General features: G+C 60.9%; 60 protein-coding genes, 1 tRNA gene and 1 pseudogene (1 of these 62 cut by a window edge). 29 read left to right on the forward strand and 33 right to left on the reverse strand.

Features of this window, described 5'->3' with window-relative positions:
• The 4 genes from NKI88_RS22410 to NKI88_RS22425 form a co-directional block, all read left to right on the forward strand.
• Nucleotides 1-2,255 (forward strand): beta strand repeat-containing protein (locus tag NKI88_RS22410; protein ID WP_352657264.1); only part of this gene is annotated, 2,255 nt, incomplete at its 5' end.
• Between the two features lie 201 nt (nucleotides 2,256-2,456).
• Entirely contained in the window at nucleotides 2,457-4,130 is a 1,674-nt protein-coding gene (locus NKI88_RS22415; RefSeq protein WP_352657267.1) for a type I secretion system permease/ATPase, read from the forward strand.
• Between the two features lie 19 nt (nucleotides 4,131-4,149).
• The gene (locus NKI88_RS22420; protein ID WP_023741153.1) at nucleotides 4,150-5,487 is read left to right on the forward strand and encodes an HlyD family type I secretion periplasmic adaptor subunit; all 1,338 of its coding nucleotides are present in this window, start codon (nucleotides 4,150-4,152) and stop codon (nucleotides 5,485-5,487) included.
• 281 nt (nucleotides 5,488-5,768) lie between these two features.
• Nucleotides 5,769-6,131, forward strand: coding sequence for a conjugal transfer protein TraD (locus NKI88_RS22425; protein ID WP_352657270.1), 363 nt, complete (start codon nucleotides 5,769-5,771; stop codon nucleotides 6,129-6,131).
• Here NKI88_RS22425 and NKI88_RS22430 read toward each other — a convergent pair.
• Nucleotides 6,071-6,409 carry an AIPR family protein gene (locus NKI88_RS22430; protein ID WP_352657273.1) on the reverse strand — a complete coding sequence of 113 codons (339 nt, stop codon included), beginning with the start codon at nucleotides 6,407-6,409 and terminating at the stop codon, nucleotides 6,071-6,073. The genes NKI88_RS22425 and NKI88_RS22430 overlap by 61 nt on opposite strands.
• Nucleotides 6,410-6,600: 191 nt before the next feature.
• Between NKI88_RS22430 and NKI88_RS22435 the strand changes: the two genes are divergently transcribed.
• Nucleotides 6,601-6,834: a hypothetical protein gene (locus NKI88_RS22435; protein ID WP_352657276.1), complete on the forward strand. Its 234-nt coding sequence runs from the start codon at nucleotides 6,601-6,603 to the stop codon at nucleotides 6,832-6,834.
• Between the two features lie 129 nt (nucleotides 6,835-6,963).
• The gene (locus tag NKI88_RS22440; RefSeq protein ID WP_023726603.1) at nucleotides 6,964-7,503 is read left to right on the forward strand and encodes a hypothetical protein; all 540 of its coding nucleotides are present in this window, start codon (nucleotides 6,964-6,966) and stop codon (nucleotides 7,501-7,503) included.
• 23 nt (nucleotides 7,504-7,526) lie between these two features.
• On the opposite strand, the gene NKI88_RS22445 is transcribed toward NKI88_RS22440, so the two are convergent.
• The 11 genes from NKI88_RS22445 to NKI88_RS22495 all read right to left on the reverse strand — a co-directional run bounded on the left by NKI88_RS22445 (nucleotide 7,527) and on the right by NKI88_RS22495 (nucleotide 17,253).
• On the reverse strand, nucleotides 7,527-8,120 hold the full coding sequence (locus NKI88_RS22445; RefSeq protein ID WP_352657279.1) for a hypothetical protein: 594 nt from the start codon (nucleotides 8,118-8,120) through the stop codon (nucleotides 7,527-7,529).
• Complete coding sequence (locus tag NKI88_RS22450; protein ID WP_352444245.1) at nucleotides 8,117-8,713, reverse strand: L,D-transpeptidase; 597 nt, start codon at nucleotides 8,711-8,713, stop codon at nucleotides 8,117-8,119. Before NKI88_RS22450 ends, NKI88_RS22445 begins: the two co-directional genes overlap by 4 nt.
• Nucleotides 8,697-9,860 carry a CpaE/TadZ family protein gene (locus NKI88_RS22455; protein WP_352657282.1) on the reverse strand — a complete coding sequence of 388 codons (1,164 nt, stop codon included), beginning with the start codon at nucleotides 9,858-9,860 and terminating at the stop codon, nucleotides 8,697-8,699. The genes NKI88_RS22450 and NKI88_RS22455 overlap by 17 nt, the downstream gene beginning before the upstream one ends.
• Nucleotides 9,857-10,507, reverse strand: coding sequence for a TadE/TadG family type IV pilus assembly protein (locus tag NKI88_RS22460; RefSeq protein WP_352657285.1), 651 nt, complete (start codon nucleotides 10,505-10,507; stop codon nucleotides 9,857-9,859). Before NKI88_RS22460 ends, NKI88_RS22455 begins: the two co-directional genes overlap by 4 nt.
• A 2-nt stretch (nucleotides 10,508-10,509) precedes the next feature.
• A complete protein-coding gene (locus NKI88_RS22465; protein ID WP_280790903.1) occupies nucleotides 10,510-11,052 on the reverse strand; it encodes a TadE/TadG family type IV pilus assembly protein in 543 nt (180 codons plus the stop codon).
• Between the two features lie 5 nt (nucleotides 11,053-11,057).
• Nucleotides 11,058-12,560: a TadE/TadG family type IV pilus assembly protein gene (locus NKI88_RS22470; protein ID WP_352657288.1), complete on the reverse strand. Its 1,503-nt coding sequence runs from the start codon at nucleotides 12,558-12,560 to the stop codon at nucleotides 11,058-11,060.
• A gap of 72 nt (nucleotides 12,561-12,632) precedes the next feature.
• Nucleotides 12,633-12,902: a hypothetical protein gene (locus NKI88_RS22475; RefSeq protein ID WP_245260419.1), complete on the reverse strand. Its 270-nt coding sequence runs from the start codon at nucleotides 12,900-12,902 to the stop codon at nucleotides 12,633-12,635.
• A gap of 4 nt (nucleotides 12,903-12,906) precedes the next feature.
• On the reverse strand, nucleotides 12,907-14,352 hold the full coding sequence (locus tag NKI88_RS22480; RefSeq protein ID WP_352657291.1) for a type II and III secretion system protein family protein: 1,446 nt from the start codon (nucleotides 14,350-14,352) through the stop codon (nucleotides 12,907-12,909).
• A 49-nt stretch (nucleotides 14,353-14,401) separates the two neighbouring features.
• On the reverse strand, nucleotides 14,402-15,430 hold the full coding sequence (gene cpaB, locus NKI88_RS22485) for a Flp pilus assembly protein CpaB (protein ID WP_023738776.1): 1,029 nt from the start codon (nucleotides 15,428-15,430) through the stop codon (nucleotides 14,402-14,404).
• A gap of 98 nt (nucleotides 15,431-15,528) precedes the next feature.
• Nucleotides 15,529-15,741, reverse strand: a complete 213-nt coding sequence (locus tag NKI88_RS22490; protein WP_023730546.1) for a Flp family type IVb pilin — start codon at nucleotides 15,739-15,741, stop codon at nucleotides 15,529-15,531.
• A gap of 468 nt (nucleotides 15,742-16,209) precedes the next feature.
• Complete coding sequence (locus NKI88_RS22495; protein ID WP_352657295.1) at nucleotides 16,210-17,253, reverse strand: phosphatase PAP2 family protein; 1,044 nt, start codon at nucleotides 17,251-17,253, stop codon at nucleotides 16,210-16,212.
• 809 nt (nucleotides 17,254-18,062) lie between these two features.
• Here NKI88_RS22495 and NKI88_RS22500 point away from each other — a divergent pair.
• The 6 genes from NKI88_RS22500 (at nucleotide 18,063) to NKI88_RS22525 (ending at nucleotide 23,335) form a co-directional block, all read left to right on the forward strand.
• A complete protein-coding gene (locus NKI88_RS22500; protein WP_352657297.1) occupies nucleotides 18,063-19,448 on the forward strand; it encodes a TadA family conjugal transfer-associated ATPase in 1,386 nt (461 codons plus the stop codon).
• A complete protein-coding gene (locus NKI88_RS22505; RefSeq protein WP_023738771.1) occupies nucleotides 19,448-20,419 on the forward strand; it encodes a type II secretion system F family protein in 972 nt (323 codons plus the stop codon). The genes NKI88_RS22500 and NKI88_RS22505 overlap by 1 nt, the downstream gene beginning before the upstream one ends.
• 17 nt (nucleotides 20,420-20,436) lie before the next feature.
• The gene (locus NKI88_RS22510) at nucleotides 20,437-21,387 is read left to right on the forward strand and encodes a type II secretion system F family protein (RefSeq protein ID WP_352657300.1); all 951 of its coding nucleotides are present in this window, start codon (nucleotides 20,437-20,439) and stop codon (nucleotides 21,385-21,387) included.
• A gap of 51 nt (nucleotides 21,388-21,438) precedes the next feature.
• The gene (locus NKI88_RS22515; RefSeq protein WP_023738769.1) at nucleotides 21,439-21,993 is read left to right on the forward strand and encodes a tetratricopeptide repeat protein; all 555 of its coding nucleotides are present in this window, start codon (nucleotides 21,439-21,441) and stop codon (nucleotides 21,991-21,993) included.
• A gap of 9 nt (nucleotides 21,994-22,002) precedes the next feature.
• Nucleotides 22,003-22,533, forward strand: coding sequence for an A24 family peptidase (locus NKI88_RS22520; RefSeq protein WP_352657303.1), 531 nt, complete (start codon nucleotides 22,003-22,005; stop codon nucleotides 22,531-22,533).
• Between the two features lie 586 nt (nucleotides 22,534-23,119).
• A complete protein-coding gene (locus tag NKI88_RS22525) occupies nucleotides 23,120-23,335 on the forward strand; it encodes a hypothetical protein (RefSeq protein WP_352657306.1) in 216 nt (71 codons plus the stop codon).
• A 50-nt stretch (nucleotides 23,336-23,385) separates the two neighbouring features.
• Here the strand turns inward: NKI88_RS22525 and NKI88_RS22530 are convergent, their stop codons facing one another.
• Together NKI88_RS22530 and NKI88_RS22535 are read right to left on the reverse strand one after the other, a co-directional pair.
• A complete protein-coding gene (locus NKI88_RS22530) occupies nucleotides 23,386-23,691 on the reverse strand; it encodes a hypothetical protein (RefSeq protein WP_352657308.1) in 306 nt (101 codons plus the stop codon).
• 93 nt (nucleotides 23,692-23,784) lie between these two features.
• On the reverse strand, nucleotides 23,785-24,024 hold the full coding sequence (locus NKI88_RS22535; RefSeq protein ID WP_352657311.1) for an exopolysaccharide production repressor protein: 240 nt from the start codon (nucleotides 24,022-24,024) through the stop codon (nucleotides 23,785-23,787).
• Nucleotides 24,025-24,314: 290 nt separating this feature from the next.
• On the opposite strand from NKI88_RS22535, the gene NKI88_RS22540 reads away from it, so the two are divergent.
• Nucleotides 24,315-24,500 carry a hypothetical protein gene (locus tag NKI88_RS22540; protein ID WP_023738765.1) on the forward strand — a complete coding sequence of 62 codons (186 nt, stop codon included), beginning with the start codon at nucleotides 24,315-24,317 and terminating at the stop codon, nucleotides 24,498-24,500.
• A 190-nt stretch (nucleotides 24,501-24,690) separates the two neighbouring features.
• Here the strand turns inward: NKI88_RS22540 and NKI88_RS22545 are convergent, their stop codons facing one another.
• Nucleotides 24,691-24,825, reverse strand: coding sequence for a DUF768 domain-containing protein (locus NKI88_RS22545; RefSeq protein ID WP_023680989.1), 135 nt, complete (start codon nucleotides 24,823-24,825; stop codon nucleotides 24,691-24,693).
• Between the two features lie 707 nt (nucleotides 24,826-25,532).
• Here NKI88_RS22545 and NKI88_RS22550 point away from each other — a divergent pair.
• Together NKI88_RS22550 and NKI88_RS22555 are read left to right on the forward strand one after the other, a co-directional pair.
• Nucleotides 25,533-25,916 (forward strand): hypothetical protein, encoded by a 384-nt coding sequence (locus NKI88_RS22550; RefSeq protein WP_352657315.1) that lies wholly within the window; start codon nucleotides 25,533-25,535, stop codon nucleotides 25,914-25,916.
• A 373-nt stretch (nucleotides 25,917-26,289) separates the two neighbouring features.
• The gene (locus tag NKI88_RS22555) at nucleotides 26,290-26,493 is read left to right on the forward strand and encodes a hypothetical protein (protein ID WP_352657318.1); all 204 of its coding nucleotides are present in this window, start codon (nucleotides 26,290-26,292) and stop codon (nucleotides 26,491-26,493) included.
• On the opposite strand, the gene NKI88_RS22560 is transcribed toward NKI88_RS22555, so the two are convergent.
• Nucleotides 26,483-26,926 (reverse strand): hypothetical protein, encoded by a 444-nt coding sequence (locus NKI88_RS22560; protein ID WP_352657320.1) that lies wholly within the window; start codon nucleotides 26,924-26,926, stop codon nucleotides 26,483-26,485. The two genes, NKI88_RS22555 and NKI88_RS22560, sit on opposite strands and share 11 nt — an antisense overlap.
• A gap of 758 nt (nucleotides 26,927-27,684) precedes the next feature.
• On the opposite strand from NKI88_RS22560, the pseudogene NKI88_RS22565 reads away from it, so the two are divergent.
• From NKI88_RS22565 to NKI88_RS22580, 4 genes and pseudogenes are all read left to right on the forward strand, one after another.
• Nucleotides 27,685-28,689 (forward strand): annotated as a pseudogene (locus NKI88_RS22565) (IS256 family transposase).
• A 323-nt stretch (nucleotides 28,690-29,012) separates the two neighbouring features.
• Nucleotides 29,013-29,243, forward strand: a complete 231-nt coding sequence (locus NKI88_RS22570; protein ID WP_084566247.1) for a helix-turn-helix domain-containing protein — start codon at nucleotides 29,013-29,015, stop codon at nucleotides 29,241-29,243.
• Between the two features lie 270 nt (nucleotides 29,244-29,513).
• Entirely contained in the window at nucleotides 29,514-30,125 is a 612-nt protein-coding gene (locus tag NKI88_RS22575; protein WP_352657323.1) for a site-specific integrase, read from the forward strand.
• Between the two features lie 53 nt (nucleotides 30,126-30,178).
• Nucleotides 30,179-30,469 carry a tyrosine-type recombinase/integrase gene (locus NKI88_RS22580; RefSeq protein ID WP_502909486.1) on the forward strand — a complete coding sequence of 97 codons (291 nt, stop codon included), beginning with the start codon at nucleotides 30,179-30,181 and terminating at the stop codon, nucleotides 30,467-30,469.
• Nucleotides 30,470-30,565: 96 nt separating this feature from the next.
• Here the strand turns inward: NKI88_RS22580 and NKI88_RS22585 are convergent.
• Nucleotides 30,566-30,641 (reverse strand) — tRNA-Ile (locus NKI88_RS22585).
• Nucleotides 30,642-30,775: 134 nt separating this feature from the next.
• Here NKI88_RS22585 and NKI88_RS22590 point away from each other — a divergent pair.
• Complete coding sequence (locus tag NKI88_RS22590; RefSeq protein ID WP_023705824.1) at nucleotides 30,776-31,486, forward strand: SIMPL domain-containing protein; 711 nt, start codon at nucleotides 30,776-30,778, stop codon at nucleotides 31,484-31,486.
• A gap of 258 nt (nucleotides 31,487-31,744) precedes the next feature.
• On the opposite strand, the gene NKI88_RS22595 is transcribed toward NKI88_RS22590, so the two are convergent.
• Both NKI88_RS22595 and NKI88_RS22600 read right to left on the reverse strand, forming a co-directional pair.
• Nucleotides 31,745-32,089: a hypothetical protein gene (locus tag NKI88_RS22595; RefSeq protein WP_023713887.1), complete on the reverse strand. Its 345-nt coding sequence runs from the start codon at nucleotides 32,087-32,089 to the stop codon at nucleotides 31,745-31,747.
• Between the two features lie 220 nt (nucleotides 32,090-32,309).
• A complete protein-coding gene (locus NKI88_RS22600) occupies nucleotides 32,310-32,756 on the reverse strand; it encodes a YcgN family cysteine cluster protein (RefSeq protein ID WP_023672465.1) in 447 nt (148 codons plus the stop codon).
• A gap of 202 nt (nucleotides 32,757-32,958) precedes the next feature.
• Between NKI88_RS22600 and NKI88_RS22605 the strand changes: the two genes are divergently transcribed.
• Both NKI88_RS22605 and NKI88_RS22610 read left to right on the forward strand, forming a co-directional pair.
• Entirely contained in the window at nucleotides 32,959-35,154 is a 2,196-nt protein-coding gene (locus tag NKI88_RS22605; protein ID WP_023691506.1) for an OmpA family protein, read from the forward strand.
• Nucleotides 35,155-35,480: 326 nt separating this feature from the next.
• Nucleotides 35,481-35,996, forward strand: coding sequence for a TIGR00645 family protein (locus NKI88_RS22610; protein ID WP_023672463.1), 516 nt, complete (start codon nucleotides 35,481-35,483; stop codon nucleotides 35,994-35,996).
• A gap of 130 nt (nucleotides 35,997-36,126) precedes the next feature.
• On the opposite strand, the gene NKI88_RS22615 is transcribed toward NKI88_RS22610, so the two are convergent.
• From NKI88_RS22615 to NKI88_RS22625, 3 genes are all read right to left on the reverse strand, one after another.
• A complete protein-coding gene (locus tag NKI88_RS22615; protein WP_352657326.1) occupies nucleotides 36,127-36,993 on the reverse strand; it encodes an SDR family oxidoreductase in 867 nt (288 codons plus the stop codon).
• 118 nt (nucleotides 36,994-37,111) lie between these two features.
• Entirely contained in the window at nucleotides 37,112-37,819 is a 708-nt protein-coding gene (locus NKI88_RS22620) for a helix-turn-helix transcriptional regulator (RefSeq protein ID WP_196814968.1), read from the reverse strand.
• 8 nt (nucleotides 37,820-37,827) lie between these two features.
• Nucleotides 37,828-38,700, reverse strand: a complete 873-nt coding sequence (locus NKI88_RS22625) for a S1C family serine protease (RefSeq protein WP_352499858.1) — start codon at nucleotides 38,698-38,700, stop codon at nucleotides 37,828-37,830.
• A gap of 169 nt (nucleotides 38,701-38,869) precedes the next feature.
• Between NKI88_RS22625 and NKI88_RS22630 the strand changes: the two genes are divergently transcribed.
• Nucleotides 38,870-39,820 carry a S1C family serine protease gene (locus NKI88_RS22630; protein WP_352657331.1) on the forward strand — a complete coding sequence of 317 codons (951 nt, stop codon included), beginning with the start codon at nucleotides 38,870-38,872 and terminating at the stop codon, nucleotides 39,818-39,820.
• A gap of 4 nt (nucleotides 39,821-39,824) precedes the next feature.
• On the opposite strand, the gene NKI88_RS22635 is transcribed toward NKI88_RS22630, so the two are convergent.
• Complete coding sequence (locus NKI88_RS22635; RefSeq protein ID WP_352657334.1) at nucleotides 39,825-40,736, reverse strand: arginase family protein; 912 nt, start codon at nucleotides 40,734-40,736, stop codon at nucleotides 39,825-39,827.
• 94 nt (nucleotides 40,737-40,830) lie between these two features.
• Nucleotides 40,831-41,256 (reverse strand): VOC family protein, encoded by a 426-nt coding sequence (locus tag NKI88_RS22640; RefSeq protein ID WP_352657337.1) that lies wholly within the window; start codon nucleotides 41,254-41,256, stop codon nucleotides 40,831-40,833.
• Between the two features lie 66 nt (nucleotides 41,257-41,322).
• Here NKI88_RS22640 and NKI88_RS22645 point away from each other — a divergent pair, with 66 nt between their 5' ends.
• Nucleotides 41,323-41,949, forward strand: a complete 627-nt coding sequence (locus NKI88_RS22645) for a TetR/AcrR family transcriptional regulator (protein ID WP_023672456.1) — start codon at nucleotides 41,323-41,325, stop codon at nucleotides 41,947-41,949.
• Here the strand turns inward: NKI88_RS22645 and NKI88_RS22650 are convergent.
• Nucleotides 41,882-42,838, reverse strand: a complete 957-nt coding sequence (locus tag NKI88_RS22650; RefSeq protein WP_023683802.1) for a LysR family transcriptional regulator — start codon at nucleotides 42,836-42,838, stop codon at nucleotides 41,882-41,884. The two genes, NKI88_RS22645 and NKI88_RS22650, sit on opposite strands and share 68 nt — an antisense overlap.
• Before the next feature lie 109 nt (nucleotides 42,839-42,947).
• Between NKI88_RS22650 and NKI88_RS22655 the strand changes: the two genes are divergently transcribed.
• Together NKI88_RS22655 and NKI88_RS22660 are read left to right on the forward strand one after the other, a co-directional pair.
• Nucleotides 42,948-43,583 carry an FMN-dependent NADH-azoreductase gene (locus tag NKI88_RS22655; protein WP_352657340.1) on the forward strand — a complete coding sequence of 212 codons (636 nt, stop codon included), beginning with the start codon at nucleotides 42,948-42,950 and terminating at the stop codon, nucleotides 43,581-43,583.
• 410 nt (nucleotides 43,584-43,993) lie between these two features.
• Nucleotides 43,994-44,380, forward strand: a complete 387-nt coding sequence (locus NKI88_RS22660) for a hypothetical protein (RefSeq protein ID WP_081732396.1) — start codon at nucleotides 43,994-43,996, stop codon at nucleotides 44,378-44,380.
• A gap of 47 nt (nucleotides 44,381-44,427) precedes the next feature.
• Here NKI88_RS22660 and greA read toward each other — a convergent pair whose 3' ends face one another.
• The 3 genes from greA to NKI88_RS22675 form a co-directional block, all read right to left on the reverse strand.
• The gene (greA, locus tag NKI88_RS22665; RefSeq protein ID WP_352657343.1) at nucleotides 44,428-44,910 is read right to left on the reverse strand and encodes a transcription elongation factor GreA; all 483 of its coding nucleotides are present in this window, start codon (nucleotides 44,908-44,910) and stop codon (nucleotides 44,428-44,430) included.
• Between the two features lie 101 nt (nucleotides 44,911-45,011).
• Entirely contained in the window at nucleotides 45,012-45,305 is a 294-nt protein-coding gene (locus NKI88_RS22670; protein ID WP_023831365.1) for an HlyU family transcriptional regulator, read from the reverse strand.
• Nucleotides 45,306-45,406: 101 nt separating this feature from the next.
• A complete protein-coding gene (locus NKI88_RS22675) occupies nucleotides 45,407-46,075 on the reverse strand; it encodes a PadR family transcriptional regulator (protein WP_352657346.1) in 669 nt (222 codons plus the stop codon).
• A gap of 270 nt (nucleotides 46,076-46,345) precedes the next feature.
• On the opposite strand from NKI88_RS22675, the gene NKI88_RS22680 reads away from it, so the two are divergent.
• On the forward strand, nucleotides 46,346-46,603 hold the full coding sequence (locus tag NKI88_RS22680; RefSeq protein WP_023672449.1) for a DUF2798 domain-containing protein: 258 nt from the start codon (nucleotides 46,346-46,348) through the stop codon (nucleotides 46,601-46,603).
• Between the two features lie 45 nt (nucleotides 46,604-46,648).
• Here the strand turns inward: NKI88_RS22680 and NKI88_RS22685 are convergent, their stop codons facing one another.
• The 5 genes from NKI88_RS22685 to NKI88_RS22705 all read right to left on the reverse strand — a co-directional run bounded on the left by NKI88_RS22685 (nucleotide 46,649) and on the right by NKI88_RS22705 (nucleotide 52,499).
• The gene (locus NKI88_RS22685; RefSeq protein WP_352657349.1) at nucleotides 46,649-47,029 is read right to left on the reverse strand and encodes a thiol-disulfide oxidoreductase DCC family protein; all 381 of its coding nucleotides are present in this window, start codon (nucleotides 47,027-47,029) and stop codon (nucleotides 46,649-46,651) included.
• 69 nt (nucleotides 47,030-47,098) lie between these two features.
• Nucleotides 47,099-47,392 carry a GYD domain-containing protein gene (locus NKI88_RS22690; RefSeq protein ID WP_023672447.1) on the reverse strand — a complete coding sequence of 98 codons (294 nt, stop codon included), beginning with the start codon at nucleotides 47,390-47,392 and terminating at the stop codon, nucleotides 47,099-47,101.
• Between the two features lie 190 nt (nucleotides 47,393-47,582).
• Nucleotides 47,583-49,607, reverse strand: a complete 2,025-nt coding sequence (gene rpoD, locus NKI88_RS22695; RefSeq protein ID WP_023672446.1) for an RNA polymerase sigma factor RpoD — start codon at nucleotides 49,605-49,607, stop codon at nucleotides 47,583-47,585.
• A gap of 412 nt (nucleotides 49,608-50,019) precedes the next feature.
• Nucleotides 50,020-51,960, reverse strand: a complete 1,941-nt coding sequence (gene dnaG, locus NKI88_RS22700; RefSeq protein WP_023683795.1) for a DNA primase — start codon at nucleotides 51,958-51,960, stop codon at nucleotides 50,020-50,022.
• Nucleotides 51,961-52,130: 170 nt separating this feature from the next.
• A complete protein-coding gene (locus NKI88_RS22705; protein ID WP_023672444.1) occupies nucleotides 52,131-52,499 on the reverse strand; it encodes an RcnB family protein in 369 nt (122 codons plus the stop codon).
• A 388-nt stretch (nucleotides 52,500-52,887) separates the two neighbouring features.
• On the opposite strand from NKI88_RS22705, the gene NKI88_RS22710 reads away from it, so the two are divergent.
• Entirely contained in the window at nucleotides 52,888-54,552 is a 1,665-nt protein-coding gene (locus tag NKI88_RS22710; RefSeq protein ID WP_352657352.1) for a Na/Pi cotransporter family protein, read from the forward strand.
• Nucleotides 54,553-54,647: 95 nt separating this feature from the next.
• Nucleotides 54,648-54,685: the 5' portion of an MFS transporter gene (locus NKI88_RS22715; RefSeq protein WP_023727449.1), read on the forward strand. The gene runs 1,144 nt beyond the window's last position; only the first 38 of its 1,182 coding nucleotides appear in the window; it begins with the start codon at nucleotides 54,648-54,650; its stop codon lies beyond the right edge, outside the window.

Consider the following 54,685-nt stretch of genomic DNA (forward strand, 5'->3'; position numbering starts at 1 on the left):
ACACGCTGACCGTCCTTACCAGTGATGCCGGCAATAGCGGATCGGGCGGAACCCTGACCGACAGCGACACGGTCGCGATCACCGTTACCGCGGTTAACGACAATCCGATTGTGGTGGACGACACCAATTGGGCGAAGGAAGACACCAACACCAACGCCACCGGCAACGTGCTGCAGACGCTGGCACATGCCGGCGCGCCGTCGGGAACATTCTCGGACAATGCCGATACAGATCCGGATGCTACCGACACGCTAGCGGTGTCCGCACTCTCAGGTGGCATCGACAACGGCACCACATTCACCAAGACCGGAACCTATGGCTCGCTTGTTATCACTAAGGCGACCGGGGCCTACACCTATACGCTGGCGAACGCCCAAGCCAATGTGCAGGCTCTGGCGGCGGGCCAGACGGTGACGGACAGCTTCACCTACACTGCTTCGGACGGGCATGGCGGAACAACATCGGCCAGCCTGGCTGTGACGGTCTTTGGCACCGACGATGTCAGCGCTACGTTGATCTCCACCGTTGTTGACGGCGCCCAAGGAAACAATGCGGCACCGAGCACCGTCAAGATAACTTTCAACACGAGCGGCATCCAGACGAATTTTGTCAATCTGTCCGACGTGATGCACGTTAGCGGACTGCCAAATGTCCATGTGATCGCAGGCTCGGGAAGTTTCAATGCGGCCCACACTGAGTATACATTCCTCGTCGACAAGGGTGCCGGAAGCAACAATGGAGACAAGTATGACCTGGTCATAGATGCCGGAGCATTCTCGGATACAACTGGGCATACAAATGCGGCGAAAACGACAACCAACCTCAAACCCGCAGGCACGTCCGGCGAGCCCATCAATCTTGGTTTGACCGATCCGTCGCACGAAGGCGGGCTCATTGCCATCACGGTGAAGGACGTACCATCGGGCTGGACCATCAACGGCGCAACGCACAATGCCGACGGGACCTGGACGGCGCAAACCAGTGATCTGCAGAGGATAACGGTTACAACGCCTTCCGATTTCACCGGGTCGGCGGTGCTGGATATCTCGATGACCTGGACAAACATAGATGGCACTGTCGGAAGCATGTCGGTCTCCGACAATGTCGAGGCCTACGCGCCGGGCTCGCCGATCTTCGCCTGGTCCGGCGACGACGTGCTGACCGGCTCAAGCGGCAACGACCTGTTCGTCTTCTCGCAGCCGATCGGCAGTGACACAGTCCACAGCTTCGATGCGGCGGCGGACAAGATCGATCTGATCGGCTATTCCGGCTTTGTTAGCTTCGCCGATGTCCAGGCGCATATGGCGGACGACGCCAACGGCAACGCGGTGATCACGCTTGGCGACGGGCAGTCGATCATGCTCGACGGCGTGCACTCGAGCGCACTCACCGGAAGCAATTTCGTCTTCGACCAGACACCGTTGGTCAACAATTCCGGCACCATGACGATCGGCGACGGCGCTTTGCTGCCGCTGAGTGGCATTATCAACAACAGCGGTCTCATCACGCTTGACTCGGGCGGCGGCGATACGCTGTTGCAGGTCATCCAGCATGGCGTGACCCTGCAGGGTGGCGGGCAGATCCTGCTGTCCGACAGCGCCGCCAACGTCATCTCCGGCACGGGGCCGGACGTCACTCTGGTCAACGTCGACAACACCATCTCAGGCGCCGGTCAGCTGGGCGGCGGGATGCTCAGCCTTGACAACAGCGGCACCATCATCGCCACCGGCTCGAACGCGCTGGTCATCGACACCGGAGGCAGCGTCGTCGTCAATTCGGGAACGCTGGAGGCAACCGGCTCCGGCGGCCTTACGATCACCGGCGGGCTGGCGAATTCCGGCATGATCTGGGCCAATGGCGGCAATATTGCCATTAACGGCCAGGTCACTGGCGACGGCGATGCCACGATCGGCGATCTGTCGAAGCTTGAGTTCGGTGCGGCCTCTTCAACCGACGTCAAGTTCGCGGCGGATGCCGCCGGCACATTGCAGCTGGACGATTCCTTCGATTTCAGCGGAAGCATCGCCGGCATCACCAGTGACGACAAGGTGAACCTCGAAGACATCCTGTTCGGCACCGGAACGTCCGCTGCCTATCAGGCGGACCTCGACGGCGCCGGAGGAACGTTGACCGTCACGGACGGCACGCACAACGCCACGCTCCACCTGCTCGGCGTCTACGATGCCCACAGCTTCACACTTGCCGACGACGGCACCGGCAGGACGGTGGTGCAAGTGAGCGACTTTGTGATGTGAACCAAAAGGAGAGCCGCGCGGACAGGCGCGGCTCTCCTGATGCTGCCGGTTCCTGATTCAGCTTACGAATTAAGGTTTACGGCAGGAATAGGAAGGGAACCGCATGGCCGATCGAAGGATCAGGAGTAGTATCGGTTCCGGGCGTGGACAGGGGGGCGGTTTTCCGCTGGATATTTGAGTCTCGACAACAAATCTAAGATCGTGAAGGACGCGCTCCGGGCCTGCCGCCGCTATTTTCTCGTTGCGGCGGCATTCAGCCTGGCGATCAATCTGCTCTACCTCGCGTCCCCGCTTTACATGCTGCAGATCTACGACCGGGTCGTCACCAGCGGCAGCGAAACCACGCTGGTGATGCTCACCCTGGTGTTGCTGGCGGCCTTCCTTTCGTTGGCCGGCCTCGATCTGGTGCGCGCCTCCATCCTGACGCGTGCCAGCGCGCGGCTCGACCAATTGCTGTCGGCAAAAGTCCTCGCCGCGTCGGTGGAGACCCCATCGCCGGGCTCCTCGCAAAGCCAGCCGATCCGCGATTTCGACACGTTCAGGCAGGTGATCACCGGCAGCGGCATCCATGCCCTGTTCGACCTGCCATGGTCACCCATCTACATCGGCATCATCTTCCTGCTGCATTCGTGGCTCGGCTTCTTCGCGCTGGGCTGCTCGCTGCTCTTGATCGCCATGGCCGTGCTCAACGAGTATCTCGTGCGTTCGCCGCTGAAGCAGGCCAACGACCTGGCGACGACCAACTACAACTTTACCGAAATGAGCCTCAGAAACTCGGAAGTCGTTCGCGCCATGGGGATGATCGACGGTCTCATCCGCCGCTGGGGGCGCGACCGTAACTTGGCGCTGCGGCGCCAAGCGGAGGCAAGCGATCGCGCCGCCCTTATGTCAGGTCTGATCCGTTTCCTGCGGCTAACCATGCAATCGCTGATCCTCGGCCTCGGCGCCTATCTGGTGATCGAGCGGCAGATCACCGGCGGCACCATGTTTGCGGCGAGTCTCTTGCTGGGTCGGGGACTACAGCCGGTCGAGCAGATCGTCGGCCTTTGGCGCAGCCTGATCCTGGCCCGGGCGGCGTTGGCAAGGGTCGAGAAGCTGGTCGACGGGGGGGCGCTCAACGAAAGATCTTTCAACCTGCCGAAGCCCACCGGCAAGATTTCGGTCGAGCAGGTCAGCTTTGCAATTGCCAGCCAGCAGAAAGTGCTTCTCCGCGACGTATCATTCCGGCTGGACGCAGGCGAGGCGCTGGGAATCGTCGGCCCTTCCGGCGCCGGCAAGTCGACGCTGGCGCGTCATCTCGCGGGCGTCATGCAACCCAGCCGCGGCACCGTCAGGCTGGACGGGGCCGACCTGTCGCAATGGGGGCACGATGCGCTCGGCGACCACATCGGCTACCTGCCGCAGGATATCGAACTCTTCGCCGATACGGTCGCCGCCAACATCGGCCGCTTCAAGACCAACGTCGACCTGGAGGTGATAGCCGCCGCGCGGCTCGCCGGCGTTCACGAGATGATCATTCGGCTGCCGCAGGGCTACGAGACCCAGATCGGCGAAGGCGGCGCAGTGCTGTCGGGAGGATATCGGCAGCGGATTGCTCTTGCTCGTGCGGTATTCGGGACGCCGAACCTGATCATTCTCGACGAGCCGAGCTCCAATCTCGACGCCGATGGCGACCGCGCGCTGAGCGAGTGCGCGATCGAGCTCAAGCGCCGCGGCAGCACAGTTATCATCGTCTCGCACCGGCCTTCGACCTTGGCCAATGTCGACAAGATCCTTCTGTTGCGCGATGGCGCCGTCGAGGCCTTCGGCATGAGAAACGAGATCGTGGCGCTGCTCAACCAGCGCGCGGCTCCAATGGCGGTGGCAACCCAATGAGCTGTGGCCGGAGAGATCGATGAGCGACGGCGCCCTCACCTACCGGAGCCTGTCCGGCGAAACCGGTATCCTGGCCCCGGATTCGATCCGGGTGCCGGCCTCTGTCGGCCTGCTGATCATCATTGCCTTCTTCGGTATCTTCGGCGGCTGGGCGGCTTTTGCCCCGCTGAACGGCGCCGTGCTCGCCGACGCCATCGTCAAGGTGGAAGGCAATCGAAAGAGCGTACAGCATTTCGACGGCGGCACGGTGAAGGAGATCCGCGTCAAGGATGGCGACATCGTCAAGGCAGGCGATGTGCTGGTGGTGCTCGACGACACGCACGCCCGTTCCGAATTCAACCTCTATTCGCAGCAATATGCGTTGTTGCGCGCTACCGATGCCCGCATTCGTGCAGAGCTCGACGGCCATGAGGCAGTCGCCTTTCCGAAGGACATCACCGCTGAGCACCAGGCCTATCTGCAGGACGCGATGACCAACCAAATTGCCGACCTCGGGAGCCAGCGCGCCTCGATGGCCGGTGCCAAGCAGATCCTGCAGAAACGGATAGCCGAACTCGACGAGCAGATCGATGGAAAGCAGGCGCGCGTCGAATCTTTTCGTGCGCAGCTCAAGTCGACAATTGATGAAAAGGCAGGCCTCAACAAGTTGCTGAAGGCCGGCCTGACAACGCGCACGCGTGTCCTGGAGCTCGACCGCTCCGCCTCCGACCTGCAGGGCCTGATCGACCAGACTCTCGGCGATATAGCCGGAAACCGCCAGAGTAAGGCCGAGCTTGAAAGCCAGATTGCGCAGCTCACCAACGAGCGCCGCGCAAAACTCTCAACCATGCTGATCGACGCCCAGTCCAACCTCGCCGACCTGGTACCGAAAATGTTCGCCGCGCAGGCCACGGTCGACCGCGCCGAAGTGCGGGCGCCCTATGACGGCCAGGTGATGAATCTCACCGTTTTCTCGACCGGCGCGATCGTCGCCCCCGGCCAGACCATCCTCGACATCGTGCCGACTAGGAATTCGTTGATCGTTCAGGCGCAGGTGAAGGTCGAGGACATATCCAGCCTGCGCGCCGACATGACGGCCGAGGTCCGCTTCACGTCCTACAAGCAGCGTTCGATACCGGTCATTCATGGACGGGTCACCCGCATTTCGGCGGATCGCGTCACCGACAGCAAGACCGGGCTTCCCTACTATCTTGCCGACGTAGCGGTCGATCCCGCGGAATTGGCCGCGGCCCCACAGATTGCGCTTTATCCGGGCATGCCAGCGTCAGTCATGATCGTCACCGAGGAACGCACCGCACTGGACTACATTTTAGGCCCGCTGGCTGTGTCGTTCCACTCCGCGTTTCGCCAGAAGTAACGAGCTTCGCGCCCAACATATTCGCGTTTTTTCAATTTGCGGACGCGGTCCAAGGTAGGTGGCGAGACCCATCTTATTCGATGGTCTGCGCCATGTCCAAGGCGGCCCAACCCATCCGGGAGCTTATTTCGATTTCTGGCGATTACGGTTGGGGTAGTTCCATGTTGCACGAACTTTCCGGCTCTCTGTCGCTTAAATCCTTTCTTTCCGGGCATGTCTCGGCCCATTCCTTGCTGTCCCTGCAACATGGCTGCAACACAAATTGATATGTTTGTTCGTGTATGTTCGTGCAAAAATCCATCGCATTACCGATCGGCCTCCTCGTCAAGGCAGGCATCGTTAATCTGACCAACTACGATCGCGCTGCCAACTACGGCGCGATGCTCTGGATGACCGCGAAGGTCCAGAGCCCAGAAGGCGAGCAAGCACAACGATTATGGACTGAGAAGGGTAGCCAGGCGTTCGATGCTGAAGGGCGTGACGAGCGGATGGGACGGCGAACTTACCCACAGTTGGCGCGAGCAGCGGCCGGCACGAAGCCCGAACAGCAGACTTCTCCGGTGCGCCAGCGCCGACGCCGCAGTCAAACGCCCGCGCAGGAAGCTTTCGTCGCTACCGCGCGCACGTTCGTAGAACCAGCGTGACTGACGTTGCATACCGCCCGCCGGGCGCGCCCAGATCGACCCGAAAGCTCCTGCATCCGTCGGTGGAAGCGATGATTGGACGAGAAGTCGGCCATGTCGACCTCGTTCTGATTGTTGGCCGACTGGGAGACGCGCGGCGCGATCTCCTCGATGTCACCATCGTCCAGAATCTCGATAATCTTGAGCGGCACTTGGAGGCGGCTCGCGTCCACATCCTCCTTGCGCCACCCGCGGAAGATCGAACCGGTCGTCTGCCGCGCAATCACGCTGATCAGCAATGGCAAGACCTACGTTGAGCCCACAACCACCGGGTCCGTTTCCGCAGTACTCGGCGAGGAGCAGGGACATTGACGAAGGTTTGCTATTTAAGAATTCGACGACTGCTAAGGCACTGAAGCAAGAATCGCGATCGTCGTTACCCGGTGGGCAGGACATTGGAACCAGCTCGCGCGTTCAGCGTTACGAGCGGATGATCAGACGATTTGCCTACGCCCTTATCTTCGTCCAGGTATCCATGGCGACCGCGCTGGCTACACAGGTCTTCCTTACGACCGCCGAGGAAGCCCGTAACTCAGAACTCTCGCTGGCGCCGGCGCCAGGCGAAGAGGGATGCGCCAAGGCGATGTGGCCCAATATTCCGGAACGATGTCTGCAACGAGTCGAGCCGAAGGTTGTGACGCTCGTGCTCAGCCAAAACAACTGATGGCGAATGGCGCTTTCTGATATGCAGCTGGCTTGCGCCGCTGGCTGCGCCGCCGCAGGACCACCAACGGTCCGTTAAGCCTCGCTCAATCTCTGCAAGCTATCTTGTTGCCAGTTTGTCGAGGGTGACATGAAGCGCAAGTCGATAATGCTCTTTGCCTTCCCAGCTCTGATCCTGCTTATCTTGGCAGGGGAGCGCATGGCGACTTTCTTGCTGGGAGCATATCCGGCCAGTCCCACAATGTGGCGGTTTTGGCTTGAACTAAGGCCGCTGTCGACCATGTTCTGGCAACAGGTCGATCTTTATCTCGGGTCGTCGATGGTTTTTGATGCCTTGATGCTGGCCGCCGCGTCGACCGCTTGCTGGATGGCGTGCCGCACAAGAAGGTCGGCCGCGTTCTTCTTCCTTGCCAACCACGTCGCCCTGCTTTTCGCCGGGTTGATGATCGCTGTCACCAGCCATTCCGAAACAGCCAGCACGATCGCCTCTTTCACGGTACCCGGCGGCCTTCCGTTCCAACTAACGGTCGATTTCACCTTGAAGAACAGTCTTGTGCTGTTTCTGGGCGTGACGGCATGCGCCTACTGCCATGTCATCTTCCTCAGCGAAACCCGACAGCGGTCCGAAGCGCTGGCCGCTAGGCTCGTTGCTCTGCAGCGAGATCTCTAGGATAGCCCCACCTTTTTCCGGCGTTAGTTGATCTTCCGGTAGTAAACCTTGCCGTCGGCCTGCTCTATGCGCTGGTAGTCGGGGCTTGGGGCAGGCGCTGCAGCTGCAATCCTCCTTTTGGGCGGACGCGGTGTATCGACGACGCTGGGCTCGGTCGCGTCTTCACCATCGAGAACAGCAGGCGCCTCCGCCATGCTGCCGGTCGTGTCGACGGAAGGTTCCGCTGCGCTCGACATGACTTCGTCACGGGCAAGAGGCTGGTTCTGTTCCAGCCGAGCTATGCTCCGGTTGATTTCGCCAAAGCTGCTCTGCAGTTGACTGTCGAGTTTTTCAAATCGGCTTTGAAAACCGTTGTTGACCATGTCCAGCCGGCCCCCGATTCGTTGTTCGAACGTGCCTAGTTGTTCCAAGCGCCCTTCCAAAAGGCGCATATCGCTGATGCCGCGGTAGAGATAGACTGCGGCTGCTATGTTCACCAAGGTGAGCAGGGACGTGCCGATGATGACCGCGCCGATAATGCTTTTGTCGCTCGGTTTCCCAACGACAGCCTGCTCTCCGGTGCGGGCTGCTGTCCCAATCTCGATTGCCGGCATGTCCGGTTCGCTGATCATCGTCATTGAACCACCACCTTTGCGCCGATCGCGACGCGCCTGAAGAGATCGATCACATCGGTGTTGGTAAGGCGAAAACACCCCGATGTTCCATCGAAGCCAACACCCTTGGGATCGTTGGTTCCGTGTATCCGATAGAGCGTGTCACGCCCGTTCCGAAGCAGATAGAGCGCCCTGGCGCCGAGTGGATTGTATGGACCGGCAGGCACCATTTGCGGCAGGTCCGGCTGGCGGGCGCGCATTTCGCGGGGTGGGCGCCATTCCGGCCATTCGGTCTTCGCCCCCACCTTGACGACCCCGGTCCAGCCAAATCCGTCGCGTCCGACGCTGATCTGATAGCGAAGCGCCTGGCCTTGTCGGGTCACCAGATAAAGCGCTTTCTCGCCCTTGCGGATAACGATTGTTCCGGGCTGTTCTGTCGTCTCGAAGGCAACAGTCTTGCGCAGGCTGGGTCCCATTGCCGGCAGCGGCGGCCGATCCGAAAGTGCCGATCGTGCGCTGGCGAAATCCTGGACCAACATCATCAGCGCAATGCTCATGACGGCCAATCCCGGGCCAATCCGATACCTATTTGGCCGCCCCCTATTTGGCAGCGTCATCGAGCCGCTCTTTGAACATCCGCTTGAGGTCCTTGTTGAAGCGCGCACGCCCATCCACCTCGGCAGGCAGGATAGCACGGTTCAACGCATCGGTCAGAAGCGCATTGTCCAGCGCGACCGACTTGATGTGAGGCGCCTTGAAGATCTTTTCGAGTTCGCTGCGCGAAAAGTGGTTGCCGAACCATTTGCGCTTGTGCTTGTTGGCGACCAGCGTGATGCTGACAGCATTGCCACGCAACTCACGGATCTTCTTGTAGAGCCGTTTGCCTTGCCGCAGTGAGGCGACGTTGAGTTCGAAGACGATGAATATCTCATCGCTCGTCGACAGCACGGAGTTGTGCCAAGGCGTCTCGATGTTCGGCAGGTCGATGACGATGTCGTCGAACCGGTAGGCCACAAGGTCCAGCAGCCGGAAGACAAAATCACTGCCCTGCGGTTCGAAGGGCAATTGCGGCCTCTCGAAGGAATAGAGCGTCAGCCCGGACGGGCGCGAGAGCTTGATGACGTCCATCAGTTCGACATCGAGCCTCTCCGGCTGGCCGATGATGCCGCCAAGGTCGAACTGGTTGAACTGGTTGAGATAGGCGCCGCAATTGGCGCTCTGGAAATCGAGGTCGACCAGGCAGGTGGAAGCCGCCCGCTCTTTCGACTTCGATGACAGGAACTCGGCCGCCGAGAGAGCAAGCGTCGTCGCGCCGGCGCCGCCGCTGGCGCTGATGAAGGTGATGATGCGGCTTTTGGTTCCCTGGTTGCCGGTGTCGTGGAAGGTCACCGCGTTCAGCAGTTCCTTGCCGTCGAGCGGCTTGTGCAGCCAGTCCGAAGCGTTCATGCGCACCAGCACACGCGTCTGCTCCGACGACAGCTCGTCTGAGACCGCGATCAGCGGCACGGTTGCCCAAAGGGCGCGCGCCTCGACGATGCCCGACCTGCCGAGCAGCTCGCCATTGCCGAGGTCGAGGATGACGATGCCGGGGCGCGTATCCGCGGGCGGCCCCCTAAGGAAGTCGCTCGTCTCGGAAACCCTGACGTCGTAGATCGCCAGCGCATCGAGCCGCGTCGCCACATCGCGCTTGAAATTCGCATCCGACGAGAACAGGGCGACCTGCTTGCGCTTGGTCGGTGTAACCTTGGTGTTGATGGCGTTCATGGATACGAGACCTTCATGTCTTCGCCCGTGACCGTGCTCAGCATGGAGGGCATGGTGAGGGAGGTGAACCGTGTCATCAGCCCGCCCAGGAAGAAGAACTGGTAGGTCATGTTCTGCAGGCTGACGGTGATCGTCGGGACCGGGCCGCCCAGCCGTGTCTGGTAGCCGAGGCCAGTGGCGGCATATGTGATGACGACATTGCTGCGCAGCAGGCCGGGGAAGAAATGGCACATGCCTAGCCGCATGGTGGCCCGCTGGGCTGCCGTGATGTCCGGACAGTCGTCGTTGTTGGTGACAGCCGTGTCGCCCCGGAATATGCGGCTGAAATCGGTGGCGTTGAACGTGCCGCCGTTGCTGCAAGCGCCCGTGGTTCCGGTGTATTTGCAGACGAAGGGGCCATACGCGCCGGCGATAACCGGCGCGCCTGGCGTCGTGGTGGGTGCGGCAGCGGTCAGATTGGTTACGACGGGATCGGAGATCGATGCCAGTCGTGCACCAATTTGGACCGCTTTGGTTGCAGCATTCCATTGGTAGAGCGCATAGCCGAAATCGACGAAGCCCAGCGTCAGCGTAAACAACAGCGTCGAAACCATGGCCATTTCCACCGCCGCCGCGCCGTCCTCCGATTTTGCAAAACGCCTGATCATCTTCAGAACCGGATCAACCGCTCCTCGTGAAATCCTCCCAAAGTGATCGGGCCGAGGCCAAACAGCGACAGCATACCGATGTCGCTATAGGGATAGGATGCTGTAGCCCTGACGATGCAGACCTGCGCAACAGTGGAGCGGTATTCGGTGACGCCGGCAACGACGGCGTCATGACAGTCAGCGATAGCAGCAATTGTCACCGTCGCGTTGTTGGATGCGCCCCCAGATTTCTGCCAGCCACTGATGCGCGGGTTGCCTGTGCCTCCCGCATTGCCGAAGACCGCTATGTTGGCAGCGATGTCGGCGCAGTTGATCGCCGCAAGCCCAGCATCGGTGTACATCTTGCTGTTGCAGCGCGCGCCGAAGCGGGCTGCGTCCGAAAGTCCTGCCTCCATCAGCAGTTTGTCATGGATCAGGTTGCCGAATTCGAACACGCCCGCCGACAGAAGCAGCAGCACCGGCGCGATCAATGCCATTTCGACAAGTGCGGTACCACGCCGGTCGCGTCGAAATCTGTCGAGGTGACGGAACAGGAGGCTGATCATCGCCATCACCGGTAAAGCTGGGCTTCGTCGCGCAGGTAGTTGTCGAGCGTACCGCTACCGCCCCTGCCTGTGATGTCGACGAGTTCCACCATGATATCCTTACCGTCGATGATCGGCTCTGTGATAAAGAAGCTGGCAAATCTCCTGGCCGGAATGCCCGTCTGGCGGCCGCTGAAATTCATGCCCGACGCCTTGAGCGCATTGCAGTCCAGGATTGCGCCATAAAGCAACCGGCGGTCGGGGATTGAGATCGGGGTGCCGGCCCCGGCAGGAGGCGTGCCTTTTTCGCCGCCAACGGACGCGTCCGAAACGACGTTGTTGTCGATCTCGTAGCGATACACTTCATACCGCGTCGGGAGATCGGCGCCAGTGCCGGACAAAGCCGCCGGCACGGTGCGTGTCGGATGATTGGCGGCCCAGTAGCGCGCGAAGTTCCAGTCGCCGGCGCCCATGCGGCCACCCATCAAGGTGCAGTTGCCGGCGATCTGACACGAGTCGCGCTCCAGCCCGATGCCTTTGGTCGGGTCTGTTTGGTAGTCGACCTTGTTGTCCTTGACAAATTGATCCCAGTTTATGGCACCCTTGCGCACATTGACCCCAGGCCCGTCCGAGAACGATGACGCGTCGATGCCGAAGCGCGAGTTGATGCCATCTTTCACCGGACCGGAATTCTGTCCCGGTTCCGTGTCGACGCCATCGCGCGAATAACAATTCTGTGGCTTGGAGTCGGCTAGCATCCTTTCGAGCTGACTGGCGCCGTTGCCGAAAGGCGAAGCCAGGAAAGCGAAATTGCCTGGAAAGTAAGACCCGTCTCCGCGCAGCTTGATCTGGCGACGACGGTATTGCCTGGTTTGCGCTGCCTGCTCCAGCGTGACGCCGCCGGTGATGCTTGTATCCTCATACGGATTGCACATGAAAACGGGCGTGTACTCGCAAACACCCGACGTGAAGCCCGCGACGGAAACTGCACCGACACTGAATGAACCGCTCGCCGAACTCGACAGGAACGAGACCGGGAAAAAGGCGCTGAAGCCGGTCGGTGCGACCGTGACTTGAATGAATTTGGTCTCATCTTCGCCAATGGCAGGATCGGAATTGGCAAGATAAGTTGCCTGGTTGGCCGTCGTTATCTTCGTACCGTCGGCGGCGGGGATTGCCTTCAGGAAACACCAGGAGATGTTCCCTGAATTGTTGCATCTGAGCGCTCCTCCCGGTTGCCCGGAGGTCAGGGTGAACCGGCCCGAATTCGAGAAATTGCTTTCATTGTCGACCAGCGTCGCCATGGCGCGCTCGGCTCTTGCCCAGGAACCAGGCAGGCCATCGAGCTCTGCGGCCCCAGCCAACGAAAAGGCGTCACCCGCCTTCTGCAGATCATTGTGGAGATTGTTGACCCGGCTCGCGTCGATCACCAACAGCGAGAAGCCGACGATCGCCGGCAACATGATGCTGACCAGGATGAGTGCTATACCCCTCTGATCGTGCCAGAACGCGCGAACAATTCGCAACATGGCGTTACTCTTAGCTCCCCTGGCCCCAGAACCCCTCGTTCGTCTGGCGCGTATAAAACCGCATCCTTCTGTTTAGTTCGTGGTCGGCGTGCCGACATTCACCGTAATCGCTGGCGGTGGCGGCGGTGGCGGCGGAAATTTGTAGTTGCGCGCAACAAGCGCACCCCGCGTGCCGTCACCTTCGATATGTGTGTTCTTCGCGTTCGGATTGAACGGATCGACCGTCTGCAGCAGCGAATTGTATTTCTGCGTATCGCCGGCGGCCAGGGTCACCGTGTCGTAGTGGTTCAGATAGTCGGCGGCGCAGCCCGATAGTGCACCGGCGCACAGAATGAGGATCACGACGCTATTTCTTGACATAGAGCATCTTGTCCTTCGATTTGAAGTCCAGCATGTGGCCATAGGGGCCGGTCACTCCGTCGCCCGTTTCGTATTTTCGGATCATATCTTTGTTCACCTCAAGCTGGCCGAGCACGAAGAATTCCGGATCGTTGGCCGGCCGTGTCTTGTCGAACGGCGTCGCCAGCTGTTCGCCGGGCTTCACCGGCCGCACGACATGCGGCGTGACGATGACGACCAGTTCGGTCTCTTCCTTCTGGTTGCTCGAATTGCGGAACAGCGTCCCGATGACCGGAACCTGGCCGAGCCACGGCACCTGGTTTTGCAGCTTGATGGTCTTGCTCGACAGCAGCCCGCCGACCGCGAAGCTCTGGCCATCGCGCAGTTCGACGACGGTATCGAGCTTGCGGTTGGTGAAGATCGGGTCGCCGGCGGTGGTGAAACCCGTGAGGTCACTCACTTCCGGCGCCAGCTTCATATGGATCTTGCCGTCGTCCAGTACGACCGGCGTGAACAGTAAATTAACGCCGAATTGCTTGTACGTGATGGTTATCTGGCCATCATTCCCGACGACACGGATAGGCACTTCGCCGCCGGCGTTGAAGCTGGCTGGCTCACCGGACAAGGTGGTGAGATTGGGTTCAGCCAGCGTGCGCACAACCCCCTTGGCCTCAAGCGCTTCAATGATCAGGTCGACCTTGATGTTGCTGTCAATGACGCGGGTGATCAACGCTGCGAAGGGATTGCTGGTCGACAGTAGACCGCTGAGCAGACCGCCCGGGCCAAGCACTACGTTATCTTTGTCGGCGGCGGCGATGCCCGTTCCTGTACGGGTTGTGCCGCTGCCATTCGTGCTTTTGATCGACACGCCAAGATCCCTTCCGGCATTGCGCTTGGCTTCCAGCACGCGGACCTCGAGATTGACCTGCTGGCTATCATCCACAATGACGGAATTGATGATGGCGTCGGGACCATATTGCTGCGCCACTTCCATGATGGATGCCAGCGTGGCGCCGTCCTTGACATGGCCGCCGAGCCTGACCTTGCCGTTGATCGAACCGATCTCGATGCGCGCCCGAGGCGCCACCTGCCGGATCGCTTGCGCCATGTCGCTGACGTCAACGCCGACTTCGATCTGGATGACGCCGAGTGAGCGCTTCTCAGGGGAGAAGAGATTGACCGTGGTGGTGCCGGCGCCCTTGCCGATGACATAGAGCGTGCGATCGGTCATCGGCTGAGCATCGGCGATCTTCTCGTCGCCGACGACGATATCGCCCAGATTGGCGCTCACCTGGAGCGTCACCGACTGTGACATCGGCAGGAAGATGCGATGGACGCTGGGGTTCGATACGTCGATGTAACGGTCGGCTGCTTCAGCCCCAAGGCTGGAGGTCAGCAGCGCAGCCAAACAGGACAGCGCGGCCGCCAGTATCCTTACCCGAAACCCTTGCATCCGTATCTCCCCACTGCTGCCGATAGCAGCTCCAATGCGCCGCGCATTGTTATCTCTGTCGCGGCACTTCATAGGATTCGAGCTTCACACCCCGAAAGACCCCGACCGTCGCCAGCTTTGGCGGCTCCGGCTGAACATACTTGACCACTTCCTTGGCGACCTCCTGCGGGGCCGCCGCGACGACCGGCTTGACCTTGCTCAACTGGTCGAGCTGGCTTCCGACTCTCTCCACGGCCTGTGCCAACCCGGCAATCTTGTCGTCCGCGCGCTTACGGTCCGCGGCGGCCGCGGCATCGGCTGCGGCCTTCCTGTCGAGTTCGGCCTGCCTGGCTGCGACGTCTGCCGGCGTTTCGGCAGTCAGGTCCGATACCGTGACGCGTTCGGTCGTCTCGCCCTTGCTCGCGGCTGCTTGGCGCAACGCCAGTGACAATTGCCCGGCGCCGGCGGCCAAGGTAAGCTTCTGTGCATCCTTGGTGCTGACTTCAAGCGTTACGGCTTTGACGACCGTGGGGCTGTCCTTGCTCTCATCGGCGACCTGGTCGACGGCGAGCACCTTCATGCTCTGCAACAATACGTCGACAAAACTCTGGTCCACACCGTCGGCATTGCGCACCGTGCGTGTCAGCAAGACATCGACACGGTCGCCGGGGAAGACGAATCCGGCAACGCCAAGCACGTCGTTGACCCTGATGGAAACGGCTTTCATGCCTTCGCCGAGCACTGCCGAAAGCGTGGCGCGCTGGCCGGGGCCGGTGATCTTGGTGGCGAGAATTGGTTCGTTGACGCCGATCGCCTGCAGCGCCTGCTTCGAACCTTCTCCGGCCAGCAGGTCCTTTGTTGTCTTGAAGGCGCCAGTCGGAACCGCGCCCGTCGGCCACGCGACCTCGCGCAATTTGTCGGCGGACAGTGTGTCACCAAACTTCAGCGCCACTGACGCCACGACGACCGTATCGCGAGGGACATCGCCTGTCTTTGCAATGGCACTGCGCTGGTTGGCCAGCCAGATGTTGGCGAGCACAACCGCCAGCACGCCGAACACGCCGGCGAGAATGATCATTATGATTGTATTTGCGCGCATGACCCCAACCCCAGGAAGGCTTGTTGCTCAGCCGCCTTGTCCGGCGGCTAAATCTCAGGCCCGGACCCCCTGTCCGGGCCTGAGGAGAGCGCGAGTGATCAGCTACCCGTGCCACCCACGGCGCAACTGCCAGGTCCAGCATTCAGACCAACGCAGAGAGCGGTGAAACGTCCGGTCACCCACAAACCGATGCCGACGATGATCAGAATAGACGCGGTGGCGATAATGCCGACCAGGATGGAATATTCGACCATAGCAGCGCCGTTTTCGTCGTCGCGGAACTGCCGGGTCATCGTCATGAGCTTCTTCATGTCAATTTCTCCCCTTTGGAGTTAAACCCGACGAGACAGAGCCAAGGATGAACTCCATACCCAAGCATCCCCCGTCACCTCAATCGTAGGTCCCGCGAAAAAGCAGAGTCAAACAGATTAACAATTCGTTTACCTTCCAATACCTGAATCGGAGCGGCTTCAATTCGGACAAGAGCTTGATTCGATTAATTTTTCAAGCCGCTTTAACCATTCGTTCACAATTATGCCACACCCCGGGTAAACGGGCCATTATATTAGCTAAGCTGCATAATCCTTTATATCTAAGGGCTTATGGCACTCATTCGCCGCCACAGCGCTTGTCACGATGGGAAATGTTTCGTGAGTTGAGGCCGGCGTCTGCTTGCACATGCAGAGTTTCAAAATAAAACGATTTTTTTTGGTCTGGCTCTTTAATTTCGGCAAAGTAACGGGATGCGCCATTGTGTCCTGCGGCCTACCCCCTTAGTTCTATCGATATGGGCTTGCTGGCTCGGCTTTGAGACGTCGCGCGTCGGGATCAGCTGAACGAACATGGCCTGCCAGGCGCCATATCAGCAAGGTGGCCAAAATCGAGACATAGCCGTCGACGGCGTAGTGCCAGCCGAAATAGACGGACCCGAACATGATCACGGCGGCGTATGCCCACGCCGCGGCGCCAACCCAACGGTTGAGGCTCCAAAGGAACAGGGCATTCAAGGTGACGATTGCCACATGAAAGCTCGGCATTGCCGATATGCCGCTGCCGACCACGGCTCGATTGGTCGTGTAGGAAGCGTAGAGATAGTCGCTGATTTTCAGGGTATCTGGGCCGGCGTTGCTGTCTTTCAACGCTGACATCAGATCGACGAAGCGCGATCCAGCAAAAATCCGGTCATAGAAGATAGGCCCAGCCGACGAACCTAAAACTCGGAGGCAGAGACCCAGCACGATGGCCATGGTCATCAACGCGACGAAATATCTTTGACGTGCGTCGGGCCGCTCCAGCCAGGCCGCAAGCAGGACAACCATTGCAACCTGTATGATCCAGAACTGGGAATAGAGTATGTAGAGCACCCTATCGATCGGAGCGGGGACCGGCACCGATCGAGTCCATCGCCAGGGATCGCCAAAATGAATGGCCGCGTCGACCCCGGCAAGCCATGGATCGGCAAAGAAAGTGACCATGCCGGACAGGTCGTGCTTGTAGGCCGTGAAAGCCGCAACGCATACCATGAAGATAGCGATGGTCGAGATGGCCCCGATGCCGCGCGAAACCAGCTTCTCGCGTACGAAGCTGAGAGGAGATTTGGGCCTGTTGATCATTCCGGCGACGGCTAGCCCAACAAGCATCATCGGCGGCAGAAGCAAGTAGTAGAGTACCAGGCGAGTGTCGCCGAAAGCCGAAAGGTACGATCGCGGGAAGAGGCATGCCGCGACTGCGGCATACAGCAGGGCAATGCATGCCAGTTTGGCAGATGGGGCGAGGCGGGGACGGATTGCGGAGTGTTCCGCTAAGTCAGGCGCCATTTCCATTTTCGGACTGGCTTCTTCTTGATCATTGGAAGCGGTGGTGGGTCATAGGTGACAGCCTGCGACTTGGCCGGTGTTGTCACATAGCGTTCAATGCCGACCGCCGACGATCCGATAATCGCGCCTGCAAGGACTATCAGGACTATCTGCCTATCGAACATTGGACGCCCCCGTTCGCGGATACATTAGCGGTCCCCGGTTAATGATATGTGGCGTAGATCTCCGAGGCGGCGGCGTACAATCACATCTGCGCCGGCTGTTTTCCCGCGGACTGATGGCGGTTTCGGCGTCCGCTACATTGTTGCCAAGAGACGGGCCAAGGATGAAATCCATACTCATGCATCCCGGCATCACCCGGAGCCTAGGTCGTACGAAAAAGCAAAGTCAAACCGATTAACTGTTTGTTGGCCTTCAAATACCTGAATATTGAGTTCCGGGGCCAATTTAACTCTAGCGAGAGCTTGATTTGGCTTTTTTTTCAAGCACCGTGAACCTTTCATTCACCATGTGACCGCATCTACGGCGAAAAGCGAGTCAATTTAGCGAATCAGCATATTCATTTATATAGTGGCTTACGACCATCTCCCACTTGTATGCCGTTCGTTGCGATGTGAAATATTCCGTGATGTCGAATAGTCGGGGGTGGTTCGTGATGGCGGCCGAGCGCAGCGTTGCAACAAAATCGATTTTTTTGCGCACCGGCTTTAACTATGTTGTAAGTAATAAGCGTCCACCGCCTCGCTCGGCGCTTGTGCCTCTCTTGGTTAACGCTTAGTTTCTGATCCTGGGGAATTTCAGGGGGGGCTTGAGCGATGTTGGGCCGCTTTATCAAAGGACCAAATGAGCCGCGGGCAGAAGCGCCGCCACTGATCGCTGTGGCGGTGTCAAATGCGACACCGATCCCGGCGCCAGACTTTGAACAACATGGCGACGATTTCCTGACGCTCAAGGTCGAGATCCACCGCCATCTGATCGACCGCTTCAATCTGGCCGCGCTCGAAACGGCAACCAAGGACGAGATCCTCAACGAAATCAGGCCGATCGTGCGGGAATTTGTCCGCATTCGAAACGTGCCGCTGAATGCACGTGAACTTGATCAATTGACCAGCGACACCGCCGACGAGATGCTTGGCCTGGGGCCAATCGAACCGCTGCTCAAGGACGACTCCATCGCTGATATCCTGATCAACACGCACAACCGAGTCTTCATTGAGCGGCGCGGCGTGATCGAGGAAACTCCGATTCGTTTTCGTGACGAGGCGCATCTGCTGCGCATCATCAACAAGATCGTTTCGGCGATCGGCCGCCGTGTCGATGAATCCGCGCCGATGGTCGACGCCCGCCTGGCAGACGGGTCGCGCGTCAACATCGCGGTGCGGCCGATCTCGGTGGATGGCCCGCTGGTCTCGATTCGAAAGTTCTCAAAAAATCCCTACTCGCTCGAACGCCTGATGGCATTCAACTCGATCCGTCCCCCCATGATCGACTTGCTCCGGATCGCCGTGCAGTCGCGCAAATCCATCCTGGTTTCGGGCGGCACCGGCAGCGGCAAGACGACCTTGCTCAACGCGTTGTCCAGCTACATCCCTTCGAAGGAGCGCTTGATCACCATTGAGGATGCAGCTGAACTGCAATTGCAGCAGCCGCATGTCGGCCGGCTGGAGACGCGCCCACCCAATACCGAGGGCAAGGGTGAGGTTCGCCAGCGCGAGCTGCTCAAGAATGCACTGCGCATGCGACCCGACCGCATCATCGTCGGCGAGGTGCGTGGCGAAGAAGCCTTTGACATGCTGCAGGCCATGAACACCGGCCATGAGGGGTCGATGACCACCATCCATGCAAACACGCCGCGAGATGCGATATCGCGCCTGGAACAGATGGTCGGCATGGCCGGAATGCCGATGACCCATGATGCCATCCGGGCACAGATCGCATCCGCCATCGACATCATCGTGCAGACGCAGCGTCTTTCCGATGGCGGCAGGCGGGTTGTCTCCGTATCCGAACTGACCGGCATGGAAGGCAATGTCGTCCAGCTCCAGGAAATCTATCATTTTGTCCGGCGTGACGTCGCAGCCGACGGCACCATCATCGGAGATTTTCGGGCAACGGGTGTCCGACCGCGCTTTGCCACGGAAGCGGCTACGCTGGGACATCATTTCGCTAAGGATGCATTCAATCCGCAGGTTGCGCTGTGATGCTGACCGGACAGACCCTGCTTTATTTCGTCTACGTATTGGCAGCCGCCTCGGTAATCCTAGCGGTCGAGTCTCTCTACGTGTCGTATTCCGCGCGGTATGCAAGGGTCGGAGTTATCAATCGCCGACTAAAGCGGCTCGAAGAGGAGGGGCCGGCAGAACAGACACTGCAAGGTCTTTTGCTCGAGCGAGGCCTGACCAACACCGGCGACTACCTTTTCGGAGCAGTAGGCTTAAACAGGCTTTATACGCAGTCGGGTACCACGGGGAATCCAATCCTCTTCGCAACAATCTTTCTGTTAGCGGGAGCGGTTGCAGGGCTTCTCCTCTGGTTACTGACCGCCCTGCCGGTGGTTCTGGGGATTGTGGCCTTTTTCGTCATCGGCTTCGTGCTGCCCTTGCTGGTTCTACGGCGAGCGCGCAACAGGCGAATCCGCAAATTCGCCCAGCAACTTCCTGACGCTCTTGACATGATCGTACGGTCGCTGAGGGCCGGTCATCCGGCATCGGTGGCAATCAGCTTGGTCGCACGTGAGATGCCCGACCCGCTCGGAACCGAATTCGGCATCGTGTCCGACGAGATCACTTTCGGTCTCAGCCTTGAGCAGGCGGTACGGAAGTTGTCGGAGCGGGTCGGCTTCGAGGGTTTGCATTTGCTGTCGGTCTCACTCTCTATCCAATCCAAGACCGGCGGCAATCTCACCGAAATTCTGGGAAATCTTGCGTCGGTCCTGCGTGAACGGCAAAAACTGCGCTTGAAGATCAAAGCGCTTACGGCGGAAGGCCGAATGTCGGCCTGGATCATATCCTTGTTTCCCGTGGTGATGTTCCTGGCGCTTCAGGTCACCGCGCCCTCCTACTATGGCACCGTCTGGAACAATCCGCTTATGTTGCCGGCGATGACAATTTCAGCGGGCTGGGCGCTGTTGGGCGACTACATGATGTATCGAATGGTCAACTTCGATATCTAACGGGGCGAAGCACAGATTTGTTCGCGAACATGCAGGACCTGAGTTTTTTGATCTCCATTGCGGTGTTTTTGACCGCGGTGGCCCTGTTCCTTTTTGGAGCGCTCATCTTTCTTCCGGCGCTGCAGACGCGAAAGCTGGTGGCGCAGAGCCTTATTGCCGAAGGCATTGCTGACCGCCGGTCTTTGCTGGGACAGGAGAAGCTCGCGAGGATCGCTGCCCAGCGTCCGATCGAAGCCTATTTCCGCTCTGTCGAGAAAGCGCGCGGAGAGCCGAATGCATTGGAAGCCAAGCTTTTCCGTGCTGGTTTCTATAAAGCCAGTTCGCCGCTGCTCTATACGTTGTCGCGACTTGGCGTGGTGTGTTTTGGCTTCCTGGCTTGCTACGCGATTTTGTCTCGGGTCCTGCCGCCCACCTTGCCGAGTTTCCTAGCTTTCATCGGATCCGCTCTGTTCGGTCTCGCCTGCCTGGTGATTCCAAGCGTTATGCTGGATCGCTTCGAGAGGGGGCAAAAGCAGGTTTACCAACGCGGCTTTCCCGACTTCATGGACATGATGATCACCTGCGCCGACGCCGGCATGAGTTTGGAGGCGGCTGTCGAGCGCGTCAGCCAAGAACTGGCCGGCACCCATAAATGGCTGGGTATTCAGCTTTCGATCATGAATTTGCAAATGCGCGCCGGCAAGCCGATGCGGGATGCGCTGCGTGAACTCGCCGACCGCCTGGGACTTGATGAGGCGCGGACTTTGGCTGTGCTTTTCAGGCAGTCAGAGGAACTTGGCACCAGCCTGACCGAAGCTTTGCGAGTTTATAGCGACGAGATGCGAAGCGCGCGGATCTTTCGCGCCGAGGAACGCGCCAATTCCTTGCCGGTCAAAATGATGATCCCGTTGGGACTCTGTGTCTTTCCCGTTGTGCTCATGGTCATCCTATTGCCTGTGATCATTCGCATGAGGGGCGTTTTCTTCTAAAGTCGTATATGCTTTGGTTCTAAATAGAGTCTGAGACTCTCGGGAGAGAAGATGAGAAGGCCAATGCGCCTTGCAACGGCCGCCAGTTTGCTGGCCGTCATGCTTGCTGGCTGCCAGACGAACGGGGCTGACGGCACCGATGGTGTCGTTCGCACCAACGAACCATCGAAAGGTGATGTCACGTCCTTCGGCGATGCGTTCGACGGACTGAAGACGGTAGGTGATGTCGAATATTACGCTTCGGACCAGGCCGTCGCCGAGGCCAAGAACCAGTTCCGCGCGGAAAATTACGGCAATGCCGGTGCCTTGTTCTTCAAGGCGACGCAACTGGCCCCCAATGATGGTGGCGCCTGGATGGGACTGGCCGCCTCCTGCGACCGAATTCATCGTTTCGACCTCGCCGACCGGGCCTATGGCCGCGCCTTCAGGCTGGTTGGGGCGACGCCTGAATATTACAACAATGTCGGCTATTCCTATTTGCTGCGCGGCAAGCTGCAGGACGCACGCGCGAATTTCCTCAAGGCCTACGAACTGGCGCCCAACGACCCGACCGTGGTCAACAATCTGAAGCTCCTGTCGTCCAGCGTGCAGAACATCGAGCGGTAGAGCCCCAACATGCTGCTTGCCGCGTCGCTGCTGCTAAAGGCGCTCGCCCTCCCGCTTCTCGCGAGGATTGCATGGCTGGACTTCACGACCCAGAAAATTTCCAATCGTGATGTGGTGCTGCTTTTGTGCATCGGGCTGGGATCGCTGCAGTTCCTGTCGATTCTCTTGGGATCGTGGTGGGACATGGGCCTGAGCGCGCTAGCCGGCCTCGTGCTATTTCTTGCGCTCTTCCCGTTCTGGGCCTTGCGCAAGGTCGGCGCCGGCGATGTCAAGCTGATGGCAGTCATTCCGTTCGTTATCGGCGGAACCGATCTCGTCGTGTTTTCCCTGCTGCTGCTGGTTTTCGCCCTGGGCACGGCCTTGATCGTGAAGAATCCCTTCATGCTGCCTGCCGGTGCCTTTCGCTTTTACGCCGAGCATCTCGATCGCAAGGGTGTTGTGCCGTTCGGCGTGCCGATCTCAATCGCGGCGATCTGCTCGATCGTATTCCACATCGTCAGCCGAGTAACGGGCTATGGCGGTATTGAGAATTTCCTCTGATGCGCAACGGGCTAGCTATTCCACGCCGGCAAGGGGCTGAGCAATAAAAAGCCCGCCACCGTGAGGCAGCGGGTTCTCTTTCGGAAATGATGAGCTGCCGTTTACGGCCGGCCTTCATGGGGCGGGGTTGCGGATGCCTCTGGCCGGACATTCGACGTCATTGAAGCGAGGCACTCCTCCAGACGTTCCAGCCGCGCCTTCTGGCATCGCAGTGTGTGCGCGACGTCATGCAGCCTGGATTTGCCCTGAGAGTTGGCGGCAGCGATCAAGTCTATTTGGAGCCGACTGATCTCGCTCCGCAGATCGCGAGCGTCAGCTTCCATCAGACCCCTGATCCATCCAGCCCCGCGCATTCCAGCACACCATCCACCGAGACCTGCGTCGCACGATAGCAGCGAGTTTGCTAACAACCATGCCATGAACCTTCTCTAATTTTATGCATTGCTAATATATAAAAAGCCCGCCACCGTCAGGCATCCGGGCAGTTTTTGCCCGTTCGGATCGATCTGTGAGGTTTGTCACAGACGCACCGACGTATCGGCGTAGGCTACGTGCAGTTTCCTGCAGGGGTAAAGGGAGTGGTCCGATGCTTGTGAACCTTCCTATGCTTGTGAATCTTCCTCTTGTCGCAGTTGGTCCCCTTGCCGATTGGGTCCGTCATCGAGCCGAGCAGAACGCGCTGTTGAAGGCAACGGACGAGTTGAGCGCGTCACCAGACGACATGCTCAGTGACATCGGGATTTCCCGTGACGAGATCACGACGTTTGCGTTCCGCAGCCCGGCGTCGAGACGTTGGGGCTGAGCAACAAAAAAGCCCGCCACCGTAAGGCTGCGAGCCAAATTCTTCGAGAATTAAACTGGATCGTTCCAGGTTCTGTAGCGCGGGAAGCGCCGCCGGTCGCCGAACACCCGGCCGAGGATGCGAATGCAAGAAGATGGCCCTCGTCCGCACACCAGGGGATCGAGAAGGAACGTCTCGTCCAGACTTCCCTTGGCGGCAAAGCGGCCCCCATAGCCTCGCCCGTGATTGTTGCGCCAGCTCATGGTTTGCGGATGACCGCCTCCAAACATAGCGAGCACAACGCACCCGTCCTCCAGTTCCGCGTCTGGATCAATGATAAGGTTTTCAGCCCGAAGCTCGGGGTAGGTGTCTGTCACCGCAAACACGTTGTAGGCCCACTTGCTGGCGGCACTGCGAGGCAAAACTGCTGCCCCAGGGCCACGTGACCGTGCCGAGACGGTCGCGGGCTATCAGATGCCGTCGAGGTTCTCTTGAGCCGCGACCGAAATTCGACTAGTCGAGTCAGCCGCTTCCGATGATCGCCAGTATATCAAGCAAACGACCAGCCCGGCGTACCCGACTTGCAGAACGATCAGCGCAAGGACCGCACAGCCGAGCGCGCTCCAAATTGAACCGGCTTCGATGTAGGTCCAGATCGCCACAATGATCGCAGTGGCAGACATGCCGACCAGAAACTGTGGAAAATACATTCCTCACGCATTTCATTAATTTAGCGATTGCGCAATTAGCTGATTCTAAAATATCGCTGCCGCATGATGTCGCATCGGTTAGCGCTACCCATCCATAGAAATGGCCGCTGCAGTCTTTGGTGTGGGGGCCGCACCGGCCACCGCGCGGGAACAGCCCCCGCGCTGCCTAAGATATAATCATATTAGCGATCACGCAATTAACCATGTAGGCGCTCCCAAGCCGAAACTCAGGGAATCCCTCTTGAAGGCTCAATCGAGAGGACAAGCTAATACCGTTGAGAGGCGCGGGCATGGACGACGGTATGGGCGAGCATCTTGGGGTTTTCGACCTTGACGCTTTGCGCAAGGCTTTCCTCGAGTTCGTAGAAGAGCATAAAACCACGGATCATCCTGAGTGGGGCGAACTCGCCAAGCTGTTCCTCGAAAAACAACGAGAGCGGGACCAAGAACCGGACCCTACCCAGCCGGAGGGGTGAACGCACCAGCGCTGTGTGACCGGACCGGCGCAGAAGCCATGACCAGAACAAACCGGGGATTCACGGATTCGCGGTTTCGATCTACATTTGCTCTGAGATGGCATTGGCCTGGCGCTGGCCGGTTAGGTAAGCGAGCCCCCTTGTCAGGCAGTCCGGCATGTAGGACATGACTGGCACGTCGGGGAAGCCTTCAGGCTAAGTCCACCCTTTCGGCGCCACGACGATTCACTTCGATAATCAATTCGAAGACGCTTTCAAGCTCGCCGTTGATCTCGTCGGCAGGAATGCCGGCCTTCTCGGCAGCTGTCATCAACTGGTCTTTCAAGTCGCCAACCGAGATGGGGTCTCCACAATGGGCAGTTGTTCGGCTACCCACTTATCGAGAAACTTCAGGCCACGGACGCTCATTTGTTAGCAACTCTCCGCACCCGCACGCGGCCGAGTGACACCCGATCGCATAAGCGTGACGATTCCCTCCTATGACTTCCGCATTCGGTTGTCGATTCGACTTCGAAGGCCGTGATCGGCCAGCATATGGAATTAGTCGGCCCGGTCACGCGCATCGACGGCGACAAGGTAACCGTCAGCCTCCGGCCACTGGTGACTGTCGACGCCGAGCACGTGCGCGTTGTTGAGAGCCATGTGGAGGTCGCCACTGCGAAAAAAGCCGATTGTTGACAAAGCCTAACGGCGACTGCTTCAGGAGATCAAAGGCCTCGTCGCAGGGGCAGCCGCCGGAAAGAATGGGATTCGGGCCGCTCTGGATAATTATGCGGTTCCCGAGCCAGCACGGCGACAAGTACCGAGCAGTCGAGTTCCTCGTTGAATGAAAAGTGCGGGTCGGCCTCTGGCAAGATCTGAGCCAAGCGGAGCGATTTCAACCTGGCTGTCTTGGCGGCACGTTCTGTGCATTCAACCTCATTGATCCCTTTCGCGGACCGCACTGCACCTCGACGTTCTCCCAGCCAACACATTTCCTGGTAGCCTCATTCTCACCTCCCCCCAACGCAAATTTCCACATTCGGATGAACCATGTCGCCCTCCATTCTGATGAAGCCCAAGCTCAAGCAGCGGACCAGATGGCCGCGATTGTGGGCTCGCACCGACCGGCGAGGTGATGCGAGCCCGGCCGAGTCTCGCGGGACCCTGGACAGGGACAGCGCCGAGTGGCTGGTGTCGGCGCTCCTCGAGTTCCTCATGGAAGGCAAACACCCAGAAACACCAAAGATGACTGTTGAACCGGCCGCTGACGCCGCCAGAGGCCCCGACCAAGTTCTAACCGCCATTTTTGAAGGCATAGCAGCAGCCTATCAATCCACGCTCTATGAAAACAATGATCCTTCGGACAATTGCGCGACCTTTGCAGAGACGGCACTAGCGTCGCTGAAGTCGAGTGGCTTCAGAGTGGTGGGTTAAGCCACCTTTGCTGCCTGCACGTTTCGGGCGAACCGTGCAGGTTGCCCAATGGGGCGACAGTGGAACAAACAGGGGATTCACATTTCCGGAGTTCCGATCTAGAATCATTCCATGGAAACGGTGTTTGATGATATCGCCAACGCCCTCAGAGAGCCCCGCTCAGACGTGTGGCGCCCAGTCCGCGCTTTGCCCTCGATCTTCCCGCCAAGCTGTTCCTTGGCCTCGCTGTGGGCCTAGGCGTTGGCTTTGGAATGGCGCGGCTGGTTAGCTATCTCGCTGCGGCCGGCTGAAGTGCGACAGCAGCAAAATCTGCCGTTGAGTTTCCGGAAAACGTAGCAGTCTCTGATTCAGCGGAGGTCGAACTTGTTGATGCATGGATGCCAAGGAAATCCTTTCACAAAGGGCACTAAAATCTTCGGTGACATTGCTCAGGGAGCCGGAGGTGGTGCCGGAAGCGATGAGCGAGATAAAAGCGATGCCATCGGCTGGAATGGTGATGGTAGCCTGTCGCCGCTTTTTGCAGCTGTGGCGGCAGGTATCTCAGAAGCTCCAACCACTCTGTAAATCTACGCCGTGACAGACGGGTTGCCGCCATCAAGAGTGAACCCAATGTCGGTCGACGTTGTGTTTTCCAATATGTCGCCGCTGCCGGCTGATATGAACCAGATCTCGGAATTGGCGCTTGAGGGCACATCATGACTGCGCACCAGGCGCCTTGCCCGAAGGTCGCCGACAGTTACGGTATCCAGCGTCCGCAACTCCCCGAAAAACTTCCATGAGACTTCGAGCCAGATATCCCTACCGGTAGCAACAGCACCAAGGTTTTTCGAGGGCGCCTTAACCGTGGGGCCAGGGACGAGCCCCCCACTATTAAAGGCCGAGACAGCCGAGACCATGATCGGTGACGAGCGCCGTAAATTCTGAAAGCCAATGATCGCCGCCGTGATCGCCAACGCCGCCAGGACAAGGGCAATCGCTATCCAAACAACTGACCGGCGTCGATTTCGCATCGTTGCCCCAACCCTAGGGGAAATATCAACGTATTAGCAACTGCTTGTATTTCTCGTGAACCAGGATCATTCTTGCCGCACGGAGGCCACCAGTAACGATGGAAAAGGGGAACGTCATGGAATCCGTTTGCTACGCCCAAAGCTCGATCTGTTTGCTGTCGCTCTTAGTCAATACCACTATGGCGCTTATTGTTTCGACGCCATTCGCAGCGACGCGCCTGCTGGTGTTGAGGATGCGCGCGGACTCGGGCCGAAACCTTCAACTAGCTTAAGGCGCCGTGGGCAAACCACGTTACCGAGGCGCAGATCATGCGATTAGTTCTGTTGATCCTTGCCGCTGTCGCCGTGTTCTACATCTGAGACAACGTTGGCGAACGCGCCACCGACGAGATCCGCACTCATCTACAACGCCCGCGAGCGGCTAAGGGCTTCGGTGCAGTCGTATTCCTTCCAGACCTTACCCTGAAACATCTGCTGCGCAAAATGCCTCTTAGAATCGCTTGGACCCTTGCTGGCGGCCGCGGCTCGTTCGCGGCACATCAAGGACATGTTGGGGACCTGCCAGCCGCCTGGAGAGAAGCGGATGCGCGGCGCCGGCAAGGCCGCATCGACGTGTGCAGGAAGGGATGAGCGCAAAACCGACATTGGCAGGAAACCACTGGTAGTGTGCTGAGAGTTCTGCAAATTCGCTGAGAGGGGGCGGTCATGGCAGGCTGGTGATTGTTCACGTCACCTGATTCCCGCGAAGGAACGCCACCATGACCAAGACTGAAGTTAAGACCGCCAGCGCTGCCGTCAAAGACATTTTGCTTTCGAACCCGGATGGATTGCACGAAGTGCTCCGTGCGGTGATGCAGGAGGTGCTTGAGGCCGAGATGGACGAGGCGCTGGGTGCCTCGAAGAGCGAGCGCACGCCCGAACGGCTTGGCTATCGCTCGGGCTATTACGGCCGTACCCTTGTGACGCGGGTCGGCAAGCTCGAGCTGCGGGTTCCGCAGGACCGGGCCGGGCGCTTCTCCACCGAGCTGTTCGAGCGCTACCAGCGTTCCGAGCGGGCCTTGGTGGCGACACTGGCGGAGATGTATGTGCAGGGCGTGTCGACCCGCAAGGTGAAGGCGATCACGGAAGAACTGTGCGGCCATGCCTTCTCGGCCTCGTCGATCTCGGCCATCAACAAGCGGCTGGACGAGAGCCTCGCTGCCTTTGCCAGGCGCCCCCTTCAAGAGCCGTTTCCTTACCTCATCCTCGATGCGCGCTACGAGAAGGTGCGTGAAGCCGGTGTTGTCATGAGCCAGGCGGTGCTGATCGCGGTCGGTATCGACTGGGACGGAAGGCGCCAGATCCTGGCCGTGGAGATGGCCAATCGCGAGAGCCGCTCGGCCTAGAGGGACTTCCTCGTCGGCCTCAAGGCGCGCGGCCTCAAGGGCGTCGAGTTGGTTGTGTCCGACGATCACGCCGGCCTGGTGGCAGCGATCGGCGAGGTGATCCCCGAAGCCGCCTGGCAACGCTGCTACGTGCACTTCCTCAGGAACGCGCTCGATCATCTGCCGAGGAAGCACGGCGACGACTGCCTGCCGCGGCTCAACGAGGAACTCCGCCGGCGCACCTATGTCGTACGCATCTTCCCCAACACCGAAAGCTGCCTGCGCCTGGTCAGGGCGTTGGCCGTCGAGACCAATGAAAACTGGATGGAGGCCAACCGATACATCAACATGGACGACCTGCGCGAGCACAAGAAGCTCGCTCTGCGCCAAGCCGCATGACCAGCATCATGGCCGCCCCATTTTGCAGAACTTGACGCACACAACGAGGCGCTGGGTGCCTCGAAGAGCGAGCGCACGCCCGAACGGCTTGGCTATCGCTCCGGTGCCGATAGCCGCATGCCGAGCCCTAAGCTCATCAACAGTCGCACGATTTGGGATCGTGTCACCCTCGATATCGCTTTCTCCTCCCTGCCAGACAAAGATAACGGCCTCCAAGAACTGTTAGATCGGAGTAAGCAGAAGGCGGCAACAAGATAGGAAGCTACGCGCATTGCGTATACGCTGTGGGCGTAGTACCATTATCGTCCGAGTGGAATGATGACGTGAACGAGAATGACAAGCTTGCGCGAGATGTGAAAGCCTGGCGTTCGAAGGGAGGTTTCACTGCTGAGAGTGCAGCGAAGGTGTTGGGAATACCGAAACGCACATACGAGGGCATCGAGCAAGGTCGAGGTTTCCCGTACCCGAAACTCCTACGCGTTGCCCTCGAAAGCAAAAACCTTTCGCTTGAAGCGATGATAGAGGTCTCTCCGCATGTGAAAAAGCGGCGGTAGAGGACTGGAAGGAGGCTTAATCGCCCGGCCATTCAAGGATGACACTTTCCCCGGCGTTTCGTCGCGCCTCAAAAATGGAAAGACGGTCTATCGCTATCGTGCAAAGGGAATGCCTGAAATCCGCCTCCCCGGCCAGCCCGGTGATCCGGAATTCGAGGCTGCCTACAAAGGGCGACCCAGAGCCAGGGCCTGAAGGCAATTATCATCGACCTACCCGGTCGGGCGTTGCCAAAGACGTTCGGTCATGCAGCGCGGCGACTTGAAGGGACTATGGAATGGCTGGACTTTGACGAAGCAACGCAGCGGAAGAATGTCAGGCTGATTGAACGCTTCCTTAGGATGCAGGTCGAACCTGCCTACCCGCTGACTTGGCGCGATACGCCAGTAGAACATCTCGACGCCGACCATCTGCGTGCGATTGTCGAAAGCGCCTTTGCCGCCAACCGGACGGTGGCCAAGCACCTGCTGGTCGCAATCAAGAAGCTCCTGTGGGTGGGGATCGAAGTTGAGAAATGGATCAAACCGCAGAACAACCCCTCACTGTCGATCCGCGTCCGCATTCCTAAATCCACCACCAATCCCGCGTGGCCGGTCCCCATTCGTGAAAAGTTCGAGGCGCGCCATCCGATCGGCTCCCCGCCGCGCACCTGTTACGCGCTCGCCTTTTGGCTCGGCAACCGACGAGGCGATATCGCCTCGTTGCAATGGGACGATTTGGTTTTCGAGGAGATCGAACTGTTCGATGGCTCCCTAGAGGTGATCGAAGCCTTCGATTTCCGGCAGAAGAAGAACCGCAACCGTCACGGCGGTCGCGAGATGTTTATCCCCATCCTCGACAAGCTGGCGCAAGCCTTGGCGCCGCTCGACGTTCGAAAGGCGTAACGGTACTGAAGAATGCCTATGGGCGTCCATTCGCGGAAAAGAGCCTCACCGGCATGATGGCACATTGGAACAAGCAGGCCGGCATTCCGGAGGGCTACACTCTCCACGGGCTACGCCGCACCTTCGGCACGTATCTCGCCGAATGCAACATCCAATCGCGTGCCATCATGGAGGCGATGGGGCATTCTTCCATGACGGTGACGGACGAATATGTCCGGGAGGCTAACAAGAAGCGAATGGCCGTCGACATAGCCCGCGCCATCAACGAGCGCGAGACCAAACGCGATGCGATGAAGCAGCGAGCGGCTGCGCGTCGTCAAGTAAGTGAAATCAACCGACCATGAGCAGGGTCCCATATCGGGTGCCCTTTTCTTCGGGCCCATAATGGGCCCAAAACGTTTTGGGCCGAGGCATATTTTTAATAACAAAATCAAATGTCATGGTGGGCCCGGAGGGACTCGAACCCCCAACCAAGCGGTTATGAGCCGCCGGCTCTAACCATTGAGCTACAGGCCCCACGCGCGCTGGATTAGTGTTTTTCCTTGCGCGGCACAAGGCTTTCCGGACGGGCTGGCCGAGATCGCCCAAATCAGCCCATATTCGCGCCCTAGTCGACAGGCGCGACTGGATCGCACATCGAGGAGATTTTCATGACCAGACATATTTTGCCGCTCGCACTTGCCGCCGCGATCGCTTTTCCGGCGATGGCAAGCGCTGCCGATTCGCTGCCCCCGCCCCGCATCATCGTGTCGGGTGAAGGCCAGTCGACCGTGGCGCCCGACCTGGCGCTGCTGACGCTCAGCGTCATGCGCGAGGCCAAGACCGCACGCGCGGCACTCGACGCCAACAACGACGCCATGGCCGCCGTGATCGCGGCAATGAAGTCGGCAGGGATCAAGGATCGCGACCTGCAGACCGCCGGCATCCAGATCAACCCGCGTTACAATTACACCAACAAGCCCGACGGCAGCCAGGAAGCCGAGCTTGTCGCTTACCAGGTGACCAACACACTCTCGGTGCGCATTCGCGACATCGACAAAACAGGTGAGGTTCTCGACAAGGCTGTGTCGCTCGGCGTCAACCAGGGCGGCGGCATTTCGTTCTCCAACGAGGATCCGAAGGCTGCCGTCACCGAAGCCCGCAAGAAGGCGGTCGCCGATGCCATGGCCAAGGCCAAGACGCTGGCCGAAGCCGCCGGCGTCAGCATCGGCCGGGTGCTGGAAATCACCGACCAGAACGTTGCGCCGGCGCCGATGCCGATCAATGCCAAGGCCTTCGATGCGGCAGGCGCCGCGGTTCCCGTGCAGGCCGGCGAGAATGCCTACGCCGTGCAGGTAACAGTGACATTCGAGCTTAAGTAGCAGGCCGCCGGGCCGGGTGCGGTTCTGCTGAACCCGTCGGCCGGAACCGCTATCGCCGACATGAAAAACCCCGGAGGACTGGCCTCCGGGGTTTTTTCGAGCCGCACCCTTCCGCGGAGGGAAAGGGGCTCCTGGCTGACCCTAGAAGGGTCATGCCGCTACTCCAGGCTGATCCTCGCGGAGGAACATGCCTCCGGATCGACCTTCGCAGAAGGTCGTATCCCAGACTGATCTTCGCAGAAGATCAGTCTGGTTCTCTTAGCGATAGATAACCGGGCAGCCGCGCTCATTGGCGAACACGATCACAACGCGATCGCCATACTGACGGCCGGCGACCTTCACCACGCGGCGATTGACATCGACGATGCGGACGCGGTGCAGGCCCATGCGCTCGGCCTTGTCGAGGGCGCGATCCGGCGAGCAGCGGCGCCAATTGCGGTCACGGCGAAAGCCGTCCTCATCGTCGCCGGTGTAGACGCCGACGCGGCGGTCATGGTTGTTGCCGAAGCCGAGATAGATCGAGTCCGCCTGGGCGGGCACTGCGGCAAGCGTGCCGAGAGCTACGAGACCCGAAAGGGCTGCCGTCTTGAATGAGTTGAACATTGTCTTCTCTCCTTGTTGAGGGCTTGCGCCCGTCTTGGTCGAACCGATGGGGGGAGAATGCTCCTTGCAATCTGAACTCTTCGCGAACCGGCCGTTCATTTTCGGTTAATCTGCCCGACAGGTTGAAAGCAACCGCCCCTTCCACCGCTGCAAACGACCCTGACCGTCAAAAACGTCCAATGGCGCAGAACGCCCTATGGCAGCGTCCGTTCCAGAATGCTCAGGGCTCGTCATCGAGCATATAGTCGAAATAGTCGTCCGGCTCGGCCAGATCGGTCTCACTGGCGCGGACGCGGCCGCGCATGGAGATGCCGGCATCATGAACGGTCTCGGCACTTCCCGACACCAGCCTGTGCCACCAATAGAGGTCGTGCCCCTCGGCAACCAGCCGGTAGGCACAGGTTTTCGGCAGCCACGTGATGGTGCGCACATTCTGCGGCGTCAGCCCGACACAGTCCGGCACGCGCGCCAGCCGGTTGGCATAGTCCGAACAGCGGCAGCTTTGCCCATCGAACAGCCGGCAGCCGACTGATGTCCAGTAGATCTCGCCGGTGTCCTCGTCCTCGAGTTTAGACAGGCAGCATTTTCCGCAGCCGTCGCACAGCGATTCCCACTCGGTGGGCGTCATCGCTTCCAGCGTCTTGGTCTTCCAGAACGGCGTTTCCATTATGGGTCGAGATGTGGCCTCCGCATGCGGCAAGGTCAAGCTGTTGTGTGACTTCAAGTTCCGGCCGCACCATAGGAAAAACATGAAGTTGCCTTCAAAACGCCGGTCAATCGTCCTTGGGTGCGGGTAATGCCCGCAAACCGGAACCAATCCGGTCAAGGACAGTTTGGGCAGGGATGGGACCCCACAAGGAGAATTTAAGATGAAACGCCAACCACGGGTACTGGCAGGTACGGCACTTGGCCTGCTTATGGCATCCGCGCCGTTGGGCGCATCCCCGTTGCAGGGCAACGCCGTTTTCGGCCCCTTGCAGCACACGGCCGCGCCACTGATCCTGGTCCAGGACGACCCTGCTGCAGATGGTCAGCAGACCGACCAGGAACTGCCGCGCAAAAAGAAACGCCAGCAGGCCGAACAGGCAGCGCCGGCCGCCGAGCAGCCTGCACCGGCTGCAGAGCAACCCGCCCCTGCCGCCGAGGAACAACAGCCGCGCAGGAAGAAGCGGGATCAGCAGCAGACCGAGCAGGCCCCGGCCGAACAGGCCGCACCTGCCGCCGAGGAACAGCAGCCGCGCAAAAAGAAGCGCAATCAACAGCAGCAGATCGAGGCGGCGCCTGCGGATGAGGGCGGCGCCCAGGCAGCGCCGGCGACCGATGAGCAGCCGCTCAAGCCACGCAAGAAGAAGCGTGACCAGCAGCAGATCGAGGCAGCACCGGCTGAACAACCGGCCGAACAGGTAGCTCCGGCAAATGAAGAACAGCCGCTAAAGCCACGCAAGAAGAAGCGCGACCAACAGCAGATCGAAGCGGCGCCCGCTGAACAGCCGGCCCAGCAGCCTGCCGAGCAGGCAGCGCCCACCGAACAGGTGGCGCCGGCAAACGACAACAAGTCGGGCAAGAAAAAGCGCAAGCAGGATCAGCAGATTGAGGCCGCGCCTGCCGACAAAGCGCCAGACGTCAAAGTTGCGCCTGCCGGAGAGCCCGCGCCGCAGGCCGAGCCGATTCAGCCCCCGGCCGATCAGCAAGCGGCTCCCGCCGAAGGTGAACAGCCGAAGGATCAGGCGAAAAAGCACGGCAAAAAAACTGTCGGCGAACAGCCGGTGACGGGCGAACAGCAGCCTGCGACCGGTGAACCACAGCCTGCGGAGCAACCGGCCAATGCCGAGCAGCCCGCGCAACGTGAGACGCCGGCGCAAGGCGAAGCCACGGCCAACCCCGACGAAGCACCCATCCTGGACAGCCAGAAGGATGCCAGGCGCAAGCACCGCAAGGACCAGGGCGGCAACAGCCAGAATGGCGACGGCCAAAATGGGAACGGCCAGAATGCTGGCGGCCAGACGGGCGAGCAGCCCGCGCAGGGCGGCACCGAGGCGCAAGCCCCGAAGCCGGCTCCGGTCGACCAGGGACCGCCGCCCACCGACGACAAGTCAGCTCAGCAGGCAATTCAGCCAGAAAAGATCGCCCCGGTGACGGAGGAAAAAGGCAAACGCGTCGAGCGTGCACCCGATGAGAACGTCCGCGACCGCCGGCGTCCGAAAGGCGTCGACGTCGTCAAGGAACTCGGCGACCGCGTCATCCTGCAGTTCAACAACCAGACGATCGTGGAAAGCAATGACGCTCCGCGCATGCACCGCGGCGCCAGGAATGTTTACTATGAGGAACTGTCGGGCGATCGCTCTCGGGAAATCGTCGAGCGCGACAATGGCATCCAGATCGTCACCATCCGCAACCGCAATGGCGACGTCATCAGGCGATCGCGCATCACGCCGGATGGGCACGAATATGTGCTGAGCTATGTCGACGAGCGCAGCTATGACGACGACAATGACTGGCGCGATCCCGGTGACGACCTGCCGCCGATGCGGCTCACCATCCCGCGCCGCGAGTACATCCTCGATTCGGAAGATGTCGAAAGCCCGGACGATTATTACGAGTTCCTCGAACAACCGCCGGTGGAGAAGGTCCAGCGCCTCTATTCCATCGACGAAGTGAAGCGTTCGGCGCGCGTGCGCGACATTGCCCGTCGCGTCGACCTCGATACATTGAACTTCGAGTTCGGCTCGGCCTCGATATCCGACACCGAAGTGCAGAAACTGGAAGGCGTCGCCACGGCCATGGAGAAACTGTTGAAGAAGAACCCGGCCGAAACCTTCCTGATCGAAGGCCACACCGATGCGGTTGGCACGCCGGAAGCAAACCTTGCTCTGTCCGACCGGCGCGCTGAGTCTGTCGCCGAAGCGCTGACCAATGCCTTCGGGATCCCGCCGGAAAACCTGACCACTCAGGGCTATGGCGAGGAATACCTGAAGGTCAACACCACGGCGCCCAACCGCGAGAACCGCCGTGTCGGCATCCGTCGCATCACCTCGCTGGTGGCACCGGTGGCGAGTAACAATTGATCTGCTTTCCAATGGCTTGAGCAGCTTTCTGGAATCAGATCGACAACAAGGACCCATCCCGGCAGATCGGGATGGGTCGAGCTGCGGACAGCAATCCCGGTTCAGCAAGAATTGTACTGGTATTAGAACCGGCTCATTGAATAGAGCGGCCGCCCTCCCCAGATTCAAGCCTGGGCGTTCCCTGCCCCGTCCCGACTCCAGCGGGATGCATTGAACCCCGCCGGCCCTCCCGGCGGGGTTTTTTTGCGTCGCAATTTGCCTTGCAAACTGCGGCAAGCTGATCGAAATACCCCAGTCGACCTCAGAAAGCTGACCGGAACCGCTGCATGAAACGTCTCGAACTCGCCATCGAATCGATCATCCTCGCCTCACGCTGGCTGCTGGTGGTTTTCTACATCGGGCTGGCCCTGGCGCTCGCCGTCTATGCGCTGTCCTTCGGCAAAAAACTCTACGAGTTCGTCATGGTCGCCTTCACACTCGACGACACCGACACCATCCTGAAGATGCTCGGCCTCATCGACGCCGCACTTGTCGCCTCGCTGGTGGTGATGGTGATCATCTCCGGCTACGAGAATTTCGTCAGCCGCTTCGACGACCAGGATGGCGGTGTGCACTGGCTGGGTACGATCGATGTCGGTTCGCTGAAGGTCAAGGTCGCCTCGACCATCGTCGCTATTTCCTCGATCCACCTGTTGCAGGTGTTCCTGAATTCGTCTTCCTATACGATCGACCAGCTGATGTGGCTGACCATCATCCACCTCGCTTTCGTCGTCTCGGCGCTGATGCTGGCCTATATCGACCGGCTGATGGGACTGAGCAAAGGCAAGAAGGGCGAGGAGTGATGAGCCCCTTTCTCCCCGTTCATGGGGAGGTGAGGCTGGTCCGCACAGCGGGCGAAAAGCCAATTGCTTGGTTTTTCGAAAAACGCCGGCAGGTGGATGAGGAAGCAGCGCCGTCGGCCCGTGATTTCCGTCAGTAGATGCTTTTGACGTTCGTCGGCGAATTGGCAAATACCGCGTCCGGCACGAAAAAGTCGCCGGCCAGCGGCCCGGTCGCGCCCGGCGCATAGACCGCGAAATCGGTCACGCCCTCGGCCCGCAGCACCTCTTCATCGATGTAGAAATTGCCTGATGTCTCGCGCGATGAGCGCAGGAAGATGGCGTGTGCGGCATCGGCCATGATGTCGGGTAAGCGGCTCATCGCCGCCACCGTCGCGCCGCCGAGCAGATTGCGCACCGCAGCCGTGTCGATGGTCGAGATCGGCCACAGCGAATTGACCGCGATGCCGTCCTTGGCAAACTCGGCGCTCATCCCCAGCGTGCACATCGACATGCCGAACTTGGCCATGGTGTAGGCGACATGGTTCTTGAACCATTTGGCCTTCATGTCGAGCGGCGGCGCCAGATTCAAGATGTGAGGATTGCTTGCCAACTTCAGGTGCGGAATGCACATTTTCGACACCAGGAAGGTGCCGCGCGTGTTGATCTGGTGCATCAGATCGTAGCGCTTCATGTCCGTCTCCAGCGTGCCGGTGAGCTGGATGGCGCTGGCATTGTTGACGCAGATATCGATGCCGCCGAACTTTTCGACGGTCTTGGCAACCGCCTCAGCCACCTGCGCCTCCTCGCGGATGTCGCACAAAACAGGCAGCGCCTTGCCGCCGGCCTGCTCGATCTCCTCAGCTGCCGAGTAGATCGTGCCCGGCAGCTTCGGATGCGGCTCGGCGGTCTTGGCCGCGATCGTCACATTGGCGCCGTCGCGCGCCGCCCGCAACGCTATCGCCAGCCCGATGCCGCGCGACCCGCCGGAGATGAACAGCGTCTTTCCCTTGAGCGACATGTCTTGGCACCTCCCTTGCTACATCACTGACGCGAACCATTGCGCGGCGGCAATGCACTGCGCAAGGCCTCGGCAGCCTGCAACGGGTTACGCAACGTAGGCTCATCGGAAAAGGGGGTTAGACCAGCACCAGGCCCTGCCGCATCGCGATCGCGATGGCATCCGTGCGGTTCGCAGCACCCAGCTTGATCAGGATCGCGGCGACGTGGAACTTTGCCGTGTGCACGGAGATGTTCAGCCGCCGCGCGATCACCTTGTTGGGTGCGCCTTCGGCCAGCAGCGCCAGCACTTCGGCCTCGCGCGGCGACAGCGCCGGACGGGCGGTAGCGCCATCGTCCAACGGCTCCTCGCCGAACAGCCCGCTATGGCTTCCGCCGTTGGCGGCGGCATCGAAATCGTCGTGGCGAGCGGGCGTCGAACGCCCATCCCTGGACACCCGGTAGCCGGCCGCCGCCAGTCTGACGGCAGCCGCGATCAGATTCGCATCCGACGCCAAAGGCAGCACGGCAAGCACCCGGTTTTCCGGCCGGCCAGCGCTCGCGGATAGCAGCACCCGTGGGATTGCGCTGTTGCCACCATCGGCTCGATCGAGCCAGGCCGCACTGTTCGCAACAGCGTCATCGAAGACAGCGACGTCGGCAATCCCGCTGCCGGCTACGACCGGAAGCAGATCGTCCGCCATGGCAAGCGAAGCTGACAGGCGCTCGGCACGCGCGGCATCGTGCAGCGCGATCAGCACCACGAGCTGGCGTCCGCCGCCCGCCACCTCCGGCCCACCCACCTCCGGCCCACCCGCCTCCGGCCTTGTCAGCGTGTCGCTTTCCATCGGCCCTCTCAGCTCAGCGGTTTTTCACCGACGGTCAGCGCGACGTCGCGCTGCTCGCCGCCGCGCACCACGCCGAGCGTCACCGCAGCGCCCGCGCTATCCGGCCCAAGCTTTCGGATCAGTTCGCGCGGGCCGTGCACGGCCTCGCCATTCCACGCCACGATGATGTCGCCCAGCGCAAGGCCGGCGGCTTTGGCCGGACCATTGTCGTCGAGGCTCATGACCATGGCGCCGCGCGCCGCGCCGTCACGGATCGGGTGCAGGCCGGCGCCGAGATAGCCGCGCGCGACATGGCCCTTTTCACGCAGCGTCGCCACGGCCCGCTCGATCGTCTCATAAGGCATGACCAGCGCACGACCACGTGGCCCAAACAGCAGCATGCCGATCAGCGCGCCCTTGGCGTCAAGCACCGGCCCGCCCTCGAAACGGCCGCCGGCATTGACGGCGAGATTGATGCGCCGATCGATGGTGCCGCCGCGCATCGAGCGCCAGGCGGGGCCGACCTCGCCGACCGAGCCCGAGACAGCCAGCGCCGAGCCCTGACTGCTGCCGACAGCGATGGCGACGTTGCCCGGCCGCACCCCATCCGCCTTGGCGAGCGCAGGCGCCGCGGCCGCGCCGGCCGGCTTCAGAAGCGCTACGCCGGTCGACGGATCGCGACCGACCAGTTCGGCCTTCACCGCTTCGCCCGAAGCCAATGTCAATTCGATCTCCTCACCGGCCTCGACAGCTTCCTCGGCGGTGACGAAATAGCCGTCACGCCAGTGGAAGGCGCTGGCGGTGCGATGGTGATGGGTGGTGAAACTTGCCGTTGCCGGCGCAGCCTTGGCGGCGAGATCGGCGATGGCCTCGGAAAATGCATTAAGGTTGAAGTCACTCATGATGATCTCCTGGGTTTTCTCATGCCCCAGATATCGCTCGGCAGTGCGCCCGGAGGTACTCGTCTGACGGCTAGTTACTGGTTTGACTGGCCATCTGGTCAGGTCGCGGCAGTTCGAGCCGCTCCGCACATATAGTCATCATCGCGCCTGAAAACACGGAGCCCCGCCAATGGCCCTCGCCGCCCACAAGTTCGAAACCGACGACACACTGCTCGACGCCTATTCGACGACAGTCGCCGACGCCGTCGACCGCATCGGCCCAGCCGTCTGCCGCATCGAGCGCGTCGGTGGCCAAGGTGGCCATGGCTCCGGCTTCGTCATCACCCCGGACGGGCTGGTCGTCACCAATTTCCATGTCGTTGGCGATGCCAAAACGGTGCGCGTCTCTATGCCCGACGGCGCCTCCAGCGAAGGCCGTGTGCTAGGCCGCGACCCCGACACCGACATCGCGCTGGTGCGCGCCGCTGGCAGCTTCACCGAAGTCGCGCCGCTCGGCGATTCCAAGCGGCTGCGGCGCGGCCAGATCGCCATTGCCATCGGCAATCCGCTCGGCTTCGAATGGACCGTAACGTCAGGCGTGGTCTCCGCACTTGGCCGTTCGATGCGCGCCTCGACCGGGCGGCTGATCGACGATGTCATCCAGACCGATGCCGCGCTCAATCCCGGCAATTCCGGCGGACCGCTGGTGTCGTCGGCAGGCGAGGTCATCGGCGTCAACACCGCCATGATCCACGGCGCGCAAGGCATCGCCTTCGCGGTCGCTTCCAACACCGCCAATTTCGTCATTTCGGAGATCATCCGCTTCGGCCGCGTGCGCCGTGCCTTCATCGGCATCTCCGCCGACACCACCAACCTGCCGCGCCGCGCCGCCCTTCTGTCGCAGGTGACCACCAGTACGGCGGTACGGCTGCGCAGCGTCGAGAAAGACGGACCCGCGGCGAAGGCCGGCCTCAGGGAAGGCGACATCATCGCGTCAATAGACGGTCGCCCGGTCACCGGCGTCGACGACCTCGTGCGCATGCTCGACGCCGAACGCATCGGCCGCGAGACGCTGTGCACCGTGGTGCGCCGCACCGGCGTCAGCCAAGTGACGGTGACGCCGGTAGCAAGGGCGAGTTGAGCCCTTATCGAGGGTTGAGCACCCGCCCGAGCAGCGACACCAGCAGTCGCGCAAGGTCACCGGTCGGGTCGAGGTCGGGATCGTAGATCGTCATGTCCAAGCCGGTGCAGCGCTGGTCCGCTGTCAGCGCCGACAGAATGGCAACGAGTTCATCGGGGTCGATGCCGGGGCTGCCGGGCGAATCCACCGCCGGCATCACCGTCTGGTCGAGCACATCGACATCGAGATGCAGCCAGTAGGGACAGCCGGCGCGCGCCAGCGTCGCTCTTGTCTTTTGCAACACTCCAGCCGCGCCGAGTTCCTGCGCGGCAAAGACGTCGATGCGCGTCACGGCGGTCGCATTGATGTCGGGCCAGGCAAAATCGGCATCGCGGCTCTCGCGTTCGCCGATCTGAACCACCGCCTCGTCGGCGACGAGCGGACCGACAACACCTGGCCATTGCGCCAGCAAAGCCTCGCCGCGTCCGGTGGCAAGTGCCAGATCCATGCCGGCAACCGAGCCGAGTGAGGCATTGACATCGTAGTTGCCGGGATGGCGGAAATCGCTGTGGCCATCGACATGGACCAGGGCGACCGCGCCCGAGCGCCGCGCGGCGACCAGTGCGCCAAGCAGGATCGAGCAGTCGCCGCCGATGATCAGCGGGAACTCGCCTTGCCCAAGCGCACCGGTGACGATCTCGGCAAGATCGAGGTTGAAGCAGCGGATCGCCGGACCATTACGCAGCCTAGTGCCCGGTTGCGGTTCGGTACTGTAGGCGGGTCTGTCGAGATCGACCACCCGCCCCGGCACCAGCGACTCGATCAAACCAGCTTCGCTCAGCGCCTGCGGCGCACGCCAGGTGCCGGGCACATGGCCCGGCTCCAAGGGCCGAAGGCCGAGATTGGATGGCGCACGAACAAGGCAGATGTCACGCATGCGGCAGGCCCAGCTTCAACATCACCAACATAGACCGCATGGTGCGGGTCCGGCCACAGCGGCCGGAGCCGCTGCCGACATTTGCTGCCATCGTTCAGGCGCCCGCCGCGCCCGCCGCGAATTGCGCCTGAAATTCCGGGCTGAGCGGGATCGGCTTGATGACGTCGATCAGCACGCCATTGGGATCCCTGGTGATGAAATGGCGCTGGCCGAAGAGTTCGTCGCGCAGCGGGCACAGGATCGGTAGGCCGGCCGCAACGATCCGTTCATAGACAGCATCAGGATCCCTCACCTCGAAATTGATCAGCAGCCCCGATGTGCGGCCGCGCCCCTCCTCGGGGATCGTCTCGTGGTCGCCCTGGACGATGCCGAGATTGACGCTGCGATCCTCGGCAGACTGCAGGTGCACATACCAGTTGCTCGCAAACAGCGGCTTGAAGCGGAAGTGATTGATATAGAAGGCTTTCGTGCCGGCTACGTCGCCCGTCATCAGCACCGGATAATAGCTCGTCGTCTTCATCTTTCTTTCTCCCGTCAGCCAACATACAGTTTGCATGCAATTCGAAATAACATACAGGCTGCATGTATGCAACGAGAAACCCCACGCCGCTCCAACCGCGACCGCACCGAAGCGACGCGCGCCGACCTGATCGCTGCGGCGCGCAAACTGTTCATCGAAAAGTCCTATGCCGAGACCGGCACGCCGGAGATCGTTGCGGCCGCCGGCGTCACCCGCGGCGCGCTCTATCACCACTTTGCCGACAAGCAGGCGCTGTTTGCCGCCGTGGTCGAGCAGGAGGCGGCGGCGGTGGCGCAAGAGATCGAGCGCGCCTCGCCGCCTTCTTTGTTTGCCCGCAATGCGCTGATTGCCGGCTCGGACGCCTATCTCGCCGCCATGCGCGCGCCCGGCCGCACGCGGCTTTTGCTGCTCGACGGACCGGCCGTGCTTGGCCGCGCCGCCATGGATGCGATCGACAATCGCCACGGCAACCGGTCGCTGCGCGAAGGCCTGGTTGCGGCGATGCGCGAACAGTCGATGACCAGACTGCCTGCCGATGCTCTGACCGCTTTGCTCGCCGCTGCCTTCGACCGCGCAGCACTTGCCGTCGAGGCCGGCGCCTCGGCCGAAGACTATCGCGCCGTGCTCATGGCTCTGATCGATGGGCTGTCTCCGGCTCATCCTCAGGCAGGTCGTCCGGGTCGAACTCGTTGAAGCAGCCGAGCTGGCGTTTGAACTGGTCGATCAGCCAGGCCGCCGCCGGTTTCGGGCTGCGGTCGGCGCGGTGCATGGCATAGAGCGATGAGCGCACCTCGCTAAAAGGTTCAAGGTCGAGTTCGACCAGCCTGCCGCTGGCCAAATCGTCCGCGATCAGCCAGCGCGGCAACCCGCCCCAGCCCAGCCCCTCGCGCATCAACGTATGCTTGATACGCACATCTGTCAGCCGCCATGTACGATAGGCAAAGACGCCGAAGTCGCGTCCCTTGGTGCGTTCCGACTGGTCACTGACAACCAGCTGGGTGTGCTCTCGCGCATCCTCGAGCGCCACCGGTTTCGGCAGCAGTGCCAGAGGGTGGGTGGGGGCGGCAGCCAGCACGATCGACATGAAGCCGATGCGCACGAGATGCACGTCGACCTCGCCCAGCAAGCCACCGATGCCAAGATCCGACTGTCCGCTGACGACATGGTCGGGGATCAGACCGAGCGTGCCGATATGCAGTCGCATCATCACGGTCGGGAACTGCGCCTCGAACGCCTTCAGCACGCGCACCAGCACTGGCGAGGGCAGCGCCGCGTCAACCGATAGCGCAACTTCAGCCTCCAGCCCCTGATGGTGACCGTCGGCACGCGAACGGATGCGCTGCAGCACGCCGACCATGCGCCGGGCGTCCTCCAGCATCGCCCGGCCGATTTCGGTCAGCTGCGGCTCGCGCGTGCCCTCGCGCTCGAACAGTTTCAGGCCAAGCTGCGCCTCAAGATTGGCGATGCCGTAGCTGATGACGGACTGCGCGCGGTTAAGCTTGCGGCCGGCGGCTGAGAAGCTGCCGGTGTCGGCGACCGCAACCAGGATCTGCAATTGGTCGAGCGTCGGATTGGGCTGCACGGCATACCTACTTTATCGATGGATCATATAGATAATATACCAGTTTTTTGAATGGATCGGTAGGCCCATATCAGGCGGGAGAAATCAATTCCCACTGGAGAGAACTGCTATGTCTATCCTGCTTGTAACCTCGAGCCCGCGCGGCGCTGCCTCGCACTCGACCCGTATCGCTACCGAATTCGCTGAAAAGCTCGTCGCCGCCGACCCGTCGAATACGCTCGTCGTGCGCGACCTCGTGGCCAACCCGCTGCCGCATATCGACACCGATTATGCGACCGGCATCTACACCCCCGTTGAAGCCCGCACGCCGCGCCAGGCCGAAGTCGTCGGCGTCTCCGACATCGTGCTTGAAGAACTGTTCGCAGCCGACACCGTGATCCTGGCCACCGGCTTCATCAACTTCAACATCTCCTCGACCCTGAAGTCCTGGGTCGATCACATCTCCCGCTCCGGCAAGAGCTTCTCTTATGGCGAGGGCGGTCCCAAGGGCCTCGTCACCGGCAAGAAGGTCTATATCGTACTCGCCTCGGGCGGCATCTATTCCGAAGGTGCGGCCGTGCAGTTCGATCACGCCATCCCCTATCTGCGCGGCGTGCTCGGCTTTCTCGGCATGACCGATGTCGACGTCATCCGCATCGAAGGCGTCGGCATGGGCCCTGATGCCGTCACCGCCGCACTTGCCAAGGCGACCGCCAAGGTCGATGCCGTGGTGGCCAAGACCGCGAGCGCGCAAATCGCCGCGTAAGCACACCCCGTCATTCGCATTGAAAAGGCAGGCGCTTCGGCGCCTGCCTTCTTGCTGTCCGGGGCCGAGAGCAGGGTCCACCGGCAGATGGCGTGGTGTTCGTGGCGGGGTTTTCGATGGCTGCCAACTATTCTTGCCCGTTCATCAGCTGGCCCTCATAGGCTTGGAGCCCCTGGCATCGCCATCGGATTTGCCGTTGGTCCACGGCCAATCTGTTTTTGCACCGACGGATCGGGCTAAACTCGTGCATCCCTGTCAAAACAGAGAGGCAACTTATGGCCGAATGTCGGAGTGGAGGAGAGAACAACGGAATTGTCGCAAGCGCTGTTGCCGACGACGATCCGCGTCTCGCGTTCATCTATCAGGAGGCGGTGAGAGGTCTCACTCAACAGCAGACGCTTGTGGAGAACATGAGCACCCGCGCCGGCAGCCTTGTCTTTGCCACCGCATTTGCCAACTCGCTACTCGGCGGTGCGGCGCTTTCCAACGGGCTTGGGCTTTGGGATTGGACCGCAGTGGCCCTGTTGTTCGGCATCGGCGGGCTGATCGTCTTCATGCTTTGGCCCTATCACCAATATACATTCCGCTTCGATCCGGAAGATCTGCTCGATCAATATGTCGACGGCGACAGGCCGACGACAATGTCGGCCATGCGCCGCGCGCTTGCCCTTCGGATCAAGGCGGACATGGCCGGCAACTGGCGAATTATCCAGCGGCTCCGGCTGGCGTTGCAGATTGCGCTGGTTTTTCTGCTGCTCGACATCCTGGCTTGGCTTTTGGCAATTGCGGGCATCTGATCACGTCTCAAGGTGCACCGGCCTCGGTCGCGCATCATACCTGCGTCCTAGGAAATGGACAGGATCTCAAGTTCGCGCGGCCCTAGCTGGACAAAGTCGCCAACGGTTTTTCCGGTCAGCGCGATGGCAACCGGCGAACCATGCGATATGGAAGCTTCAGACGGGTTGGCCTCATCCTCTCCGACGATGCGGAAGGTCTGAGTGCGGCCATCATCACGCTTGAAGGTAACGGTGTGCCCGAAGGCGATCGCCTCATTAGAGGTGGGCACCGGCATAAGCTGAGCCGTACGCACGCGCTCGGCATAGTAACGCATATCTCGAACCGGAATCGCTGACTGGCGTCGCCGCTCATTGACATCTTCCAGCACGCTAGCGACCTCGAGAGCTTGCTGGGCGCGAGCCAATTCAACCTGCAGCATCTTGAGGCCCGCTTCCGTGACAAGGTTGATCCGATCGGAGATAGGGCGAGCCGGCAGGATGGTTTCCGATGCAGCCTCGGCGCTTTCCTCCTTGGCAAATGCTACGCTCAATTGTCGAGACTTTCTGCTTGCGGCCCACTGCCGCTATTCGAGATTCTGGCGACGAATGACCGGCGCAAAACCTACGTTCGGCGCCTCGACCAGTTCGGCCCTTACCCGAACATCCTCTCGCCTTGCTCGTCGACCAGCTGCATGCCCTTTTTGATCGAGATGTCGACGGCGTCGTCCAGTCCGGCAAAGCGATCGGCGCGGATGAATTTGTGTTCCTTCATCACGCCGTCGACTTCCTTCGAAACCACGCCGCAAGTTTGGTACTGGCCGCCCTCCGCCTTGTATGGCGTAGCGCTGATCAAAAATCCCTTGTGCTCAACCTGCTTTGCCGATGCTGCGCTCTTGGGCTCGCCCCCCTCACCGCCACCACCGAAAAGACGCTTCAGAAAAGACATCGGGCTTCCTCCAACGGCAATCATCCTGCACCACGTCTCGCGGTGCAGGATGATTTTCAGTACCGTTCCTCAGTCGAACGGGCAAGGGTTCTCGCCAGGGGTCAACCGCGCGATAGCGCTTCCAGGGCTTCAGCGGCGGCTTCCAGGACTGCAATCGCCTCGGCCTGCTTTTTTGCCGGCGCGTCGACGAGATCGCCGAGCGCGGCACGCAGCCGGTGGCGCACGGCGCGAAACTCGTCGCGGGCTCCCGAGCGACCACCACGCCGTCCGCCTTCCTCGCCGTCGTCGTTCCAGCCGAACCAGTCCCGCGCTTTCGCCATCTTGCGGCCGAAGCGCTCGAGATGCTCGAGCACGCCGTCGATCATCTCGCGGTTCTCGGCGAGATGCGCCTGCCCCGCCTCGGTGATCGAAAACACCTTCTTGTTGCCGTCCGCGGCTGAAGCCGCATAGCCGGCCTCTTCCAGGAAGGTCAGCGTCGGATAGACGACGCCGGGGCTCGGGCTGTAGATGCCGCTGGTGCGCTCCTCCAGCGCCTTGATGATGTCGTAGCCGTGGCGCGGCGCCTCGGCCAGCAGCGACAGCGTGATCAGCTTGAGATCGCCGTCGGCCAGCATGCGTCCGGCGCGAAACATGTCGCCAGGGCCGCCGCGTCCACCGCCACGTCCGCCGTGGCCGAACGGCCCGAAGCCGCCCCCTCTGCCACCAAACTTGCCGGCCATATGCAGGAAAGCGCGCTCGGCGCGCTCGCCAAAGGGATGATGTCTGTGCATGAATTGCTCCTTGAGTTATATCTTACGATACATCTTAATTAGGCTTGCCCCCCGATGAGTCAAGATATATCTTACGATGTATCTAAAGACGGCGCCAGAAGGTTGATTTCGCCGCCGCCGGCAGCTAGAAAGCGCGTGAGGGCCAAAACCTCTCCGTAAGCGTCTGACGTCAAGCAACGCATCCACCCGGTCTTTCCGGGCAGTTCCGCCGGAAACCCGGCGCAATGGATGCCAAATGCGACGGACCGGATGTTTCAGGAAAATCCAAAAATGACCACGACCCGTAAGCGCGGCAAGCTGCCGGCGCGCTATGCCGCGATCGTCAGTCCGCTGGTGCTGTCGCTGCTGATGACCTTCATCGTCTCGTTCATATCGACGCTGAAAAGCCTTGGACTGCAACCTGATTTGCCGGCTGTCTGGCTCACTGCCTGGGGCCTGTCCTGGCTGGTAGCGTTCCCAACGTTGCTCATGGTGCTGCCGGCGGTGCGCCGCATTGTCGGCTGGCTTTGCGAGCCGGCGTCCCGGTAACGCCCATGACGGTAAGGCCCGCAGATATCTTCGGGCCTTGCCTCGCTACCAGCGGCCCTTGCGCCGGTTCCAGGCATAGAGAAGATCGGCGAAGCGATTGTACGCGAACCGCGTCAGCGGCAGCGCGACCGGATTGCCGAAGAGCGTCGCCAGCCAGCCCTCGCCCGGCGTCGCCCGCCAGACGGCAACCGCGACATCGGCGCCGACCAGCAGCCTGCCTTCGGCATCGGTGGCATGCAGCCGGCGGCGTATGTCCTCCAGCGAGGCGCTGTAGCCAGAGAGCGCCGCCGGTTCGAGGTTGATGTCGCGGAATTCGATCCGCCCGGCCTTGATCGCCTCGATCAGCCGCCGTTTCTGCCGGGTGATGCCGCCATCGCAAACCGGGCAGCGTGTGTTGTACCAGATGGTCAGCGCAGGCTTGGACATGGCGCGACTATCACCCTGACGGCACGGCCCCGCAATATGACGCCGAGCCGCACGGACCCGCGCCCAGCGCTATCCAAGCGAAGTGACGATCTCGCGATAGGCAAATTCCGGGAAAGCCTTGAGCGTTCGCGTCTTGACGCTGCCACCCGTTGCCAGCATCAGGGCGAAACGAGCAAGCACAGCATCGTCGGGCGCCTCGATAATCGCCACCATGTCATATTCGCCCATAGTCAGGTAAAACGCCTTGAACGAGCCGCCCATGTCGGCCAGTTGCTTCTTGGCGGCATCGAGCCGCTTCGGCGACTCTCGGATATTTCTGGCGCCCTGTTCCGTCCAGTTCATCAGCAGGATGTAGGTTGTCATCACACACCTCCCTCCGGCGCCACGGAGCACGGCTGAGGACATCAGCCGGGGCGGACATCCGGTTTTTCGCCCAGAACATGCATCCGACCAGGCAAGTATCCTCCCGACGGAGATGGGCGACAAGAGCCTTCACCCGGCAACAAAAAGGGCGCCATCGGCGCCCTTTTCGAATGCTGGTCTGTTGCCGGTATCAGCTGTCGAGGAAGCTCCTCAGCTTGCGGCTCCGGCTCGGGTGCTTGAGCTTGCGCAGCGCCTTGGCTTCGATCTGGCGGATACGCTCGCGCGTCACCGAGAACTGCTGGCCGACTTCTTCCAGCGTGTGGTCGGTGTTCATGCCGATGCCGAAGCGCATGCGCAGCACCCGCTCCTCGCGCGGCGTCAGCGAGGCGAGCACCCGCGTGGTGGTCTCGCGCAGATTGGCTTGGATCGCCGCATCGATCGGCAGGATCGCCATCTTGTCCTCGATGAAATCGCCCAGATGCGAATCCTCTTCGTCACCCACAGGGGTTTCGAGCGAGATCGGCTCCTTGGCGATCTTCAAGACCTTGCGCACTTTTTCGAGCGGCATTGCGAGCTTTTCTGCCAGTTCCTCCGGCGTCGGCTCGCGGCCGATTTCATGCAGCATCTGGCGCGACGTGCGCACGATCTTGTTGATCGTTTCGATCATGTGCACCGGGATGCGGATGGTGCGCGCCTGGTCGGCAATCGAACGCGTGATCGCCTGCCGGATCCACCATGTCGCATAGGTCGAGAACTTGTAGCCGCGGCGGTATTCGAATTTGTCGACCGCCTTCATCAAGCCGATATTGCCTTCCTGGATCAGGTCGAGGAACTGCAGGCCGCGATTGGTGTATTTCTTGGCGATGGAAATGACGAGGCGCAGGTTGGCCTCGACCATTTCCTTCTTGGCGATAGCGGCTTCGCGCTCGCCCTTCTGCACCTGGTTGACGATCTTGCGGAATTCCAGGATCGAGATCGCCGTCTCGGTGGCGAGGTTCTGGATTTCCGAACGCAGATCCTTGATCGCGTCCTTCTCGTTCTTGGTGAATTCCTTCCAGCCGCGCGAGGTCAGGTTGCCGATCGAGCGCGTCCAGTTCGGGTCGAGCTCGGAGCCCTGATATTCCTTGAGGAACTCCTCGCGGCGCACGCCATAGCTTTCGGCCAGGCGCAGCAGCTTGCCTTCGTTCTGCACCAGCCGCTTGTTGATGTCGTAGAGCTGCTCGACCAGCGCCTCGATGCGCGCCGTGTTGAGCGACAGCGACTTCACCGCCTTGATCAGCTGGTCCTTCAGCTCCTTCAGGCGGCGGTCCTGGCTTGGCGACAGCGTGCCGGTCGCGGCCAGACGGTTCTCGACCTGCTGGTCCTGCAGCTTGCGCAGCTTCTTGTAGGTGTCGGCGATGACGTCGAGCGTCTCCATCACCTGCGGGCGCAGCTCCGCTTCCATCGCCGCCAGCGACAGGCTCGCCTCGTCCTCGTCTTCCTCGTCGTCATCGACCAGGCCGCGCGTGTCGGCGCCGACATTGGTGATGTCGTCTTCCTCGTCGCGTCCACGCCTCGGCTTGTCCTCGGCCTTGGGCGCCTCCTCGATGCGCTCGACCACCGGCGCCTGCTTGGCTTCGGGGCCGGCATAGGTGGCTTCGAGGTCGATGATCTCGCGCAGCAGGATCTTGGATTCGTTGAGCTCGTCACGCCAGATGATGATGGCCTGGAAGGTCAGCGGGCTTTCGCAGAGGCCCGCGATCATCGTCTCGCGGCCGGCCTCGATGCGCTTGGCGATCGCGATTTCGCCCTCGCGCGACAGGAGCTCGACCGAGCCCATCTCGCGCAGATACATGCGCACCGGGTCATCGGTGCGGTCGGTCGGCTCTTTCTTGGTGGTCGTGGCGGCGACGGCGGTGCCGGTCTGCTCGGCCAGTTCGTTGGCGTCTTCCTCGGCGTCGGCATTGCTGTCGGCGGCCTCGGGCTCCTCGCTCTGATCGTCGTCCTCGACCACGTTGATGCCCATGTCGGACAGCATCGCATTGATGTCTTCGATGCGATCCGGATCGGTCTCTTCCGACGGCAGCACCGCGTTCAGTTCGTCGAGAGTCACATAGCCGCGCTTCTTGGCGGCCTTGATCATCTTCTTGACAGCATCATCGGAAAGGTCGAGCAGAGGCCCATCGGTGGCGCCTTCACGTTCGGTCTCGACCTCTTCCTTTTCCTTTGTCGCCATAGTCTTTATCTTCTCCTAGCGGCCGAGCATCGAAGCCGCGTAGCTGCCGCACCGGTCAAACTACATGCGCTGGTGGCGCTTAACCGGGCCGGTAACCGAATCAACTCTTTTGTTTGTTCATATCGTGCCCCCAAAACCGGTTTTCACTTTTGGGCGATATGCATTAAGTCCAGATTAACCCTGATATCTGTGGCAGGCTGACAGCCTGTCCAGTGATCAGCACCTCGCGTCAGTGCATTTCCATCGACGCCGGCGCGGGTTAAGGTTTCGAATCGTCCTGATTCCGTCATTCTGCCAGAAGGTCAAGCGCCTCTCGCATGATTCGCATCAAAAAAGCGAATCAATTACCCGACTTAGAGGCGTCGATTCGACGCGCAGCACGTACAACATTCATTCTTGCGCAGGTTTCGACCTAGACGCGCCCACCCCTGCCCGAGGATACACCGAAGCCTTCGATCAGCGCTTCCGTTGCTTGTACATCACGGAATTGCGCCTGAATCTCGATGAGGTGCCGGTAGTTTTCGTCAGTGGGATCGCTGGCGAGCGCTGCTTCCGCCTGTTTCAGCTCCTTATGTAAGGTGCGCGCGCTGCGCTGCAAGTGCAGCGCCTGGTTGAAGGCGTCGCGGGCATCGTCAAGCGCTGCGGTTTCCAGCGCGGGCCATTGCCTGGCCCGTTGGATGAGCGCCACGGCGCGCCCCCAGATATCGCTGCAGCCGGCACGTTCGATGGTGGCGATCACCGCGCTACGGTCATTGGCCATGTCGTGCGCCATCGCATCGAGGATGGCGGCGTGCAGCCGCTGCAGATCGGTGTTGGCGAGATCGAGGAACTCGACATGGGCGAAGTTCTCGTCGATCAGCGCCGGATGGTTGACGAGGGCTACGATGATCGTCGCCTCGCGCACCGACATCATCTCGCCACCGCGTTTGACCATGGCGGAGCGGCCGAGGCTTTCGGTGATCGCGGCGCGCGCGCCTGCCCCGCTGCCTTTGGCGAACTGTCCGCCGGGTGCGGGCGTTTTGCCCTGCCCCGGTTTCCAGTCCTGGCGACCTTGCCGCACTTCGCGCTGGGCGCTGAAGAAGGTCAGCTCCCGCTCGCGCATCCACTGCTGGTAGTGGTAGCGCTGGCTCTCATCGCGGATGCGGCTGGTCAGTTCGCGCAGCGTCTTTGTCAGCCCCGCCCGCCGCTCCGGCGTGTCGAAGACGCCACCGGATGTCTCACGCATCCACAACAAATCAGCGAGAGGCCGCGCTTCCGCCAGCACGGCACGAAACGCGTCCGGCCCTTCTGCCTTGACCAGATCGTCGGGATCCTTGCCCTCCGGCAACAGCGCAAAGCGCACCGACCGCCCGGCCTGCACCGACGGCAGCGCGAGATCCGCGGCCCGCCACGCCGCCTTCAGCCCGGCCTGGTCGCCGTCGAAGCACAGCATCGGCTCAGGCGCCATGCGCCACAGAAGTTCGAGCTGGTTTTCGGTGAGCGCGGTGCCGAGCGGCGCCACGGCATTCTCGAAGCCGGCCTGCGCCAGCGCAATCACGTCCATATAACCTTCGACGGCAATCACCGTGCCGCCTTTCGCCAGCGCTTTGCGGGCGCGGGCGAAATTGTAGAGCACGTTGCCCTTGTGGAAGAGCTCCGTGTCGGGCGAATTCATGTATTTGGCCAGCGCATCGGGCGCCAGTGCGCGGCCGCCAAAGGCGATGATCTTGCCGCGCGAATCCGGGATCGGGAACATGATGCGATCGCGGAACCAGTCATAGGAGACCGGGATGTCGTCGCCATGACGCACCAGCCCGCAGGCCTCGATGTCGGCCTTGGGCACACCCTTGGCGGCAAGATGTTCCTTCAGCGCATTGCGGCTGTCGGGCGCAAAGCCCAGCCGGAACGATTGCTGCGTCGCCGGCGTCAGCCCGCGATCCCTGAGATAGGCGCGGGCTTTTGCACCCTCCGGTCCTTGCAGCCGCTCCTGGAAGAAGGCAGTCGCCATCTCCATGACGTCGGTCAGACTGGCGCGTTCCTTCTCACGCTGTTCTTCCCGCTCGTCGCGCACCGGCATCGGCACGCCGGCCATGTCGGCGATCTTCTCGACCGCTTCGGGAAAGCTTAATCCGTCGAGCTCGGTCAGGAACTTGAAATGATCGCCCGACACCGAACAGCCGAAACAGTGATAGCGGCCCTTCTTGTCCTCGCAGTGGAAGGAGGGGCTCTTTTCGCCATGGAACGGACAACAGGCCCAATAGTCGCCGCGCGAGGCGTTGGTCTTCTTCCTGTCCCATGCGACGCGCTGGCCGATGACCGATGAAATCGGCACACGGTCGCGTATCTCATCGAGAAAGGCGGGCGGAAAGCGCATTGGGGAACTCGTTTGTCCCTCATATAATCATGCTCGCGGAATCCGACGACCCTTATTGCGGACCATACCCGGTTTCCACAGCCAAAAAGCCCGGTTCTACAGCCAAAAGAAAGGCGGCCCTTTCGGGCCGCCTCCTTTCAAGTCTCTGCATTGCGCCGGCGAGGCCGGGCTTAATGCGCGGCAATGGCGCCGAAGATGATGCCGGACAGGACGCTGACCAGCACATAGTCGTTGCCGACGCGGATCCATTCCTGGCCGCGGCCGGGGCGATGCAGGCCGTAGCGGCCATAATCGCGGATCGGCTGGTGCCGCTTCCAGCTGGAATATTTCTGGCCATTGCGCCAATGGCTGCGCTTGACGACCACCGTCTTCTTCACGACGCGCTTCCTGACATCGACATGCTTGCCGGGCCTCTGCCAGTCGACCCGCGTGTAATTCGACTGCGGTGCGACCGGTGCGTTCACCGGTGCGGCCTGGCCGGTAAGCGAAGTGGCGGCCAGCATCGAGAAAGCGAGGGCGGAAAGAACAACACGTTTCATAGCGGGGCTCCTTGGTTGTCGATGCCTAGGGAATAGCGCCCGAAGGATGAACCGAAACTGAACACTAGCATTACATTTACGCAATGAAATCCGGCGCTTATCCTGGATATTTGAACATCATCGCAAAGGCGATTGCCGGGAGTCCGGCAAACCGGGACGATCCGCTGCCATCACCAGGGATCCGCCATGCAACCATTTGCGCATCCGTCCATTTTCCGACACGCCCTGTCGCGCCGCGACGGCTCTTGAAATCGACAAGATTTTATTACCCGGCTAAAATATTCCGGATATTGTTCAAGACTGTCATGACCATGATTCGCAGCCCCGTTTTCATCCCTGCACTGCGCGCCCTCCGCGTCGCGGTAGCTGTCTGCGTGCGGGTTTCGAAATGAGCGGCTCCGTCGTTCTGCTGCATCTGGCGGGCTCGGTGGCGCTGATGCTGTTTGCCACCCGCATGGTCAAGACAGGCGTCGAGCGCGCCTATGGCGACGTGCTGCGTCACCGGCTGCGCTCCACCATGCGCAATCCGATCATGGCGGTGCTGGCCGGCTGCGGCCTGTCCATCGCGCTGCAGAGCTCGACCGCCGTCACGCTTCTCGTCGGCTCCTTCGCCGGCGCCGGCATCGTCTCGGGCATGTCGGGCCAATTGGCTGTGCGCGGCGCCGAGATCGGCTCGGCGCTGGTGGTCAAGCTCTTGACCTTCGATCTGACGCTGCTGGTGCCGATCTGCCTCGTCGCCGGCACGGTCATGTTCATGGCCACCGAGCGGCGCGACTGGCGCCAGTTCGGCCGCATCCTGGTCGGCATCGGCCTTTTGGTACTGTCGCTGGAGATGATCGGCCAGGCCTCGGAGCCGCTGCGCCAGAGCACGCTGATGCCGCTCATCATCGAATATTTCTCCAGCGACTACGTCACCGCCTATCTGCTCGCCGCGCTCGTTACCTGGCTCTTCCACTCCTCAATCGCCGCCGTGCTTTTGATGGTCACGCTGGCCGGGCGCGGCTTCATCCCGCCCGAACTCGGCATCGTGCTGGTGCTCGGCGTCAATCTCGGCTCGTCGATCATCGCGCCGCTGCTCACCCGAAGTGCCGAACCTGGCGTGCGCGTCGTGCCGATCGGCAATCTGTTGATGCGCGGCATGGGCTCGCTGGTGATGCTGAACCTGTTCATGACGCTGAAGCCACCGGTCGCCTTCCTCGGCGCCACCGTGCCCGACCAGATCGTCAACGCCCACATACTGTTCAATGTGCTGATCCTGCTCGCCGGCCTGCCGCTTGCCAGCCTGATCTATCGTGCTTCCGAGAAGATCGTCGCAATGGGCACCAAGCCGGCGCCGGCTACAGAGCTCGATGTGGTCGAACTCTCCGCCCTCAACGACGGCGCGCTCGACGTTCCGAGCCAGGCGCTGGCCAACGCCACCCGCGAGGTGGTCCGCGTCTGCGAGACGGTCGAGATCATGCTCAAGCGTATCATCGAGCTGTATGAAAGCGCCGACGGCGACAAGATCAAGGCGCTGGCCGCCCTTGACGACCGCGTCGACAGGAAGCACGCGGCGATCAAGCTCTATCTGGCCAAATTGACCAGGAACTCGCTCACAGAGGACGAGGCGCTGCGCTGCCAGGAGCTGATAGGCGCCTGCGTCAAGCTTGAGCAGGTCGGCGACATCATCGTGCGCAACATGCTGGTGCATGTGAAGAAGAAGTTCGAGCGCGGGCTGGAGTTCACGCCCGAGGGCTGGAGCGAGCTGCTCGCCTTTCACACCTCGGTGCTGGCCAATGCCAGGCTTGCCTTCAACGTGCTGGTGTCGCGCGACCCTGAGACTGCCCGCCAGCTGGTGCTGGAAAAGGACCGGCTGCGCGACCGCGAAAAGGAAACCAGCGCCAGCCATTTCGTGCGCCTGCGCGACGGCACCGCCAAGAGCGTCGAGACCAGCTCCATCCACCTCGACACCATCCGCGACCTGAAGCAGATCAACTCGCTGCTGGCGTCGATGGCCTACCCGGTGCTGGAAGAGCGCGGCCTGCTCGGCGGCTCCAGGTTGAAGGCGAGCTGATCAAGAAAACCTAAACCGGCCGCAAAAATTTCTGCATTGCCGGCAAGCGCCATCCATGATTTGAGGCCAACTCGTTCAAGGATCGCTTCCGCGCCATGCTTCCGCTCATTGCCCTGTTCATCGCCGCCTTCGC

Source organism: Mesorhizobium sp. M0317, assembly GCF_040321555.1.
Lineage (GTDB): Bacteria > Pseudomonadota > Alphaproteobacteria > Rhizobiales > Rhizobiaceae > Mesorhizobium.

Coding starts and splice junctions, on each gene's coding strand:
- NKI88_RS22420 (WP_023741153.1), top strand. CDS start 4,150: ATGAGCGACGGCGCCCTCACCTACCGGAGCCTGTCCGGCGAAACCGGT.
- NKI88_RS22425 (WP_352657270.1), top strand. CDS start 5,769: ATGTTCGTGCAAAAATCCATCGCATTACCGATCGGCCTCCTCGTCAAG.
- NKI88_RS22435 (WP_352657276.1), top strand. CDS start 6,601: ATGATCAGACGATTTGCCTACGCCCTTATCTTCGTCCAGGTATCCATG.
- NKI88_RS22440 (WP_023726603.1), top strand. CDS start 6,964: ATGAAGCGCAAGTCGATAATGCTCTTTGCCTTCCCAGCTCTGATCCTG.
- NKI88_RS22445 (WP_352657279.1), bottom strand. CDS start 8,120: ATGACGATGATCAGCGAACCGGACATGCCGGCAATCGAGATTGGGACA.
- NKI88_RS22450 (WP_352444245.1), bottom strand. CDS start 8,713: ATGACGCTGCCAAATAGGGGGCGGCCAAATAGGTATCGGATTGGCCCG.
- NKI88_RS22455 (WP_352657282.1), bottom strand. CDS start 9,860: ATGAACGCCATCAACACCAAGGTTACACCGACCAAGCGCAAGCAGGTC.
- NKI88_RS22460 (WP_352657285.1), bottom strand. CDS start 10,507: ATGATCAGGCGTTTTGCAAAATCGGAGGACGGCGCGGCGGCGGTGGAA.
- NKI88_RS22465 (WP_280790903.1), bottom strand. CDS start 11,052: ATGATCAGCCTCCTGTTCCGTCACCTCGACAGATTTCGACGCGACCGG.
- NKI88_RS22470 (WP_352657288.1), bottom strand. CDS start 12,560: ATGTTGCGAATTGTTCGCGCGTTCTGGCACGATCAGAGGGGTATAGCA.
- NKI88_RS22480 (WP_352657291.1), bottom strand. CDS start 14,352: ATGCAAGGGTTTCGGGTAAGGATACTGGCGGCCGCGCTGTCCTGTTTG.
- cpaB (WP_023738776.1), bottom strand. CDS start 15,430: ATGCGCGCAAATACAATCATAATGATCATTCTCGCCGGCGTGTTCGGC.
- NKI88_RS22490 (WP_023730546.1), bottom strand. CDS start 15,741: ATGAAGAAGCTCATGACGATGACCCGGCAGTTCCGCGACGACGAAAAC.
- NKI88_RS22495 (WP_352657295.1), bottom strand. CDS start 17,253: ATGGAAATGGCGCCTGACTTAGCGGAACACTCCGCAATCCGTCCCCGC.
- NKI88_RS22500 (WP_352657297.1), top strand. CDS start 18,063: ATGTTGGGCCGCTTTATCAAAGGACCAAATGAGCCGCGGGCAGAAGCG.
- NKI88_RS22505 (WP_023738771.1), top strand. CDS start 19,448: ATGCTGACCGGACAGACCCTGCTTTATTTCGTCTACGTATTGGCAGCC.
- NKI88_RS22515 (WP_023738769.1), top strand. CDS start 21,439: ATGAGAAGGCCAATGCGCCTTGCAACGGCCGCCAGTTTGCTGGCCGTC.
- NKI88_RS22520 (WP_352657303.1), top strand. CDS start 22,003: ATGCTGCTTGCCGCGTCGCTGCTGCTAAAGGCGCTCGCCCTCCCGCTT.
- NKI88_RS22525 (WP_352657306.1), top strand. CDS start 23,120: ATGCTTGTGAACCTTCCTATGCTTGTGAATCTTCCTCTTGTCGCAGTT.
- NKI88_RS22535 (WP_352657311.1), bottom strand. CDS start 24,024: ATGTATTTTCCACAGTTTCTGGTCGGCATGTCTGCCACTGCGATCATT.
- NKI88_RS22540 (WP_023738765.1), top strand. CDS start 24,315: ATGGACGACGGTATGGGCGAGCATCTTGGGGTTTTCGACCTTGACGCT.
- NKI88_RS22550 (WP_352657315.1), top strand. CDS start 25,533: ATGTCGCCCTCCATTCTGATGAAGCCCAAGCTCAAGCAGCGGACCAGA.
- NKI88_RS22555 (WP_352657318.1), top strand. CDS start 26,290: ATGGATGCCAAGGAAATCCTTTCACAAAGGGCACTAAAATCTTCGGTG.
- NKI88_RS22560 (WP_352657320.1), bottom strand. CDS start 26,926: ATGCGAAATCGACGCCGGTCAGTTGTTTGGATAGCGATTGCCCTTGTC.
- NKI88_RS22575 (WP_352657323.1), top strand. CDS start 29,514: ATGGAATGGCTGGACTTTGACGAAGCAACGCAGCGGAAGAATGTCAGG.
- NKI88_RS22580 (WP_502909486.1), top strand. CDS start 30,179: ATGATGGCACATTGGAACAAGCAGGCCGGCATTCCGGAGGGCTACACT.
- NKI88_RS22590 (WP_023705824.1), top strand. CDS start 30,776: ATGACCAGACATATTTTGCCGCTCGCACTTGCCGCCGCGATCGCTTTT.
- NKI88_RS22595 (WP_023713887.1), bottom strand. CDS start 32,089: ATGTTCAACTCATTCAAGACGGCAGCCCTTTCGGGTCTCGTAGCTCTC.
- NKI88_RS22600 (WP_023672465.1), bottom strand. CDS start 32,756: ATGGAAACGCCGTTCTGGAAGACCAAGACGCTGGAAGCGATGACGCCC.
- NKI88_RS22605 (WP_023691506.1), top strand. CDS start 32,959: ATGAAACGCCAACCACGGGTACTGGCAGGTACGGCACTTGGCCTGCTT.
- NKI88_RS22610 (WP_023672463.1), top strand. CDS start 35,481: ATGAAACGTCTCGAACTCGCCATCGAATCGATCATCCTCGCCTCACGC.
- NKI88_RS22615 (WP_352657326.1), bottom strand. CDS start 36,993: ATGTCGCTCAAGGGAAAGACGCTGTTCATCTCCGGCGGGTCGCGCGGC.
- NKI88_RS22620 (WP_196814968.1), bottom strand. CDS start 37,819: ATGGAAAGCGACACGCTGACAAGGCCGGAGGCGGGTGGGCCGGAGGTG.
- NKI88_RS22625 (WP_352499858.1), bottom strand. CDS start 38,700: ATGAGTGACTTCAACCTTAATGCATTTTCCGAGGCCATCGCCGATCTC.
- NKI88_RS22630 (WP_352657331.1), top strand. CDS start 38,870: ATGGCCCTCGCCGCCCACAAGTTCGAAACCGACGACACACTGCTCGAC.
- NKI88_RS22635 (WP_352657334.1), bottom strand. CDS start 40,736: ATGCGTGACATCTGCCTTGTTCGTGCGCCATCCAATCTCGGCCTTCGG.
- NKI88_RS22640 (WP_352657337.1), bottom strand. CDS start 41,256: ATGAAGACGACGAGCTATTATCCGGTGCTGATGACGGGCGACGTAGCC.
- NKI88_RS22645 (WP_023672456.1), top strand. CDS start 41,323: ATGCAACGAGAAACCCCACGCCGCTCCAACCGCGACCGCACCGAAGCG.
- NKI88_RS22655 (WP_352657340.1), top strand. CDS start 42,948: ATGTCTATCCTGCTTGTAACCTCGAGCCCGCGCGGCGCTGCCTCGCAC.
- NKI88_RS22660 (WP_081732396.1), top strand. CDS start 43,994: ATGAGCACCCGCGCCGGCAGCCTTGTCTTTGCCACCGCATTTGCCAAC.
- NKI88_RS22670 (WP_023831365.1), bottom strand. CDS start 45,305: ATGTCTTTTCTGAAGCGTCTTTTCGGTGGTGGCGGTGAGGGGGGCGAG.
- NKI88_RS22675 (WP_352657346.1), bottom strand. CDS start 46,075: ATGCACAGACATCATCCCTTTGGCGAGCGCGCCGAGCGCGCTTTCCTG.
- NKI88_RS22680 (WP_023672449.1), top strand. CDS start 46,346: ATGACCACGACCCGTAAGCGCGGCAAGCTGCCGGCGCGCTATGCCGCG.
- NKI88_RS22685 (WP_352657349.1), bottom strand. CDS start 47,029: ATGTCCAAGCCTGCGCTGACCATCTGGTACAACACACGCTGCCCGGTT.
- NKI88_RS22690 (WP_023672447.1), bottom strand. CDS start 47,392: ATGACAACCTACATCCTGCTGATGAACTGGACGGAACAGGGCGCCAGA.
- rpoD (WP_023672446.1), bottom strand. CDS start 49,607: ATGGCGACAAAGGAAAAGGAAGAGGTCGAGACCGAACGTGAAGGCGCC.
- dnaG (WP_023683795.1), bottom strand. CDS start 51,960: ATGCGCTTTCCGCCCGCCTTTCTCGATGAGATACGCGACCGTGTGCCG.
- NKI88_RS22705 (WP_023672444.1), bottom strand. CDS start 52,499: ATGAAACGTGTTGTTCTTTCCGCCCTCGCTTTCTCGATGCTGGCCGCC.
- NKI88_RS22710 (WP_352657352.1), top strand. CDS start 52,888: ATGAGCGGCTCCGTCGTTCTGCTGCATCTGGCGGGCTCGGTGGCGCTG.